Below are 51,294 nucleotides of genomic sequence, written 5' to 3'. Positions count from 1 at the left end.
GTGCTGCCGTTCGACTTGCATGTGTAAGGCATGCCGCCAGCGTTCAATCTGAGCCAGGATCAAACTCTTCAGTTCAATGCCTGTTACTGTTTTCGGTTCCGTAGAACCGGTCGCTCACTCAACGTACTGACGATGATTTGTTCCATCCAAAGATGGAAAAACCTTCCTCTGATACTTCGTGTGAGACTCTTGATTACTTTTGCTATTGCTCCAGCCCCGAAAGACTGAAACCGCACTCGCCATCAAGCGCCCACACTTATCGGCTGTTAGTTTTTAAAGAGCATTGCGCAAGACCGTCAAACCTCACCACCGTCTTGCGTCGCTGCGTTGTCTGCAGCAGAGAAACGAGATTATGACGGGCCGATGAACTCATCGCAAGTCCCTTTCGCAAATTATTTTTCTACACCCGAATGACACGTCCGAAATCCAGATTCCCCGATTTGAGACTTCGAACGCGAGAATCATCGGTGGCTGATCTCCTCACGCCTAAAGATCGCCCGACCCTCAGCTTCCAAAGAAAGGCGTGCAGAATCCCGCAGGCCCGACGCAATCCGACGCCGATGACGACCCATGCCGCATCGACATGGGCATACGTGTCGAGCCGGGGCCCGACGCCGCATCGCCAGAATGCGCGCCACCATAGGCCTCATTGGTTTCGTTCGCCTTCTGTTGTTCAGCCACCTTCGCTTCCGCAGCCTGGATGTCGGCGGGGTAGTTGGCTTGCTCGCCCATCGCAGGCGAATAGCCGGCTTGCTCCAACTGCACGAGCTCGGCTTTCACTTGTGCGCGAGTCAGCGGTGCGTTCTGGCTCTGTGCGAAAGCGAATGCAGGCGCAGCGATGACAGCGACGGACACGATAACTTTGGCGATAGCGTTCATGATGTTCACACTCCACAGGAAAAGGCTGACCGGATCGCAGGCGATCCACGAACCTCATCGAACGCACAGGGCCCTTGCGCGGCTTCGACACTCACTCGAGCGGTGCATGGGACCGGAGTAAAGCGCTAACTCCGATCGACACCTGGGTTTCAAGCGTTGAGGCTTCGATTAGTTAACCCGGGCACGTGGACATCTATTCCCGCGACAAGACGAGATTTCCCGCCGAGAGCGCATGACATCGCATCGGCTTCGAACGGGACTATCAGAGGGGAGAAGAGGGAGGCGCGGAGGACGAAACCGGATGAGGAGTCCGGTAAGGCGCCAGCCAGCACCCGTCCACCGCGATTCGATTGTGACGCGAGGCGGCGCGAAGATCATCGCCGCTTGCGTTGAAGATGCCTTGCCGATCCCGCAACAATGCTATTCGCGACAGCGATGCTCAATGCGTGTCCGGCACGAGATGCACGCGCTTTTCCGTCGCCGCTTCGACAGCCGAGCGTGAATACAGCAGCGGAAAGTATTGCCCGTCGAGCCACATCTGCGCGAGATCGCGATAGTGCGGGTTATCCGGATCACCCGACTCTCCGGGCAGATTCACCGCGCGCGAGGCGTCCCAGTTGCCGACATCCACGACAACGCGAAACGAAGGACCATTGGTCTCGCGGAAATCGCTTGCGCGATATGTCGACTGATTCGGCGTGTATGCGCTGCCGCCTTTGCCGATCGGCCCGACGTTGAGTTTCGCGCGCATGTCCGCATCGACGACATCGGCGAGCGGATGCGCGTTCAGGTTCGTCTGCAGCTTGCCCCATCGCCACTGGCTCGCATCGGCGCCTTGCAGTTGCCGCATCTCCACATACGCATCGTGCAGACTCGAAATCAGCACGGCATCGCGTTTGGCTTGCGCACCATCGCCGAAGCGAGTCTCGGGATGCTCGAGCGCGTCGAGCATCACGGCCGTGTCCGGAGCGCCGAACGCCGACGCCGCGTTCTTCGGCAACACCGCTTCTTTGAAGGCTCGTCCGAGATGCCGCGATAGCCATACTTCTTCGAGCGCCGCTTGCGATGAATCCGCGCCCATGTGCGCGTCCCAGCCCTTGAGCATGGCGAGTGCTGCGCGCGTGTCGTCGTCATCGCTCGAAAGCGGACCGAGCAATGCGACGAGCCTGCGTGCCGGGATCGAAACGATATCGTTCTGCAAATGCTCCGAGTCTTCGATCGACACCTTGGGCAGCGACTTCAATACCTCGTCGATACGTTGATGCCGCGAACCGTTGGTCCATTCGAAACCGAGTTTGCGTTCCGCATACGGATAACCTGCGGGCAGGTTCATTTCATTCGATGTGGTGAAATAACCTTGCGCCGGGTTATACACCGATGGCATTGCATCGCGCGGCCAGAAGCCCGCCCATTCATAGCGCCCATCGCCGGGCACTGGCATGAGACCGTCCCAGTTCGGGCGAATCGGCGCGAGGCCGCTCGGCACCCAGCCGATGTTGCCGTCCTTGTCCGCGAAGACCTGATTGACGGTCGGTGCGCCCCACGTCGCAAGCGCGGCCTTGAATTGCGCGTAGTTCTTGGCGCGCATGTAACGCATCGAATCGAAGTAAGGCGACATGCCCGGCGAGAGCCACGCCGTGCGCACCGCGAATGCGCGATGCTTGCCTTCTTCCGTATAGATCACCGGACCATGTCTTGTGAACAGCAGATCCGCGGTGACGGGCGAACCATTGCGCACGGCGATCTGCTCGCGCACGACGCGCATCGGCTCCCATTTGCCTTTATAGCGATACTGCCGCGGGTTCGCCGGGTTCAGCTCGTACACATAGAGATCTTCCTGATCGATATTGAATATCGTGAGACCGTAAGCGATCGAGCCGTTATGCCCGATGGAAATACCCGGCGCGGAAGGCTCGCCGCCGCCGATGATGTCGAGCGTCGGCGTGCTGATCTGCTGGATATAGCGCAGGCTCGGCGCGGCATACGCACGATGCGGATCGTTAGCCATGATCGCGCGGCCCGTGGCCGACTTCGATGGCGCGATGGCCCAGTTGTTGCTGCCTTCGGTGACTTCTTCGGGATTGTCGGCGGCGGCAATGACTGTCGTCGATGCATCCGCGCTCTTCATCGATTCCTTCGTCACGCGCACGCCTTGCGTTGCGAGCGTGAAGACCTTGAGCACGTCGTCGGGCAGACAGGGATCGAGGCCCGCGGGCATCTGCGCTTTCCACGGCGGCTGCAAGCCGAAGCGCACGGTATCCGCATCGAGCGAGCTCTTGCACGTCACGCGCGCACGCGCCACTTCGCTCGTCAAATTCCTCGTGAGGCCGTGGCTGCGAATGCGCACGATATCATCGGCGCTCCACTTCGCCGGCCAATAGCCGATCTTGCGAAATTCATACGGCATACGGTCCGGATGCGCGGCAAGCCAGTCGACGTACGCATTCACGCCCGCCGCGAAGCGCGTCGCCGCAGGCTTTGCATCGGGACCGTAGCGTTGCCACTCGGTCGTCATGTCGCCGCGATAGAGAAAGAGCCGCGTGGCCTTGTCCTGCTCCACATACGCCGGGCCGAACACTTCCGAGAGCTCGCCGAGGCCGCGCCGGCGCCATAGATCGATCTGGAACAGCCGGTCGCGCGCCGCGTTGAAGCCCTGCACGAAGAACGCGTCGCTGTCATTCGCCGCGAAGATGTGCGGCACGCCCCAGTGGTCGATCAGAATATCCGATGGCTGCGAAAGTCCCGCAACGGCAATGGTTTCGACGTTCGGCGCATCGGCGAAAGTTGTTGTCGTCGCGAGCGGGCCGAATAGCGCCGCGCCAAGCGTGAGCGCGAGCAAGCGTTGCCTCTTCTTTCCCTTCATCTGAGCGTCTCCTTTTGTTATCGGTGTTGATTCGGGTCACGCGGATACTGCAATGTAATTGGATTGGGACGCACGCGCAAAGGCCGCTTCGAAAATCAGGGTTACATTTGGATACATCAGCCGATGCGTCAGCAGTCGATTCATTGCGCGCTCGAACGTCGAATCATTGGAAACAACGCGCCCTTGCAAAGGAGATACCTGATGTCCGCCATTGCCCGAAGCATCGATCCGATATCCATCGCCAAACGCGTCTATGAGGCATATGTCACGAAAGACCGCGATGCGATCGAAGCCCTAATCGCCGACGATTTCCACTTCACGAGTCCGCGCGACAATCGTCTCGATCGCGCGACGTACTTCTCGCGTTGCTGGCCGAACTCGCATGTCACGGATGAGTTCACATTCGTCCATCTCGTTCCAGATGGCGATCACGTGTTCGTGACCTACGACTTGCGCATGAAAGATGGCAGCGCATTTCGCAACACGGAGATCCTCACCGTCAGAGAGGGACAGCTCGTCGAAGCGCAAGTCTTCTTCGGCTGGATGATCCCTCATGAAGCGCCCGAAGGTAGTGGCATCTGATTGCTTCGCCATCCATATTATTACGGCGCCTCAGTGCGTGTATTCGCCTCGAGTCGCACTTTGCCCCAACCTGTCATATTTACCGATACAAACCAGCTCGCTCGACCTCTTTTTGTCAGACAAGAAGCCGCCAGCGCTTCCTTTTTCCTATCCTTCTCTTGACTGGTAGACGATTGCACGACATGCGCTCCGCTTGACACCGACGTTCAGCCTCGCGTATTGTTTGGTAGACCAACCAAGAAAATGGAATTCTCCATGAGCCGCGTAGCCGCCATTCCTGTCTGCCTGTTCATCGCCGCGACGCTGGCGGCATGCTCTCATCAGGAACGCGATAGTTACCAGGGCTATGTCGAAGGGGAGTTCGTCTATCTGGGCTCTTCGCAATCGGGAAAGCTCACCGCGTTGTCGGTCGCGCGCGGGCAATCCGTCAAAGCAGGCGCCAGTGCGTTCACGCTCGAATCCGTCGATGAAACCGCCGCGCTCGATCAGGCTCAGCGTCAACTCACGGCTGCGCAGTCGCAGCTCGAAGACATCCTGACAGGCAAGCGCGCGCCGGAAGTCGCTTCGGTGCGCGCACAACTCGCGCAGGCGCGCGCGAACGGCCGCAAGGCCGCATTGCAACTGAGCCGCGACGAGGCGCAGTTCAGCGCTGGCGGCATCGCAAAAGGACAACTCGACGATTCGCGCGCCAACGCCGATGCAACCGCCGCACAGGTGCGCGATCTCGCCGAGCAGGTCGACATCGCGCGCTTGCCGGGCCGGCCTCAGCAGATCGCCGCGCAGCGCGCCCAAGTGGCCGCCGCGCAGGCGTTCGTCGCACAGGCGCAATGGAAAGTCGATCAGAAGCGCGTCACCGCGCCCGCGGATGGCCTCGTGTACGACACGCTCTTTCGCGTCGGAGAATGGGTGCAGGCTGGAAGTCCCGTCGTTCAGATGCTGCCGCCGCAAAACGTGAAAGTGCGCTTCTTCGTGCAGGAAAACGTGGTGGGCAGCCTCGCCGCGGGCCGCGCGGTGTCGATTCATTGCGACGGCTGCGCCGAAGACGTGCCCGCGACGATCACCTATGTTTCCAATCAGGCGGAATACACGCCGCCCGTCATCTACAGCAACGAAAACCGCGCGAAGCTCGTGTTCATGGTCGAGGCGCATCCTCAGGCCAGCGATGCATCGAAGCTTCATCCCGGTCAACCCGTCGCGGTGAGGCTGCAATGAACGCGCAGGACACGCCCTACGTCATCGACGTCCACAATCTCAACAAGCACTTCGGCGACAAACACGTCGTGAACGATGTGACCTTGCAAGTCGCGCGCGGCGAAATCTTCGGCTTTCTAGGTCCGAACGGCAGCGGCAAGACCACATCCATTCGCCTGATGTGCGGACTGCTCACACCCGATTCGGGCAGCGGCACGTGTCTCGGCTATGACATCGTTCGAGAAAGCGAAGAGATCAAGCGCAACGTCGGCTATATGACACAGCGCTTTTCGTACTGGGAAGACCTGACCATCCGCGAGAATCTCGACTTCGTCGCGCGCATCTATCAGATGACGAAGCGCCGCGAAGCCGTCGATCGCGCACTCGAAACGCTCGGTTTGCAGAGCCGCGCGAATCAACTCACCGGTTCGCTCTCGGGCGGATGGAAGCAACGGCTCGCGCTCGCGGCCTGCATGCTGCACGAGCCAAAGCTCCTCCTGCTCGATGAACCGACCGCGGGCGTCGATCCCACCGCGCGCCGCGACTTCTGGGAAGAGCTGCATCGTCTTGCGGCGAAAGGCATCTCCGTGCTCGTCAGCACGCATTACATGGACGAAGCCGAGCGCTGCCACAAGCTCGCGTATATCGCCTATGGGAGGCTGCTTGCGCAGGGCACCGCGAGTGAAGTGATCGCCTCGCAGAATCTCGCGACATGGAGCATCCACGGCGATCATCTGATTGCGCTTTCTGAACGCTTGCGCAAGACGCCCGGTATCGATCAGACCGTCGTGTTCGGCGCGGCGCTGCACGTGAGCGGCAGCGATCACGCTGCGGTCGAACGGGCCGTGCGCGATGCGACCAAAGACGGCGCAATGCGCGCGGAACCCATCGAAACCGGGCTCGAAGACGTGTTCATCTACTTGATGAGCCGATCCACCGATAACTTCAAGGTGACGTCATGAACGCGCGCGGCCCTTTTGCGATTTTCGGCGGCTTCTCCGTCACGCGCTGGTGGAGCATCGTGACCAAGGAGTTTCTGCAATTGCGGCGCGACCGCATCACGTTCGGCATGATCGTCGGGTTGCCGATCGTGCAGCTCGCGCTCTTCGGCTATGCGATCAACACGGACCCGAAGCATCTGCCGACCGCCGTCATCGTCGGCGATCAAAGTCCCTTCACGCGCAGCTTCGTCGAGGCGATGAAGCATTCCGATTACTTCGATATCGTCGAAACGCTGCCCGACGACGCAAGCGGCCGCCGCGCGCTCGCGCAAGGGCGCGTGCTTTTCGTGCTCAACATCCCCGCCGATTTCTCGCGCAAGCTGTTGCGCGGCGAGCGGCCGGCGCTGCTCGTCGAAGCAGACGCCACGGATCCGAACGCGGTGAGCAAGGCGAGCAACGCGCTGCCCGGGCTGATTCAGTCCGTCGCAAACAAGGACATCACCGGCCCGCTTGCATCGTTGAACAGCAAGCCCGCTGCGTTCGACGTACAAGTCCATAACCTCTATAACCCCGAAGGCATCACGCAATACAACGTCGTGCCTGGCTTGATGGGCGTGATCCTCACGATGACGCTCGTCATGATGACAGGCCTCGCGATGACGCGCGAACGCGAGCGCGGCACGATGGAAAACCTGCTCGCGACACCCGTGCGCCCGGTCGAAGTGATGACCGGCAAGATCGTGCCTTACGTGTTCATCGGTCTCATTCAGGCGTCGATCATTCTGGTGGCCACGCGCTTCGTGTTTCATGTGCCGTTCGTCGGCAATCCGTTCGCGATCTATCTCGCCGCGCTGCTCTTCATCGCAGCGAACCTGACCGTGGGCATCACGTTGTCGTCGCTTGCGCAGAATCAGCTTCAGGCCATGCAGCTCACCATGTTCTATTTCCTGCCGAACATCCTCCTGTCGGGCTTCATGTTTCCTTTCGCGGGCATGCCCGCGTGGGCGCAGTTCATCGGCAATCTGCTGCCTCTGACTTATTTCAATCGCCTGATCCGCGGCATTTTGCTCAAGGGCAATGGCTGGGCGGACCTGTGGCCTTCCGTCTGGCCGATGGCGCTCTTCACGGTCATCGTCATGGGCATCGCGCTGCGCTTCTATCGGCGCACGCTCGACTAGGGAGATGTCGATGAAACCCACACTTACTCTCTGCGCGCTCGTGCTGTGCGGCTGCACCGTCGGTCCCGACTTTCATACGCCCGCGCCGCCGGATACGCAGAGCTATGTCAAAACGTCAACGCAAGAGTTTCCCGCCACCGACCATGCTTTGCCGCTCTGGTGGAAGCAGTTCGGTTCAGAAGCGCTGAACGATCTCGTCGATCGCGCATTGAACGACAGTCCGACACTCGCGCAAGCCCGCGCGAAGCTCGTGCAGGCGCGCGAAGACTATCAGGCGCAAGCGGGCGCGACGTACTTCCCGGCCGTCGATGCATCGCTTTCGACATCGCGTCAAAAGGTCGATCCTGCGGCGTTCGGCGTGCCCGTGCCGAGTCCAGGGCCTTTCACCCTCTTCGATGCATCGGTCAGCGTGTCCTATACGCTCGACATCTTCGGCGGCGACCGCCGCGCGCTCGAAGCACTGCGTGCGCAAGTGGATTACGAGTCCTTCGAGCTCGATGCGGCGCGCCTTTCGATCGCGGGCAATGTCGTATCGACGGCTATCCGTCGCGCATCGTTGCAGCAGCAGATCACGTTGACCGAGCGTCTCGTCGATGCGCAGGCTCATCAACTCGGCATCATGGAAGGACGTCTGAAAGCAGGCGGTGTCGCAACGTTCGATGTACGCAGCCAGCGCACGCTCGTCGAGCAAACGCGCGCGACGCTGCCTTCGCTCGTCGCGCAGCGTGACGCGGCGGATCATCGGCTTGCGGTATTGCTCGGCATCGAGCCGTCGAAAGCCGACTTCGATGCGATCACGCTCGACTCGCTGCATATTCCCGACAGCGTGCCGCTCACGCTGCCATCGACGCTCGCACGCGAGCGCCCCGACATCCGCGCGTCGGAAGCGTTGCTGCATCAGGCGAGCGCGAATGTCGGCGTGGCCACGGCCGATCTCTATCCGACGTTCTCACTGACAGCCGGCGCGGGCAGTCAACGCACGAGCATCCACGACGTGCTGAACAGCGTGAACGTGTGGAACGTCGGCTTGAATCTGACGCAGCCGCTCTTTCATGGCGGCGAATTGCGCGCGAAGAAGCGTTCGTCGGAAGCGGCTTATGATGCAGCGCTCTCGGCGTACCGACAGACCGTGCTGGACGCATTGCAGCAAGTCGTCGACAGCCTGACCGCGCTGCAAAACGACGCAAGCGCATTGCAGTCGCGCGAAGTGGCCGCGAACGAAGCGCGAGCGAATCTCGATACGGCAGGCGCGCGCTACACGGCGGGCGGCGTCAGCCGCTTCGATCTGCTCGATACACAACGCCAGGCATTGCAGACGCAACTCGACTATGCGCTCGCGCAGGCGAACCGTCTCTCCGACACGGCTGCCCTCTTTCAGTCGCTAGGCGGCGCCGGCGAAGACACTCAGACCGCATCCTTGCGACAACGCTGAAATCAACCCGCGAATCGCGGTTCGGGAATGCCTCGCACGCCGAGCCCCGTCACCGCGAACAGGCCGCCCTTGTCGCGTTCCTTTTGCGGAATGCCCCACATCGGGCGGCCCATCGTCGTCACATAGAGGATGTCGAGATTCGGCCCGCCGAACATCACGCTCGTCAGATTGCGCACCGGAAACGGCACGACGCGATCGAGCCTGCCATCGGGCGCGAAGCGCAGAATGCGTCCGCCAAACACGAGCGCGGACCAGATGTAGCTTTCTTCATCGACGGTCGCGCCATCGAACGTGCCTGCCATATCGTGCGCGGACACGAACAGCCGCTTGTTCGTCGCGGCGCCCGTTTCGATGTCGTAGTCGTAGGCGTACATCTCTTTGCTGTATGTATCGGTGAAATAGAACGTCTTGTTGTCGGGGCTCCAGCATGGGCCGTTCGAGCAACTGATGCCGCTGTCCAGACGCGCGATCTTTCCGTCCGTATCGAGCCGGTACAGGCCACCGCTGCGCGTCGAGCGCTGGCCGCGATCGGCGTCGTAGCGGTCGAAGTCATAGGACATGGTGCCCGCGACGAAGCGGCCACGGCGATCGACCTTGCCATCGTTGAAACGTGTCTCGGGATCGTCGCTCTCCGGATCGCCGATGAGCTGCACGGTCTGCGCATCGAAGTCGTAGAAATGCAGGCCGCTGGCGAGCGCGACGACCGCGCCGCCCTGCTCGCGCAATGCCATCGAACCGATGTGGCGCGGCACGAAATAGCGCTTCGCGTCGCTGCCATCCGCGCGGCAGCTATAGATTTCCGCGGCCGTGCTGTCGATCCAGTACAGCCGTTCCTCCTTCACGTCCCAGAGCGGTCCTTCGCCGAGGTGATTGTTCGCATCGACCAGCAAGCGTACTTCGGGCATCGTTGTCTCCTGTGTTCAGGCTTCATCGTCCTTCACCTGACGGCGATGCGCGAGCAACGCCATCAGTCTGCGATCGCGCCAGCGGCTGCGTTCCTCGATACGCTCGCGCGGCAGCACGGCGCGGCGCTCGGCATCGAGTCTGTTCAACGTATCGTCGGACCAGTCGAACGATTCCCGCGTCGACGCGATCGCTCGATACGTGCCGCCATAACGCGCCGCGTAGTCCGCGACGCCGCCGGGCGCGTTGAGGTCGATCGTTTCGAACGGGCCCATGAACGACCAGCGCATCGCGAGTCCATCGCGTATCACGGTGTCGAGATCGGCGGCGCTCGCATAGCCTTGCTCGTAGAGACTCAGCGCTTCATCGAGCAAAGCGCCTTGCAGACGATTCAGCAGAAAGCCCGAGATTTCACGATTCACGTTCACCGGTTTCTGCCCCGCTTCTTCGTAGATGGCGCTTGCGCGTTCGATCGTGTCTTGCGATGTCCACGGCGCGCCGCATAACTCGACGAGCGGAACGAGCGACGGCGGATTCACCGGATGCGCGACGAGACAACGCGCGCGGCCTTCGATGCCCTCCGTAAATGTCGATGCCGGCAATCCGGACGTCGAACTCGCGAGCAATGCATCGGGCTTCGTCAGCCGATCGAGCTCGATGAACAACGCGCGCTTCGCGTCCACCACTTCCGCGATGTTCTCCTGCACGAGATGCGCATCGGCGACGGCATCGGCGAGCCTTTCGCATGTCGCGATGCGAGACACGATTACGTCGACGGGTTCATCGATCAGATCGAACGACGCGAGATCCTGCACGCTTTCGCGGATCGCGGGAATCGCGCCTGAGAGCATGTCCTGCGATGCGTCGTGCAGCTTCACATTGAAGCCGCTTTTCGCAAAGACGATCGCCCACGCGCGTCCGATGCGTCCCGAACCGATCACCGCGATGTTTTTCGCTTGCATCTGTCTCCCGTCCTCATTCGAGTTGATCTAGCCCTTCTTGTCCCGCAACGTGATGACCGCCGCGAGCACGACGAGCCCGTTGATGATGTCGCGCACCGCGGGCGGGACGGTGGTACCCGCGAGCAGCGTGCCAAGCGCGGTGAGCAGGAGCGCGCCGCCGAACACGCCGAGATAGTGTCCGCGTCCGCCGGTGATCAGCGCGCCGCCGACGACCACCACGGCAATCGAAGGCAGCAGATACGGATCGCCCATGCCGAGAAACGCTTGCGAGCTGAAGCCAGCGAGCAGCAAGCCGACGAGCGCCGAGCACAATCCCGAGAGGCAATACACGGCGATCAACGTCGTGCCGACGCGCACGCCGGACAGCTTCGCCGCGACCTGCGAGTTGCCGACCGCATACACGCGCCGCCCGAACGGTGTGCGATGCAGCAGCAACAGCGCGATGACGAGAAACACCGGCACGCTCCAGGCCGCGAGCGATAGCGGACCGAGGTGTCCATTCGTGAATTCGCTGATCGACGAGGGCGACCATCCTTGCGGCGAGCCGTTGCAATAGATCAGCGTCAGGCCTTGCAGCAGGCCGTTCGCCGCGAGCGTCACGACGATGGGCGGCAAGCCGAGCATCACCACGCCGACGCCGTTGAACACGCCGACGAGCAGGCCGACGACGAGCACGAGCGGCACCGCCCACGCAGCCGCGCCGTTCACACCATGCGTGAGCCCCGTCAACAGCACGCCGGACAGTGTGATGAGCCAAGGCATCGACAGATCGAGTCCGCCAGTCAGGATCACCGCGCCCTGGCCGAGACCCAGGATCGCGAGAAACAGCGTCAGCGTGAGCAGGCTGCTATAGAAGTTCGCGCTCGCGAGCACGCCGGGCCCATACACGAATCCCGTGATGATGACGACCGCGAAGAACAGCGTATAAGCCGGCACGACATACTTCGCCCATTCGCGATTGCGCTCGATCCAGTCTGCAATGGCGCGGCCCTTCAACTCTGTATTCTCGACGGGACGAAAGTCATCGACCTCGAACGTGACACGGCGTGCATGCCGGTCGTCGCGTGCGCGGGTCCCCGTTCGCATCGCCTTGAACCATTGCGCCGCGTGACGCGCGCATTCGTGCGCGGCCGATTGCTTGCCGATCGACGAACCGAGCACCGCGAGAATCAGGATCACCGCCTCCGCGATCGTCGTGAAGAACGCCGATACGTTCAGCACGAGCAATATGTTCACGGTGATCATCAGCGTCATCGCGGCGAACACGGTGCCGACGCAGCCGCCGCGCCCGCCGCCGAGCAGCGTGCCGCCGAGCACGACGGCCGTGAACATCGAGAGCAGCAACGGACGGCCGACGAGCGGATCGGCGGAACCCGTCTGCGCCGATACATACAGGCCCGCCGCCGCGTAGAACACGCCCGCGAGCGCATACGTCGCGATGCGATAGCGCGTGACCGGCATGCCGTTCGCATATGCGCCGTCCGGGTCGCTGCCGAGCGCATAGAGCCCGACGCCGAAGCGCGTGCGCTTGACGAACGCCCAGATCAGCAGCGCGAGAATCAGGAGCCCCGCCGACATCGGCATCTTGTCGGGAATGAGATCGGCCGTGAGCACGGCGCCGAACTGATCGCCGACGCTGCCGCCGGGCTTGTTCTGAATCAGCAGCGTGAGGCCTTGCACCATGAACATCGTCGCGAGCGTGACGACGATCGATTGGAGGCGAAACCATGCGATCAGCGCGCCGTTCACGAGCCCGATGCCGCCGCCGATCGCGAGTATCAGCGCGGCGCCCGCCCATTGCTCGACGGGCGAACCCTGCACGAAGCGCACCGCGAGCACGTTCGCGAGCGACACCACCGCCGATGCCGACAGATCGAACCCGCCCGACAACACGACGATGGTCTGCCCGATCGCCGCGAGCGCGAGCGTCGTCGCGCTCGATATCACCGAGCCGATGTCGTACAGCCCGACGGGCGTCGCGGACAATGCGATCCATCCGGCGAGCATCGCGAGCAAGGCCGAAACGGCAATGATCAACCCGCGATGATGATCGATGCGCGCGCCCCATCCCACGCGCGCACCCGGCCGTACGATCTCGCTATCGGGCGAGGCAACCGCTATCTTCATGAAGCACCTCTCAACTGGAAAGCATCCTGCGCATCACGTTCTCTTCGGTGAGCGCATCGCCCGACAGGTCGCCGGCATTGCGTCCGCGATACATCACCGAGACGCGATCGCACACGTTGACGAGCTCGGGCACGTCGGTCGAATAGAACAGCACGGCGCCGCCCGCCGCAGCGAACGCGCGCATCAGCACGAAGATCTGATGCTTGGTGCCGACATCGATGCCGCGCGTCGGATCGAACATGAGCCACACGCGGCTTTGCGTGAGCAGCCATTTCGCCATCGCGATCTTCTGCTGATTGCCGCCTGAAAATGACAAGCACGGCTTGTACAGCGCGCGCGGATTGACTTCCATCTGCGCGAGCGATTTGCGTATCGCAGCCTGCTCGCGCTTGCGGTCGATGAGCCCGAAGCGCGAGTAACGCCCGATCACGGGCAAGGACACGTTCTCGCCGCCGGGCAAGCGCAGGAAGAGGCCTTCGGTCTTGCGGTCCTCGGGCAGAAAACTTGTCGATACACCGGCTTTCAACGAATCCGCCGTGGAGGTCAACGTGACCGGCTTGCCGTCGATGCGGATCTCGCCATCGTCGATATAACTCGCGCCGAACAGCGCCTCGAACAACTCGCGCTGTCCCATGCCCTGCAATGCCGCGATGCCGTGCACTTCGCCGGGCTTTACGGCAAGATCGAAGTCTGAGACGACGCCATCGACGCGAACGTTGCGCGTCTCGATGGCCGGCGTCACGTCGCTGATTGCCGATGCGATCTTCGGCGGATACTTCGCCTCCATCGAGCGCCCAATAACCAGACGAATTACTTCGTCATCCGATATATCTGCGGCATCGAACGCGCCCACGTCGCGGCCATTCCGATACACCGTGAGGCTGTCGCAGAACTCGCGCACTTCCTGCATGCGATGCGTGATGAACACGAAGGTCACGCCGCCCGCCTTCAACTCGTCGATGCGCCGCGCGAGCCACGTGACATCGCGGCCCGAGAGCGCGGACGTCGGTTCATCGAGCAGCAGCACTTTCGGCTGGCGCACGATCGCCTTCGCAATCTCGATCTTTTGCCGCACCGGCAACGAAAGATCGCGGATATACGCGCCGGGACGCACATCCGAGAGTTCGAGCCTGTCGAGCCATTCGGCCGCCTGCCGCTGCGCTTCGCGCTTCCTGATGCGTCCGAGAAAGCCCGTTGGTTCATACGACATCAACAGGTTCTGTGCGACCGTCAGATCGCGCACTAGCGTCATCTCCTGAAACGCCGTCTGCACGCCCGCGCGATGCGCGTCTCTCGGCTGGCGCATTGTCACGTCGTGGCCCATCACGCGGATGCTGCCCGAATCGGGCTGCATCAATCCGGACAGCAGCTTGACCGTGGTGGACTTGCCCGCGCCGTTCTCGCCGAGCAGTGCGTGCACCGCGCCGCGTTTCACCGAGAACGACGCGCCATCGAGCGCGACGGTCGCGCCGAAGCGCTTCGTCACCTTCGACAGATCGATGGCGAGAGACGAGTCGTTCATCATCGCGCCTCAGTCCTGATTGCCCGTCAACGCAGCGTTGAAGCCGACTTCCTTCGTGTCGTCCGAGTAGATGTCCGCGAACCAGCCCGGCGGCACCTTGTCCGGCGGGAACGCCGTGCAGCCCGCCTTCAGTTCATCGATGCTGCCGGTCTTGCAGAGCTTCGATTCAGCGGTCAATACGAGCGGCAGCTTCAACGTCACGCGCGCCGGGAAATCGCCGCCATCGAGCTTCTTCACGGCCATCTTCAGCGCCATCGCGCCGGAGTACGGTGGCGCGCCATAAGAGATCGAGCGATAGCCGATGGAGCGATAGCCGCCTTGCCCTTTCACTTCGCCCGGCGGCAACATCTGCACGCGATGCCCGTTCGACGATTCGCCCGCGCAAGGCTTGATCTTGTCGTCGGCGATGCCCGCCTCGAGTTGCATCGATGCCGCCGTGAAGCAGCCCACCTGCATCCACAGGCCATCGATCTTGTCCCAGCTGTTCGTCGCGAGAATCTTCGAGAGCTCGGTCTTCGCGGTCGCCTGGCTCCACATGCCCGTGCCTTCCGCGACGATCTTGATGCCCGGAAACTTCGCGAACACGGCCTTCGCCGCTTCGGTGCGCGCGCGATCGACGGACGTGCCCGGCACGCCGGTGATCATCACGACATTGCCCTTGCCGTTGAGTGTCTTCGCGAGCCACTCCGCAGTGACGGTGCCGGCCTGATGCTGATCGATGGTCACGTTATGCGCGCACGGCTCGGTCACTTCGCCATCGTATGCAGCGACGACGACGCCCTTCGAGCATGCGTTCTTGATCGCGCGATTCAATGCTGTCGGCGAGATCGGATAGATGACGATGGCCTTCGCGCCTGCCTGCACCATCGAGTTGATCTGCTGGATCTGCTTCTGCGCGTCGGTGCCCGCGACCTGCACTTCGAGATCGACCTTGTCCTTGAGGCCGGGCGTATTGGCCATCGCCTTGACCATGTTCGCGGCTTCCGTCTGCCAGTCGTTGCCGACATAGCTCATCGACAGAAAGATCTTGTACTTGCCCGCCGCGTGCGCCTGTCCCGATACGGCGAGCGCCGCCGCGAACGCGAGGCCGAGCGCGGCCCGGCCCGCATGACGAATCGATTGCGTCCATGCTTTCATGTCATCCTCCAATCCTTCGTTATTAGTCTTCGACGATGCGCTTCACGTTCTTACATGAGGCAGCCGCGCACTGGCTGGCAATGCGATGCCCGCGCTGCCGGGCACGACGTTCGGATCGTGTCCGGGTATGACGAAATCCGCGATCTGACGAATGCGCGACAGCGAGCCGATCTCCGCGAGCGTCTCATGAACGATGCCCACCGGCACGAGATCGACGATGTTCTCCATGCAGTTCGCGCAATCGCCCGCGATGAGCACGACGCCTTCTTCCGTATCCACCGCGACAGACTGATGCCCCGGCGTGTGACCGGGCGTGGGCACGACGCGCACGCCGGGCACGATATCGGTCACGCCGTTCACGAACTGCCAGCGAAAATACGCGAGCGGTTCGCGTCCGATCAGAAACTCCTGGTAATACGTGGCCTGCGTCGGCAGCGGATGGCCCGCGTATTCCCACTCGGCCGCCTGTACGATGAAGCGCGCGTTCTTGAACAGCGTATTGCCGCCCGAATGGTCGTAATGCAGATGCGTGTTGATGACGATATCGACATCGTCCGCGCTCCAGCCCACGTATTCCTTCAACGCGCGTTCGAGCTTCTCTTCGGGTGCCTGATCGCACGGGCACACGAAGTTCGAGACCCAGCCCGGATCGTGAATACCCGTATCGACGACGATCTTCTTCGACGCGCCGACGATCGCCGTCGACCAGACGGGCACCTTCATTTGCTGGCCGAAGTAGCGGCCATACACCTGCGACGAGCGATCGACGGTGAGCCAGCCCGTCGGCATCGCGACTACTTTCAGCTTGGCGTTCAAGTTCTCCTCCACGCTCAGAAGTTGGTGTCGGCGGCGCCCTTCAGTTGCAGCATCTCGCGCGCTTCGGCGGGCGTGGCGATATCGAGCGAAAGTCCTTCGATCACCTGACGAATCTTGCGCACTTGCGCCGCACTCGATTCGGCGAGCTTGCCCGGCTCGATCCATAGCGAATCTTCGAGACCCACACGCACGTTCGATCCCTGCGCGACGCCGATCGAACCGAGCGGAATCTGATTGCGGCCCGCGCCGAGGATCGACCACACATAGTCCTTGCCGAAGAGCCGGTCGGCGGTGCGCTTCATGTGCGCGAGATCCTCGGGATGCGGCCCGATGCCGCCGAGCAGACCAAAGACGCTCTGCACGAAAAACGGCGGCTTCGCGAGTCCGCGATCAACGAAGTGCGCGAGGTTGTACAGATGCGAGATGTCGTAGCACTCGTACTCGAAGCGCGTGCCGTTTGCGCCGCACGATGTGAGGATGTATTCGATATCCGCAAAGGTGTTCTTGAACACGAGATCGCGGCTGTTCTCCAGATGCTTGCGCTCCCACTCGTACTTAAGTTCCTTGAAGCGCTCCAGCATCGGATAGAGACCGAAGTTCATCGAGCCCATGTTGAGCGATGCCACTTCCGGCCTGAACTGATGTGCGGGCTTCAGACGCTCGGCCACCGTCATGTGCGGACTGCCGCCCGTCGTGATGTTGATGACCGCATCCGTTTCCGCCTTGATGCGCGGCAGAAATTGCTCGAACACGGCGGGATCTTGCGTCGGGTGACCATCGTTCGGATCGCGCGCATGCAGATGCAGAATCGCGGCGCCTTCCTGCGCGGCCGCGAGCGCGGCATCGCCGATCTGCTGCGGCGTGAGAGGAAGATGAGGCGACATCGAAGGCGTATGGATCGCGCCCGTCGGCGCACACGTGATGATGACCTTGCGTTTCGTTGCCATGTGATCCTCGTTGTTTTAAAGGACTTCCACGTTGCCGCAGACGGAGATCGCCTGCCCCGAGATACCGCTGCCCGCGGGCGAGCACAGAAAGAGCGCGGTGGCCGCGACTTCCTCGGGCGTGGTCATGCGGCGCAGCGAAATCTTCGCGAGATACTGCTTCTCCATCTCTTCATATGAGAGATCGAGTTGCTTCGCGCGCGCGGCGATCACGCGCTCGATGCGTGGCCCTTTCACGATGCCCGGCTGAATCGCATTGACGCGGATATTCGACGGCCCCAGCTCGATCGCGAGGCTCTTGGTCATGCCGACGACCGCCCATTTCGTCGCGGCATACGGCGTGCGAAACGCATAGCCGAGCCGTCCCGCCACCGACGACAGCGCGATGATCGTCCCGCCGCCATGCGCGTCGCGCAGCAGCGGCACCGCGCGGCGCGCGAAGTAGAACTGCGCGTTCAGATTGACGTCGACGGTTTGCTCCCACTCGTTCGCGTCGAGTTCGTCGATGCCGCCGGTCGGGCCCGCGATGCCCGCGTTGTTCACGAGCACATCGAGTCCGCCGAGCTCGCGCTGCACGTCGACGAATACGCGCTCGACCGCGTCCTTGTCCGACACATCCGCGAGCGTCGACGTGATTGCATTGCACTCCGTGCTCGCTTCGGCCTGCGCCAGTGCATCGATGGCTTCGGGACTCGAATCGCAGACATGCACGCGCGCGCCTGCATCGACGAACGCGCGCGCGATCACGAGCCCGATGCCCGATGCGCCGCCCGTCACGAGCACGCGCAAGCCCGCGTGCGGTTTCAGCATCTGAAGAACCGTCATGCCGTGTCTCCTCTCTTTTTAGTCGTGTTCAGGCGCTCGCTTCGTTGCCGAAATCGCCGCTTTGCAAACGCTCTTGCAGATCGGCGGCCGCATCGCCGATGTCTTCCTCGATGCCGGCGCGCGCACCTTCGCCGTCGCCACGCCAGAGCGCTTCGACGATATGCCGATGCGCCGCCATCGATCGCCGCATGTGCGGAATGTCGGGTGCGACGAGATTGAGGAACGGACCGATGCGCATCCAGAGGTTCTGGATCGTCGCGAGCGTGAGGTCGCTCGCACCGTGCGCGTAAATGGCGATGTGAAAGTTGAAGTTGCTGCGCAGATACGCGGGCGCGTCGCCGGCTTCGACATGCGCGTCCATCGTATCGAAGATGGCCTGTAGCGCGTCGAGATGCGCGCGCGTCATACGCGATGCCGCGCGCTTCGCAACGGCGCCTTCGAGCGCGATGCGCACGTCGCGCAATTCTTCGAGCAACTCTAGCGTCATCGGCGGGACCATCAGCGCGCGGCCGGGTCCGTCGATCAACGCGCCTTCCGCTTGCAGACGCGTGAGCGCGGCGCGCACCGGCATCGTCGATGAACCAACGGCTTCCGCGACGCTGCGGAGGCTCAGCAATTGTCCGGGTGCGAAGCGGCCCGTCATGATCGCCTGCCTCAACTGCGCATAAACGCGGCCGGACATAGTTTCGCGTGCCACTAATTCGAGCGCGGGTAAATCCGTCGTCGAGCGTGTCGCCACTTTGCCTCCGTTCTTTCGTTCGGCTGCTGCGATGCTGTCGTTTGATGTGACCTGTGATCACACATTGATCAATGAAGTGTCGGCCGCGCGCGCGCGTGAGTCAACCTCGGATTACTAGGTGAAAACGCGGAGAAGGCGTTATGCGAACCTTTCCTGCACCGCTCTCTGAATCTCCGCGAACGCAACCGGCTTCACGAGATGATGATCGAAGCCTGCTTCCTTCGAACGCTGCCGGTCATGCGCCTGACCGTAGCCCGTCACCGCGATCAGCAACGCATCCGCCGTCGCGGGCCGCGCGCGCATCTCGGCCGCGAGCCGATAACCGTCCATTCCCGGCAAGCCGATATCGAGCAGCACGATCTGCGGCGCGAACGTATCCGAAAGTGCGAGCGCTTCGGTCGCGTCGTGCGCCGTTCGCACATCGAAGCCATCGGCTTCGAGCAGGAGCGCCATCGCGGTGGCCGCGTCCACGCTGTCATCGACGAGCAGCACGCGCTTGCCGCTCGCCACGTTCGCGAGCGTTTCGCCGACACCTTGCGCGGCCACTTGCGCATCTTTCGCGAGCGGCAGCCACACGGTGAACTCGCTGCCCGTTTGCGGTCCCGCCGAAAACGCCTCGATGCGTCCGCCCTGCAATTCGACCAGAGTCTTCGCGAGCGGCAAGCCGATGCCGAGCCCGCCTTCGGAGCGTTCGAGCGACGTCTCCGACTGCACGAAGAGATCGAAGATATGCGGCAGCATGTCGGGCGCGATGCCGATGCCCTTGTCGCGCACGACGATGCGCACTTCATCGCCGAACTGCTCGGTCTCGATCGCGATTTCGCCCTCTTCGAGACTGTACTTCGACGCATTCGACAAGAGATTGCCGAACACCTGCGCGAGCCGCACGTTGTCGCCGACGATATAGAGCGGCCCGTCCGCCAGCTTCACCGACAACGCATGACGCTTTCTTTCGAGCGCGGGCTGCACGGTCTCGATGGCCGCCGCGATCGCCGCCGCGAGGTCGACCGTTTCTTCACGCAACGTGATCTTGCCCTGCGTGATGCGCGCGACATCGAGCAGATCGTCGACGAGACGGCTCAGATGCCGCACTTGTCTGTCGATGATCGCGCGCACCGTCGTGAAGTGCTGCGCCGACGGCTCGCGATCGGGATCGAGCAGATCGACCGCATTGCGAATCGGCGCGAGCGGGTTGCGCAGTTCGTGCGCGAGCATCGCGAGGAACTCGTCCTTGCGGCGGTCGGCTTCGCGCAGCAACAACTCGGCGGCCTTGCGCTCGGAGATATCGTTGACGATGCCTGCGATGCGATACGGACGCGCCGGATGCCGCGCCGCGCCGCGCACCTGGAACGCGCGCTCCGCGACCCAGCGCGGCCCGCCATGCGCATGCACGATGCGATATTCCACCTGATAAGGCGTGCCGTTCGCGAGCAATTGCCGATACGCATCGGCGACATGATCGCGGTCGAGCGGAAGAATGTCGCCGGACCAGTGATCCGGTCCCGGCACGGGCGCAGGCGCGCCGCCGCCCGTATCGAAGAGACGCGCGTAAGCCGGGCTCACATAGAGCAGTTCGTTGGATGCGGGATCGAGCATCCAGAACACATCGTCGATATTCTCGGCGAGCTGGCGAAAGCGCTCTTCGCTTTCACGCAGCGCGTTTTCCGCGAGCCGCACGCGCAACAGCGCGCGCACGTGCGCGATCAGTTCGGCCGGCTCGACAGGCTCGGTCAGATAACTGTCCGCGCCGCCTTCGAGTCCGCGAATGCGATCGAGGCTATGCACCGCCGCCGCCGATGTCTGTAGCACGAGCGTGCCCGCCGTCTCCGGCGACGCCTTGATCTGCCGGCACACTTCGAGCCCGTTGATGTCGGGCAGCTTCACGTCGAGCAGCACGAGATCGGGTGCCTGGGCGCGCACGCTTTCGAGCGCGGCGGTGCCCGTCGCCGCTTCGATCACGTTGAAGCCCGCACGCGACAGGATGCGCGTTTTCGCATAGCGCGCGCCGTCGTTGTCATCGACGTTGAGGATGAGCACCTCGTTCCAGTCGCTTCTCATGATGGTCGTCCCTTGCCCGTCACCGCATCCAGCACGCCCGCTAGCGCATCGCCGCCCGCTGGCTTCTCGATGAACACGGTCGCGCCCAGCGCTTGTGCTTCGGCGCGATCTTCCGCCTCGCCGAGCACGACGACCGGAATGCTGCGCGTGGCCGCCTGCGCGCGCAACGCGGCCAGCCAGATCCATGCTTCCGATGGCGCGGGCCGCACCGCGAGCAGCAACGCGGCAGGCTGCGTGCGCGCGAGCAGGCGGCCGGCTTCGTCGAGCGTCGCGGCACTCATCGCGCGATATGGCGAATCGCGCAGCGCCGCTTCGCAGTCGAGCCGCTCGATCGGATTGCTCGCGACGATCAGCACAGCGGGCCGCGTGTCGCTCGCGGCGTGATGCGCCGCATCGAAATCGGCGCCGTAGTACGCGGGAATCGTCGCGCTGAAAACCGAGCCGCGCCCGAGCACGCTCGTCAACGACACATCGCCGCCGAGCAGCTTGCAGAGCTTGCGGCACAACGGCAAACCGAGACCCGTGCCCTTCACGTACTGCTGCAAGCGATTCTCGACTTGCCCGAACTCTTCGAACACGACCTGCTGATGCTCCGGCGCAATGCCGATGCCCGTATCGCTGACGGAAAACGTGATGAGCCGGCGCACGTCGTCATAACTCGCACTCACGCGCACGTCGCCGCGCTCCGTGAACTTGAGCGCGTTCGACACGAAGTTGCGCACCACCTGCGCGACCTTCGCTTCGTCGGTGCAGATGGGCGGCAGCCCTTCGCACGAATCGAACACGAGTTCCACCGCGCCGCCCGGCGACAGTGGCCGCAACATCCCGCGCAGCGCCGAAAACAAGGTATCGACTTCGAACTCGGCAGGCCGCACTTCGATCTTGCCCGCTTCGATCTTCGCGAGATCGAGCAGATCGTCGACCGTTTCCGACAGGTCTTCCGCCGCCTTGCGGATGAAACGCACCTGCTTTTCCTGCTCTTCCGTGAGATCGCCGTCGATGCGTTCGAGCAGCAGCTTCGAGAGCGCGCGGATCGACGAGAGCGGCGTGCGGAACTCGTGACTCATGTTCGACAGGAAGCGCGACTTCGATTCGTCCGCGCGGCGCAGATGATCGGCGCGCGCATCGAGCTCCGCATACAGCGCGACGACACCGCGATTCGTGTCTTCCAGCTCGCGCGTCAGGCGTGTCAGCTCTTCCTGACGCTCACGCAGATCGGCGAGCGCGGCGATCAGCTCGCGGTTCTGACGTTGCAGCTCGGCGGCGGTGTCGTTGCCCGACTGACGCGACAGCACGTCGATGACCGCTTGCACGTCGGACGGCGCGTTATCGGGCAATGCCTTCGCGAGCGAGATCGATGTGTCGCCATCGGCTTCGTCGGCGATCGCGCACTGATCCATCAGACGCTGCGCCGCGAGCAGGCCGAGCGCCGCCTGCGCGTCGCTGCCGTCGTTGCGCATGGCGCGCAACCGTTCGCCCGCGCCCTTGCCGGCCAGAAAACGCACGACGAAGCGCGGCGGATGCGTGGCGTCATCGACGAAAAAATCGGCGCGTGCTTCGCCGCCTGCGATCAGCACCGTGCGCGCTGCTTCGAGCACGGACGTGGCGATGCGCGTCTGATCCTGCGGCGAAAAGCCGAGCGCCGCGCTCGCGTCGCGCGCCTTCACGCGGGCCGCGACGATATCGCGCTCGCCGTCGATCCGCATCGCGTAGAGCGCTCGCGTCATCATGCGCTCCCGGTCGTGCGCGCGACGAACACGGTGATGTCGTCGCGTCCGCGCGCGAAGTCGCGGTACAAGATGGCCGCGACGAGCGACGGATGGCGCATCGCGAGCCCCGGATAACGCGCGAGATCCCAGCGCGACGTGAGCCCGTCCGACGCGAGCACGACGAGCGCGTTCGGCGGATACGGCGCGTCGAACTGCTGCGCGCGCCGCGCCGAATGCCCGACGATGCCGCTGTGCGACACGAGATGCTTATGCGCGCCTTCGGTCCACACGCTCGCCGAGATATTGCCGATGCCCGCGAACGAAACCTGCATGCCCGACATCGACGCGAACGCCGGCATGCGCGCGATGCCGACCGCCGCGCCGCGCGTCGGGCGCAGCGCATCGTTGGCGGCGTCCATGATGCGTTCGAGCGTCTGATCGCCGTTCGCGGCCAGCACCTTCGCGGCTTCGATCGCGGCGACATTCGCGAGCGGACCGTGGCCGAGACCATCGGCAACCAGCACGGTGAATTCGCCCTGATTCAGATGGCACGACCAGGCGTCGCCGCTGACGGTTTCGGTGGCGAGCGGCAGGTTCACGACGCCATAGGCGAGTGGCGCGGCAACCGCGTTCGCCGCGCCCGGCGCATTCCAGAACACGACGCGCAGCACCGTGCCGCGTTCCGGCGCGCTCCAGATATCGAGCTCGTCCGACAGACGTTCGATCGCGCCCATGCCGTTGCCGGGACTGCCGGCGGTCGTGTAGCCGTCCTCGAAGCAGCGATGCAGATCGTGGATGCCCGGGCCGTTGTCGATGCACAGCACTTCGATGCCGTAGCGAAGGGACGCCCCGTCACCATCGACGAGCGGCCGCACCAGCAGTTCGCCGTGCCGCGCATGCTTGAGCAGATTCGTGCCGCATTCCGTCACGACGATCGCGAGTTCGCCCGCGGTCGTCTCGTTGAAACGCAGCCCGCGCGCAAGCTCGCCGATCGATCGCCGTGCATGAGCGATCTGGCTCGCATCGGCGATTTCGTAGCGCTGCTGCGCGGCCATCGATTCCTTCAGAACGGTTTCCATTTGGTGATCGAAACGTGCGTGCCCTCGCCTGGCGCCGAGCGGATATCGAACTCGTCGCACAGGCGCTTCGCGCCGCCGAGACCGAGGCCGAGGCCGCTGCCCGACGTGAAGCCATCGGAAAGCGCGCGCTGAATATCGGGAATGCCGGGACCGTTGTCGATGAATTCGAGTTTCAGGCCGCGGCGGCCGTTGCGCTCGACGAGCGTGCAATGCACGTCGCCGCCGCCGCCATAGATGAGCGTGTTGCGTGCCAGCTCGCTCGCCGCCGTCACGAACTTGGTCTGATCGATGAGAGACAGGCCTTGCGCGACCGCCTTCTCGCGCACGAACTGACGCAGCCGCACGATCTGCTCGTCGGAGCGGACCGGCAGCGTATCGGGCGGCGACGATGCGCCCGGCGCGGGTATGGAATTGAAGGTCGTCATGGAGTCGTTCGCATGCGGCCGTCAGACCGTTCCGCCCCTCGCGAGCAGCGCCATGCCCTTTTCCACGTTGAGCGCGGTGCGCACGCCCGTGAGCGCGAGCCCGAGTTCCACGAGCGTGATCGCAACCGACGGCTGCATGCCGACGACGACCGTCTCGGCGTCGAGCACGCGCGCCATCGCGGCGGTGTTGCCGATCATGCGCCCGATGAACGAATCGACCACATCGAGCGATGAAATGTCGATCAGCACGCCGCGCGCGCCGTCCTTCACGATGCGGTTCGTCAGATCGTCCTGCAGCGCGAGCGCGAGCCGGTCGTGCATGTCGACCTGAATGGTGACGAGCAACAGCTTGCCCATCGTGAGAATCGGAATGCGTTCCATCGCTTTGAGGCCCCGTTCAGTCGCGTTTCGTTCGATGCGTGCTGCGAATGGCGAGATGTGGCGTCATTCCGGTTGCAGCGGATCGAATGCGTCGCCCTGACGGACCGCGCGCGATGCGTCGTGCGCGAGCGCTCCCGTCACCGACTTGCCCGTGCGCTGCAGCGCGACGACGAAAGCCGCCGCGAGCGTCGCCTTGGTCGTGACGTTCGACAGATTCACGCCGAGATGCACGATGGTCTGCGCGATCTGCGGACGAATGCCGCTGATGATGCAGTCCGCGCCCATCAGCCGCGCCGCCGCGACGGTTTTGAGCAAGTGCTGCGCGACGAGCGTATCGACGGTCGGCACACCGGTAATGTCGATGATCGAAATGGCCGCGCCCGTCTCGACGATCTTCTGCAGCAGGTTCTCCATCACCACCTGAGTGCGCGCGGAATCGAGCGTGCCAATCAAAGGCAGCGCGAGAATGCCGTCCCACAGTTGCACGACGGGCGTCGACAGTTCGAGCAACTCCTGTTGCTGACGCACGATGACCTGCTCGCGGCTCGCCTGAAACACTTCGGTCGTATAGAGGCCGAGTTCGTCGAAGAGCGTGCTGATCGTCCACGTAAGATCGGCGAGCGTCGCGGAATCGTTGCCGACTGATTCGCGCAGACGCGTGAAGAGCGGCTGCTTCAACGAGAACACGAACAACGCGGTATCGACCGGCGTAAAACCCTGACGCGCGCGCTGCGCGGACATTTCCGCGAGAAACGAGCGCACTTCCTGCCACGCGGGCGATTTGAAATCGATGCGTTCGGACGCGCTGAAGGCCGTCGTCAGAAGCGCGATGAATTGCGTGAACTGGTTGCGCAGTTCCGCTTCGCCGACGAGCCCGCGCCGCGACGCGATGGCATGCTGCTGGGCGAACCACTCCGCGAGCAGTTGCTCCTGATTGTTGTTGAACAATTGAGCAAGCCGCGTTCCGCCGACCATTTCCATGCCGATTCCCCGTGCGATAGATGTTTTTCGGGCTGCGCGCCCGGACATAGCTTTTGTTGCGCCGCCGCGATAACAATCGAAATTAAGCGACGCAAGGCGCTCGGAATGTAGCATGCCATCCCAAAATTCGACAGTCCGCTATGCCTTGTTGCACATCACTTTCGGGCGACCCGGCAATTGCTGCCGGCCGCGGCAAGACACGAGAATAACGACCGGTCAAATCTCCTGACGCCCGTGCGCTTTTTCTACCGCGAGAGTAGAAAGAGTTCGAGCGCCTGAAGGCTGATCGGTTTGAGCAGATAGCCGTCGAAGCTGGTTTCGCCGCTGTCGGCGACGAAATCGGTATGTCCTGTCATCGCGATGATGCGCGCCCGGCTGCTCGGTCCGCGTGCGCGGATCGCGGTGCAGATTTCGCGGCCATCGGCGTCGGGAAGCGTGATGTCGAGAAAGATGCTGTCGAACTGCTCGCTCGCTGTGAGCGCGAGGCAGCCTGCGCCGTCGTGTGCGACGGCTGCGGTATGGCCCAGTCCGCTTGCGATGTCGACGAGGGTCTCGATGCAGGCGTGATTGTCGTCGACGAAAAGCAGGTTCATCGTGAGTGACTCCCTTTCGACGGTATGACGAGTATGAGTGACGCGCGTCGGACAGTGTAGTGCATCGCCGATGACGTTCGCGCTTACATTCTGTCAGCGGCGAGGCTTTGTCCGCGTTGCCCTAGGTTGCGTGCGATGCCGTGTATAGCAGCGCGAATATTTTTTCGGCTGGCGCGCGGTGCAATACTCGGATGACTGAATCATTCGACCGCCGGAGCGCACATGGCTGAAACGATCCACCCCGTCGACGAGGTGCTGCCCATTGGTCAGATGCTCGCAGTCGGCATTCAGCACGTCCTCGTGATGTATGCGGGCGCGATCGCGGTGCCGCTCATCATCGGCGCGGCGTTGAGGTTGCCGAAGGATCAGATTGCGTTTCTGATCAGCTCGGATCTGTTTGCGTGCGGGCTCGTGACGCTGGTGCAATGCATCGGCGTGTGGAAATTCGGCATACGGTTGCCGGTGATCATGGGCGTGAGTTTCGCGCCGGTCGGTCCGATGGTCGCGATGGCTTCGTCCGGCGCCGGCCTCACGGCGATCTTCGGCGCGACGATCGCGGCGGGCCTGTTTGCGATTCTGATTGCACCGTTCTTCGGGCGGCTGATGCGATTCTTTCCGCCGATCGTGACGGGCACGATAATTCTGACGATCGGCATGACGTTATTCCCGGTGGCGATCAACTGGGCGGGCGGCGGGCGCGGCGCGGCGAATTTCGGCGAGCCGAGGAATCTCATGATTGCGGCTATCGTGCTGCTTGCGATCTTGCTCATCAATAAGTACTCGAAAGGCTTTATCGCGAACATTTCTGTTTTGCTCGGCATGGCGATCGGATTTGTCATTGCGTTGCCGCTCGGGTTCGTCGATTTTTCGGGCATTGGACGAGCGGCGTGGTTTGCGCCGGTGCGGCCGTTTGCCTTCGGCATGCCTACGTTCGATATCGCGGCGATCGCATCGCTGTGTCTCGTGATGGTGGTCATCATGGTGGAATCGCTCGGCATGTTTCTCGCGCTCGGCGATCTCGCGATGCGGCCCGTTTCGCGTATCGATGCGACCCGCGGCTTACGCACCGATGGACTCGGCACGGTGATCGGCGGCATCTTCAATACGTTTCCGCATTCGTCGTTTTCGCAGAATATCGGCCTCGTGGGGATTACCGGCGTGAAGAGCCGGTGGGTCGTGGCGGTGTCGGGTGTGGTTTTGATTCTGCTGGGGCTGTTGCCGAAGTTATCGAATTTGATTGCTTCGATACCGGTTGTCGTGCTGGGCGGCGCGGGGATCGCGATGTTTGGCATGGTCGCGGCGACCGGGGTGAAGATCTTGAGCAAGGTCGATTTCGATAGCAAGAATAACCTGCTTATCATCGCGATCAGTTTGGGAGCGGGGGTGATTCCGCTTGCTGCGCCGACGTTCTTTGCGCATATGCCAGGGTGGATGGGGCCGCTGACGCATAGCGGCATTACGCTTGCCGCGGTGTTCGCTATCTTGCTTAATGCGTTGTTTAATCGCGGGAAGGATTCTGAAGAGGTCGAGAGGGAGATTGCTGCGGATATACCGTTGAGGTTGCATGGCGATGCGGATGCGCGGGAATGAAGGTTTTGTTTTTTTTGGTTTCGCCGGATCCCGTATTGGTGTTGGTTTATTAGCTTCGCCCCTGTGCGGGGCGGCAGTCACTTTCTTTGCTGCTGCAAAGAAAGCAACTGTATTGAGAGTCAAGCGGAGACGCGGTAGAAATCAGATTTTAGGCGGGCTCCAGGGCGTTTCATCGCGCATCATGGCGTTGAGTTGAGTGAGTAGCTTGCGCATGCCGGCAATGAAGGCGACCTTGGTTTTCTTGCCGTTGGCGCGCAGCCGATCGCAAAACGCCTTGATGTCGGGATTGGCCCGTTGAGCGGCCACGCAGGCCATGTACAGCGCACGCCGCACGGTGCATCGGCCTCCCATGATATGGCGCTGGCCTTTCTGTTTTCCGCTGTCGACATTGAAGGGCGCCAGTCCGACAAGCGAGGCGATTTCGCGCCTGTCGAGTTTGCCCAGTTCAGGCAGAAAGGCAATAAGCGCGGCGGCCGTCGTGCGACCCACGCCGGGCATGGAGCGCAGCAGGGTTTCGCTTTTGCACCAGAGTTCGTTGGCGTGCAGGAAGACGTCGATGTCGCGATCGGTGTCCTTGATGCGCTGCTTGAGAAACTGGATCAGTTCGTCGATGCTGGGCCAGGAAGATTTATGAGCGCGTTTGCGGCGATGCTGCTCGCCCGTGAGCATGTCGATGAGCTGAGTGCGACGCAGAATCAGCGCCTGCAGTTCCTGAGTTTGTTCGTCGCTCAGAGGCCGCACTTCAGGTTTGATGACGGCAGCGTAATGCGCGATCACGCGCGCATCGATCCGATCGGTCTTGGCCTGCTTGCCGGTGGATCGGGCAAAGTCGCGCACCCGTTTGGAATTGACGGCGACGGCAGGCAGACCGGCCTGACAGCAGGCTTCGAGGACAGCGCGCTCGAGCTTGCCGGTGGCTTCAAGCACGATAAGCTGCGGCTTGATCGGACGCAACTTGTCGAGCAGGGAGGCGATGCCATCGGGAGAATTAGCGACGCGAAAGTATTCGTTGGAATCGTGGAAGGCGACGTCGAGAAACTCACCACCGACATCGATGCCGACGAACAAGGGAGAAACGCAAGAAGATTGGATTTGGTTCACCACAGCACCCATACTTGTAAAGATACGAGCTCGAGGCTCAGTCAACTGTCCGGGTTCAGAGCGGTAAAGAAGGAAGCGGCGCCACAAGCTTTCTTTCGGGCTGCGAGGCCCTTGTAACCTAAACGGGCTACCGCTTCCAGCGAACCGAAGGGATCAACTTCGGGGCGCTAATAACGTTATACAAGTAACCAAAGAAAGCAGCTCTCCCCATCCAAAGTGCCTCACGCCGGCCGCGGCACAGGCGATTGACCTAATGGCCCGGCTATAGCGAGTGCCCTCACAGAACTCACGCGGCTTGGATCGCGGACCCACTGCGGCGTACCGCCGTTTAACGAACTGGTGCAGCCCTTGCAAGCTCCAGCCCGCTTCGCGGCCGACCGGTCAATCGGGTCCGCACGCGCTTCCTTGCTGACCTTTTTCATTCGCGGTTAGCTGGTTTCCCTTGCAGACCCTTCGGCAGCGCGTAGCGCTGTGCCGGAACTCTTTTGTGCTGAACCAGCACGCTTAAAGCTATCGGGCGGCAGACCGTGCGCAATCCACGCCCGACGAGACCTACGAGAACACTCGCTACTCTGGGGCCATTAGGTCAATCGCCTGTGCCGCGGCCGGTGTGAAGTGCTTAGGCTGGGGATAGCTGCTTTCTTTGGTTACTTTCTTTGCAGCAGCAAAGAAAGTGACTGCCGCCCCGCATAGGGGCGAAGCTAATAAACCAATACGAAATCGGGATCCAGCGAAAAAAACCAAAAGCAAAACCAAACCCACTACCATGTGAAGAACCGCCAACCCCGCCAGAAGAACCCATGCTCGAAGCCCTCTGGATCCTGCTGACAGCAATAGCCCTAACCTACGCCATAGCCTTGGCGGGCCTATATTGGCTACAGGGAAGATTGGTCTACCCGCTAGAGCAGATAGAGGCCCTCAAGAACGCCGCGTTAGAGCAACAAACCGAAGCCATCAGCATAAAAACCGCAGACAACCTGACCCTGACAGCCCGCTACAAAGCGCCGCCAGGCAAAACCGCCCCCACAATAATCCTCTTCCACGGCAACGGCGAAGACCTCACCCAACGCGCCCATATCGCGCTGGAGATGATCGAAGCCGGCTACGGCGTGCTCCTCGCCGAATACCGCGGCTACGGCGGCAACCCCGGCAAGCCTCACGAAGCCGGCCTCTATGCCGATGCCCGCGCCGCCTACGCCTACGCCTACGCTTCTGCACGTTCGAAACACATCGTGCTGCACGGCTATTCGCTCGGCTCAGGCGTCGCCGTGCAACTCGCGAGCGAAGCCAAAATCGATGCGCTGATACTCGAGGCGCCGTTCACCAGCATCGTCGATGTCGCGGCGAAGCGCTTCTGGCTCTTTCCCGTGCGCCTTTTCGCGCGCGACCGCTATGCGAGTCTGTCGAAAATCGCTTCCGTCGACGCGCCCATCCTGATCTACGGCGGAACGAAAGACGGCGTGATCCCGCCCGAGCACTTTCAACGCCTCTTCGATGCCGCCCGCGGCGACAAGCGTCTCGCACTCATCGAAGATGCCGATCATCTCGATGTCTGGTCGATGGGCGGCCGCGAGCAGGTCATGCAATTTCTCGCATCGCTCGAATCGGCACGCCACGCGATGCAAGCCTAAGCGTCCGCCGTTTTCTTGCGCGCACGTCCTTGCTTGAGCGTGATCCACGTCGGCGCATGATCGCTCGCATGCGGCTCGCCACGCACCCATTTATCGACGCCCGCATCTTCCAGCTTCTTCGCGAGATCCTTGCTGAGCAGAATGTGATCGATACGCAAACCCGAATTCGTCTGCCAGTGATTGCGAAAGTAATCCCAGAACGTATAGATGCGCTCATCGGGAAACTTCTTGCGCAACGCATCCGTCCAGCCCTGCGCGAGCAAATCCGCATAGGCCGCGCGGCTCTCGGGCTGCAACAGCGCATCCTTGAGCCATGAGCGCGTGTTGTAGATGTCCTCGTCGGTGGGCACGACGTTGTAATCGCCCGCGAGCACCACGGGATGACCGCTATCGAACAACGCCTTCGCATGCGCGTTGAAACGCTCGAACCAGGCAAGCTTGTAATCGAACTTCGGGCCGGGCTGCGGATTGCCGTTCGGAAGATACAGACAGCCGATCACCACGCCGCCCACCGCCGCTTCGATATAACGGCTATGCGTATCGTCCTCGAAACCGGGCAGCCCGCGGCGGCTGAGCACCGGATCGGCGCCTTTCGCGAGAATCGCCACGCCATTCCACGATTGCTGTCCGTGCCATAACGCACCATAGCCCGCGTTGGCGATCGCATCGGCGGGAAACTGCGCGTCCGTCGCTTTCAGTTCCTGCAGGCAGACGATATCGGGCGATTCGCGCTCGAGCCATTTCAACAAGGCGTCGAGCCGCGGACGGATGCCGTTGATGTTGAAGGTCGCGATTTTCACTCGGCGTCTCTCCATCGGTGGATCGGAATCGATCGTACACGCGTCGCAGATTGCGTGCCGCATCGAACGCGAGCGCGCAGGCCGAAAATCTGCGACAGTCACGCAGAATCGACCACGACCCACATCCATGTCCGAAGGCTCCGTTCACTGGCAACGCAATCTCTACGTGTGCGTGTTCGGCTCGTTCACGACCCTCATGGCGATGACGCTGCTGCTCCCCTTCCTGCCGATCTATGTGCAGCAGTTGGGCGCGACATCGGTGGACGCAGCCGTGCAGTGGTCGGGCGTCGCGTTCGGCGCGACCTTTCTCGCGGCGGGCCTCGTCGCGCCGCTCTGGGGACGCCTCGCCGATCGCTACGGCAGAAAGCCGATCCTGATCCGCGCGAGCCTCGGCATGGCGATCACGATGTCGCTGCTCGGCCTCGTGCAAACGGTCTGGCAGCTCGTCGCGATGCGCTTTCTAGCGGGACTCGTCGGCGGCTATGCGAGCGGCGCCATCGTGATGATCGCGACGCAAACGCCCCGGCATCGCACCGCCTGGGCGCTCGGCACGCACGCGGCGGGCATGATGGCGGGCAATCTCGTCGGCCCGCTCGTTGGCGGCTTGTTGCCGGGTCTCATCGGCATCCGCGCGACCTTCTTTCTCGCGGGCGGCCTCATCTTCTGCTCGTTCATCATGACGACGCTGCTCGTGAAGGAAGAGCGCCGCACGCCGGACAGCGCGAGAACGACGCCACGCGGCGGATGGCGCGACGTGCCGCTGCTCGCGCCCGTGTTCGCGATGCTCGCGAGCGCAATGCTGCTCATGTTCGCGAACATGTCGATCGAGCCAATCATCACGGTCTATGTAGCGCAGCTCGTCGACGACCCGAAGAAGATCACGCTCGTCGCGGGCGTCGTGATGTCGGCCGCCGCGCTCGGCAGCGTGCTCGCCGCGCCGCGCATCGGACGGCTCGCGGACCGCGTCGGCGCGCCGAAGGTCATCGTCGGATGTCTCGCCCTATGCGGCGTGCTGCTGATACCGCAGATCTTCGTCACCAACGGCACGCAGCTCGTCGTGCTGCGCTTCCTGATGGGCCTCGCATTGGGCGGCCTCCTGCCCGCGATCACGAGCGTCGTGCGTCATAACGTGCCGGACCATGCGGCGGGCTACATCCTCGGCTATGCGACGTCCGCGCAATACATCGGACAAGTGACGGGACCGCTCGCGGGCGGTTTCATCGCCGCGCATTCGGGCATGCGCTCCGTGTTCGTGATGACGAGCGTGCTGATGTTCGCGGGCGCGGCGTTCAATGCGTGGGTCTTTCTGCGAAAGCAACGCGCCCGCGAGACCGGCGCTTAACGCCCGACGCTCAGCGCTTCTCGCTGTCGAGATGCGCCATCTGCACGGCTTCGTAACGATCGCCCGACGCCGCGCCCTTCGGCACCGCCGCTTCGATCGCGGCGAGTTCGTCGTTCGTCAGCACGACGTCGAGCGCGCCGAGCGATTCCGTCAGCCGATCGCGCCGACGCGCGCCGATGACCGGCACGATGTCATCGCCCTGCGCGAGCACCCACGCAATCGCGATCTGCGCCACGCTCACGCGCTTCGTATCGGCGATCTTGCGCAGTGCATCGACGAGCGCGAGATTGCGTTCGACATTGCCCTGCTGAAAGCGCGGACTGTTCGCGCGCCAGTCGCCCGATTGCGCGGCGTCACGGCTCCAGTGCCCGCTGATCAATCCGCGCGACAGCACGCCATACGCCGTGACACCGATGCCGAGCTCGCGGCACGCCGGCAGGATCGCATCCTCGATGCCGCGCGAGATCAGCGAATACTCGATCTGCAAGTCGCACACGGGATGCACGGCGGCGGCCTTGCGAAGCGTCTCTGCACCCACTTCCGACAGCCCCACATGACGCACATAACCCGCGTCGATCATGTCGGCGATCGCGCCGACGGTATCCTCGATGGGCACGTTCGCATCGAGCCGGGCGGGGCGATAGATGTCGATATGATCGACGCCGAGCCGCTGCAGCGTGTACGCGAGCGCGCTCTTCACGGCGACAGGCCGGCCATCGAAGGCAATGAAATTGCCCGCCGGATCGCGCATGCCGCCGAACTTCACGCTGAGAATCGCCGCATCGCGGCGCGACGGCGGCGCGCTTCGCAGGGCCTCGCCGATCAGCATTTCGTTGTGGCCCATGCCGTAGAAGTCGCCGGTGTCGAGCAGCGTGACGCCTGCTTCGAGCGCGGCGTGAATCGTCGCGATGCTTTCCGCGCGATCCGACGGCCCGTACATGCCCGACATGCCCATGCATCCCAGTCCGATGGCGGCCGATTGCGGCCCGGTCTTGCCGAGTTTGCGTTGTTCCATGTTGATTCTCTCCTGAAGGACTTGCGCCGCGCATACCGGCGATGGAGAGCATTATGTGAGCAAAAACCCCGTGCGATAATCCGCCTCAATACGAATGGGCTGTGCGCCGAGGCGAACAATGACCGAACCCGACCTGTCGGATCTCCACGCGTTTATGGCCGTCGCGCGTTCGCGCGGCTTCCGGCAGGCGGCGCTGTTGCGCGGCGTGTCGGCGTCGTCTTTGAGCGAGGCGATACGCAGGCTCGAAACGCGTCTGGGCGTGCGGCTTCTGAATCGCACGACGCGCAGCGTGACGCCGACCGAAGCGGGCGGGCGCCTGATCGAGCGCCTCGCGCCCGCGTTCGCGGAGATCGCCAGCGCGCTCGATGCCGTCAACGGCTTTCGCGACAGCCCGACCGGCACGCTGCGCCTGAACGTGCCGACCATCGTGTCACGCGAAGTATTGCCGCCCATCGTCGCGCGCTTTCTTGCGGCGCATCCGGGCATCACGCTCGAACTGAGCGCAAGCGATAACTTCATCGACGTGCTCGCGGCGGGTTTCGATGCGGGCATCCGCTATGACGAACGCATCGAACGCGACATGATCGCGGTTCCCATCGGGCCGCGCACGCAGCGCTTCGTCGCGGTGGCCGCGCCTGCTTATCTCGACGCGCACGGCGAGCCGAAGCATCCGCGCGATCTGGTGAATCACGCGTGCATCGGCCATCGCTTCGAAAGCGGCGTGCTGGCGGTGTGGGAGTTCATGCGCGGCAAGGACGTGATCCGCATCGTGCCGCAAGGGCCGCTCGTCACGTCGTCGATCGAGGTGAGCCGCGCGTGCGCCATCGCGGGCCTGGGCCTCGTTTATACGTTCGATGAATTCGTGCGCGAAGCCATCGACAGCGGCGCGCTCGTGCCGGTACTCAAACCGTGGTGGCAAAGCTTCACCGGACCGCGTCTTTACTATCCGAGCCGCGCGCACGTGCCGGGGCCGTTGCGCGCGTTCATCGACTTCATTCGCGCCGAAGCCTGATCGCCGGACTCATTGCTGCACGCCCCAGCGGCGCACGGTCACGCGCTCGACGGTATCGAACACGAGATGTTCGACCGCCAGCCCGATCACGATGACCGCAGCCAGCCCCGCGAATACGCGATCCGTATAGAGTTCGTTGCGGTTCTGGAAGATGTACCAGCCGAGACCGCCCTTGCCAGAACTCGCCCCGAACACGAGCTCGGCCGCGATCAGCGTGCGCCACGCGAACGCCCAGCCCACGCGCAATCCCGCGAGTATCGAAGGCAACGCGGCGGGTACGAGAATCAGCATGACGTGACGCATGCCGTTCAGTCCATAGTTTCGGCCCGTCATGCGCAAAGTCGAAGGCACCGCCTGAAATCCCGCGTAGGTGTTGAGCGCGAGCGGCCACAACACCGAATGCACGAGCACGAAGAGAAGACTGCCGGTACCGAGACCGAACCACAGCAACGCGAGCGGCAAGAGCGCGATGGACGGCAGCGGATTGAACATCGCCGTGAGCATCGAGAGAATGTCGCGTCCGATGCGCGTCGAAACCGCAAGCGATGTCAGCGCGAACGCGAGCGCTGCGCCGAGTACATAGCCGCGCAACAGTACCGACATCGAAATGCCGATCTTCGCGATGAGTTCACCCGACGCGATGCCCTGCACGAATGCAACGAAGGTCGCGCTGAAAGTCGGCAGCAGCAGATCGTTGTCGACGGCGCGCGCGGCGATTTCCCACAGCGCGATCAGAACGAGCGCGATGATCGTCTTGCGCAGCCACGAGCGGTCCGCGAGACGCTTCGCAAGCGGCAGCGGCGCGTCGTGTTCGATGCCGATGGGCGCCGTGGGCGTGACTTCATATTCGGGCCGCACGGGCGGCGCGATCAGATGCGGCGTGCTCACAGCGCGGCCTCCTCTTCGAACAGCAATCGATGAATGCGCGCGACGCTCTGCTGAAACTCGCCGCGGCCCAGGCTTTCCTGCGTGTATTGATGACTGTTCAGTTCAGCGCGCACGCGTCCCGGATGCGGTGTCAACAGCAGAATGCGATTGCCGACGATGAGCGCTTCCTCGATCGAATGCGTGACGAACAACAGCGTGAAGCGCTCGTCGCTCCAGAGCCGCAAAAGCTCCTCCTGCATGCGGCGGCGCGTGAGCGCATCGAGTGCGGCGAATGGTTCGTCCATCAGCAGCACGCGCGGCTGCATTGCAAGCGCGCGGGCTATGGCGACGCGTTGCTTCATGCCGCCGGAAAGCGTGTGCGGATAGGCATCCGCGAATTTGGCGAGGCCGACCTTGTCGAGATAATGCAGCGCGCGCTCGCGTGCTTCCGCGCGGCCGAGCTTGCGCGCGGCGCGCAACGGAAAGGCCACGTTCTGCACGACGGTCTTCCACGGCGGCAGTTGATCGAACTCCTGGAACACGACGATGCGATCCGCGCCCGGCCCGCGCACGCGTTCGCCGCCGATCTCGATGCTGCCCGCAACCGGTTCGATGAAACCGGCGACAGCCTTCAACAGAGTCGACTTGCCGCAGCCCGAAGGCCCGAGCAGCACGAAGCGGTCGGCGCCATAGACATCGAAGCTGACGTCGTGCGTCGCGCGCACGAGCCGCTCCGGCGTGCGGTATTCGAGCGTGACGTTCTTCGCGCTGAGCAGCTTGCCGCTGATGGAAGCGTCGGCATCGGCGTCCCTTGAGTACAGCGCTTGAGGATTAGCGGCCATGTTCGATGTGCTGGATTGCAAACGCTCACGATAACGGCGCACACGCGCGCGACGAACCAATCATTGCGCATATTCAATCCGTGATCGTCGATAAGCGCTGCGTCAGCTTCCTTCCTTCGTCGCGGGATCGCTGAAGAAGTAGTCCTGCCACGACTTCGGCTCGTTCCTGATCGCGCCCACGCGATGCATGAACTGCGCGAGCGCGAGCGTGTTCTGCGGCGCGACCTTGAACTGCACTGAAGGATCCTTGATGACCTTGATGAGCAGATCGCGATCGATCTTCGCGTTGTTCACGCGCAGATAGATATCGGCGGACTGTTCGGGATGTTGCGTGACATAGCGTGCGGCATCGGCGAGACCGGCGACGAACGCGCGATATGTCTTTGGATTCTCGTTGCGGAATTTCTCGGTCGCGTAGAGCACGGTCGCGGAGCTGGGCCCGCCGAGCACGTCGTATGAATTGAGCACGATATGCGCCTTCGGATTGCCCGCGAGTTCCTGCTGCTGAAACGGCGGATTGCCGAAATGCGCGTTGATTTCCGTGCCGCCCGCGATGACCGCCGCCGTTGCATCGGGATGCGGCACCGCTTGCGTGAGCTTGTCGAGTCGATCGAAATGCTTGTCGCCCCATTGCTTCGCGGCCGCGTATTGCAGGATGCGCGACTGCACGGAGACGCCGACGGCAGGCACCGCGATGCGATCCTTATCGCTGAAATCGGCGATGGTCTTCACGCGCGGATCGTTCGACACGAGGTAATACGGAAAATTTCCGAGCGACGCGACGCCCTTCACGTTCTTCCGTCCGTGCGTGCGGTCCCAGATCGTCAGCAAGGGACCGACGCCCGCCGCCGCGATATCGACCGAGCCTGACAGCAGCGCATCGTTGACGCTCGAACCGCCCGAGAGCTTGGCCCAGTCGACCTTGATATCGAGCCCTTCCTTCTTGCCTTCCTGCTCGATGAACTTTTGATCGCGTGCGACGTTGAGCAACAGATACACGACGCCGAATTGCTCGGCGACGCGCAGCGTGCCTTCGGCACGCACACTCGCCGACGTGATGCCGAGCGACACCGCCAGCGCGGCGACGAGCGCGCGTGCGGCGCCCTTCCCTGTCCGAGAATGCATCGAGAAAACCCCGTAATTTAAGGAATATTGTTAGAAGGGCGCGTCGCCTTCGATGGTCGTGCGATACAGCTTGCGACGCTGATCGTCGGGCGTGCCCGCCGCGAGATGCATGACCGAGCGGTTGTCCCAGAACACCATATCGCGCTCACGCCACTCATGGCGATAGACGAACTCGGGCTGCGTGCTGTGCGCGAACAGTTCCGCGAGCAAGGCGCGGCTTTCGTCGTCGGGCAAGCCGATCACGCGCGTCGTGAAATGCTCGCTGACGAAGAGCACACGGCGCTTCGTTTCGGGATGCGTGCGCACGATCGGATGCGTCACGGGCTTCACTTGCGCGATCTGCTCGGCCGAGAGATTGGGGCGCCACGGACTGCGCTTTTGCAGCTCCGCGTATTTGGCGAGGTACGTGTGCTCGGCGACGCGCCCTTCCACGGCCTCTTTCAGATGCGCGGGCAACGTGTCCCACGCGAGATGCTGATTCGCAAACAGCGTGTCGCCGCCGATAGCCGGCAATTCCTGCGCGTGCAGCATCGATCCGAGGCTCGGTTTGTCCTTGTACGAGAGATCGGAATGCCAGAAGTAGCCGGCATCGCCGAGGCCGATCGGCTGGCCGTTCTCGACGATATTCGACACGATCAGCACTTCCGGATACCCCGCGAGCCCGAACTGATGCAGCACGTGAATCTGCAACGGACCGAAGCGCTTGCTGAACGCGATCTGCTCATCCGGCGTGATGTGCTGATCGCGAAACACGAGCACGTGATGATCCAGATGCGCGCGGTGAATGCGCGCGAAATCGGCTTGCGAAAGGGGCTTCGAGAGATCGAGCCCGATGACTTCGGCGCCGAGCGGCGCATCGAACTTGCGGATTTCGATGGGCTGATCAGCGGCGTCTTGGGCAGCGCGCTCGGATTGGGGGGCGGTCTGAATCGTCACGTTAGAACTTATAGCAATCGATGACTTCGGGGAAGCGACCAATCTAACGCGCGGTGATTCGGGCCGCAACGAAGCATCTGCGATTTCTTTATGCGCCGATGAAATAAGGTGCGCGCTTCATTCGTCCGCTTCATTCGCCCGCAATATCGAACGGCAATTCGACCTGCACCGGTTCGATGAAACCGCTCTCGTCGCGCCCGGCCAGCGCGCTGACTCTTACGCCGAGCAACCTGATCCTGCGATCGAGCACGATGCGTTTCAGGCATTCGGTCGCCGCGCGGCGAATCTCGGCCGGATCGGCCGTCGCGACGGGAATGGTCAGATCGCGCGTCACGGTGCGGAAGTCGTCGAAACGCAGCTTGATGCCGACCGTGCGCCCGACATAGCCTTTGCGCTGCAAGTCTTCGGCGACGCGCGTGCACAGTCCCGTGAACTCCGCCGAGAGCGTCGCGCGATCGTGCTTCGGATGAAAGTCGCGCTCGAAGGTCGTCTCGCGGCTCATCGACTTCGGTGTCGAGCTGACGACGACGGGCCGCTCGTCCTGTCCCTGCGCGATACGCGCAAGCCAGGCCGCATACGTGTGGCCGAAGTGCGTCTGCAGCAGACCAGGATCGGCGGCGGCGATATCGCCCACGGTCACGATGCCGAGCGCCGCGAGCTTTTCGCTCGCCTTCGGTCCGATGCCGTTGACCTTGCGCGCGGCGAGCGGCCAGATGCGCGTCGGCAGGTCGTTCATCGTGAGGATGGTGAGACCGTCGGGCTTGTCGAGCTCGGAACCGATCTTCGCGAGCAGCTTGTTCGGCGCGATGCAGATCGAGCAGCTCAGCCCGGTCGCGTCTCGCACGGCGTCCTTCATGCTTTGGCCGATCTCCGCGGACTCGCCGGCCAGATCGCTCACATCGATATAAATCTCGTCGATGCCGCGATTCTCGATTTGCGTCGTGAAGCCAGCGACGGCCGCCTTGAAAACCCGCGAGTAATGGCGATAAGACTCGAAATCGGTCGGCAGAAGGATGGCGTCGGGCGCGAGCTGCGCGGCTTTCATCATGCCCATCGCAGAGAACACGCCGAACTTGCGCGCCTCGTACGTGGAAGTGGTCACGACGCCGCGGCCCGCGTAATCGCGCAAGCGTTTGAAGCGGCGCGTGCCATCGGAGAGCGTTTCCGGCGTGGCGCTGCGGCCGCCTCCGACCACGACCGGCATGCCGCGCAACTCGGGATAGCGCAGCAGTTCGACGGACGCGAAGAACGCATCCATGTCCAGATGCGCGATGCGGCGCGGGGCGAGTGCGGGAGAAGGCGCGTCCATCGGGCGCTCAGAACGCCGCAACGCAAAACGAAGAATGGACGAACGCGCGGAACATGCGGTGGCGATTCACGGCGCCGCGTTGCGCGGCGCCGTCGTGGAAAGAAAATGGCTTACTGTACATCCATACAGGTATTCGCGCTAGCGCCTTTCCTCGCGCGCGTAGCCGCTTCACTCCGGCGTGCGCTTTTCCGCGAGCGCGCGGCGGCAATCGTCGAAAACCTGCCGCACGACATCCGATTGATAGTTGAGATCTTCGCTGTCGAGAATTTCTTCGACGGCAGCGCGCGCCCAGTCCGCTTCGAGCATCGCGCAATGCTGCGTGGCGATATCCCGGGCGATGGCTGCGAGCTTCGCGATCGTGAGCCAGTCCGCGAACCGCTGATGCCGGTCCAGCCATTTATGCGCGGCCTGCACGTGAAACGAGGGCGCGGGCCAGTCGCCATTCAAGTAATACGCGCCGAGACTGCCGCACGTGAGCCAGCAGAGTAACTCGACGCGGTCGCGGGCACTGAGGGTACGAGACACATCGTTCATGGCGGCCTTCACGAAGACGATCGACGAATGCGGATTACGCGCGGCGTTCCGTATGAAATCCCTATAAAACAAAGATAGCACGGGATGGTGCGGCGCGGCAGTGCCTTTCACGCGGCACGTTCCGCTGCACGGTGCGCTGGCGAACGCTTCGTCATGGCGGCCATAAAACCCTTCATTCGCCGCTCTCATTTAACGCTAATTCGTGCGGCATAACCTGCATTCGTCGGCCTCACACGCAGGCCTTCCAATGACAGGAGCACATCATGTTCGAACGTTTTTCGAAATCCCTCGGCAGCTTCTTCTCGATGCACGATACCCACGACGACTATCTCTCCTCATCGAGCGATCTCGCCGATCTCGAGCGCCGCATGCGTCAGGTCGAAACGGAGGATCACGACTACAGCATGCATTTCTGCGGCGCGCTCGGCCGACATTACGATGCGCGATGACCCGCGCCATTCATGCAATGCGCTACTTCGTTTCTTCGCGGCCCGCCTGGCCCAGCATCACGGTCCAGCCGAGCCCGCGCACGTTGCGAATCACGCTCGCGCCGAATTTCTTGCGCACCGAATGGATAAGCACGTCCACCGCGTTGCTTTCCACTTCCTTGCCCCAGCCGTAGAGCCGGTCTTCCAACTGATCGCGCGAGAAGATCGTGCCGGGACGTTCGAGCAGCGCGTGCATCAATGCGAATTCGCGCGCGGACAGCACGCCGGAAGTTTCACCGCACGTGAGCGTGCGTTGGTCGAGATTGAGGCTGATGGAATCGTCGCCGAGACGCGAGACCGCATAGCCCGCCTTGCGCCGCAGCACCGCGCGAATGCGCGCGAGCAGCTCGGGCATGTCGAAGGGTTTGAGCAGATAGTCGTCTGCGCCGAGGTCGAGGCCTTGCACACGCGTATCGAGATCGTCGCGGGCAGTGAGGATCAGCACCGGCGTCGCATTGCCCGCCGTGCGCGCCTGCCGCAAGAGCTCGATGCCCGTCATGCCCGGCAAGCCGAGATCGAGCAGCACCACGGTGTATTCGGCGGCGTCGAGCGCCTCGCGGCCCGCATTGCCATCGCGCACCCAGTCGACGGCGTAGTCGGCATCCTTGAGCGCACGCATGAGGCTCGTGCCGATCTGCACATCGTCTTCGATCAGAAGAATTCGCATGTTCCCACCCCGCTCCCGCGAGAATGGCGCGCGCCACGCGCCCGGAAAGCGGCGCGAAGGAATCGACATGCGACCGGTCGTTCTATTTCATTCTTGACCGGCGATATTCACTTCGCACCACGCAGCGAATGCATTGTAATCGGCGTAAATCGGCGCGCAAATCCCTATGTGTTTCATGCGCAATCGGTCACGGCCGCAGCGCTTTCCGTGACTTCCTCGACGGGAAAGCCAATCGACGCGACGATGCCCGAGCGTCCGTCCTTGCGATTCGCCAGCGTGACGTCGCCGCCATAGCGCGCGGCGATCGCCTTCACGATCGACAGGCCGAGCCCGCTGCCCTCGATGTCCGGGTTCGCGCGGAAAAAGCGGTCGAACACGCGCGGCAGCAGCGCTTCGTCGATGCCCGGCCCCGTATCGACGACATCGATCCAGACCATGTCGCCATCGCGCCGCATGCGCAGATCGATGGTCCCGCCATCGGGCGTATAACGCACCGCGTTCGACACGAGATTCTTCACCGCCATGCCGATATCCGTCTCGATCGCGCGCACGTGGGCATTCACCATTTCCTCCGCGCCGATATCGAGGCCGCGCGAGATCGCGATCGGCAGCACGTCGGAGACCGCGCCCGTCACCACCGCGGAGAGATCCACGCGCGAAAGCGGCGTGCCGTTCATGGGCGCATCGGCGCGCGCGAGCCGCAACAGTTGCGTGATGAGACCGCCCGCGCGCGCGATGCCCTTACGCAACTCCTGAAAGCGCTCCTGATTGCCCGGATAAATGTGCGGCGCGAGATTGTCGGCCTGGAGCTGAAGCGCGGTGAGCGGCGTGCGCAGTTCGTGCGCGGCGTCGGCGATGAACTTGCGCTCCTTGTCGATCGAGTCCGCGAGGCGCTCGATCATCGTATTGATCGAATGAATGAAGGGCTTGATCTCCGTGGGCACGCCGACCGTCTGCAGCGGTTGCAGATGACTCATGTCGATGCACTGCACTTCCTTGCCGAGCTGATTCAACTGGCTCAGCGAACGGCGCACGATGAGCGCCACCGCGATCCACACGAGCGGCAGCAGCACGGCGATCGGCCAGAGCGTGACCGCGGCGGTTTCCGTAGTGAGCTCGCGGCGCACGGACGAGCGTTGCGCGACCTGGATCGTCATGGTCGGCTCTTGTCGCGTGAAAAGGCGCCAGTGCTCGTCGTTGACTTCGACGCCGGTAAAGCCCGGCTGCGCGTCGCGCGGAAAATGCAAGGAAGGATCGGTCGTGCGGAACGGGAGCGCTTCACCCGGCTTCCACACGACGGCGACGACATCGCCTTCGTCCTGCGTTCCGCGCGCCGGATTTTTCGGCAGGCTTTCGGCGAGGCCATCGCGCAGCCGCGCCGCGACCTGCACCAGACGCATGTCGAGCAGCGCGCTCATACCGGTCTTGCTCAACTGATACGAACTGACGCCCTGCACGACGCCGATTACAGTCACGAGCAAACACAGCGCGACGACCAGCTGATTCTTCAGTGATTTGAGCATGCGAGTCTGCCGCCTCGAAGGGGACACGGACGAACCGGAACGCAAAGCAATTTCCGGTTCGATTTTAGGCGACATTCGCGTGGATTTCGTTATGAAAGACGACATATGCGTGACAGTTGGGGCTGTCCGTTGCGGCGTTGAAAGCGTCGCGCGGACGCCTGTAGTGAGTAGTGACGTTGGGGCGGATCGTCCGGCGCTGAAGTAAGCACGCCATCCATCCATACAAACAGCCTAGCCGCGAATAATTAGCGATTTATTAGCGATTCATGCGGACGCGCGAGCGGCCTTCGGCATGTCGGGATAACATTGCATTCGGCGCTCATTTAATTGACGACCTCGCTCCGGCTGCAAGGATTTCGCAAGGCTGAGCGTCGTCGCCGCGACATTTCCATTCATCGCGTATTGCCCGCTCGCGCGCATGCCGTATTTGCGCGGGGGCGATATGTCATTCGAAACCCGCATGTCACAGACCAAGAAAACCGCCCGTCCCCTCGTCATTGGCGCAGTCATGGCCTCGATGGCGATGGTCGCGATCGAAGCCACCATCGTCTCCACCGCCATGCCGCAAATCGCGACGCAGCTCGGCGGCCTCAATCTGTATAGCTGGGTGTTCTCGTCGTTCCTGCTCACGCAGACCGCGCTGACCGTCGTGTTCGGCAAGCTCGCGGACCTGTATGGCCGCAAGCCCGCGATTCTCGTCGGCATCGCAATCTTTCTCGTCGGCTCGATCCTCGCGGGCTTTGCGTGGTCGATGCCCGCGATGATCGTGTTCCGGCTGCTTCAGGGCGTCGGCGCGGGCGCGATCTTGCCGGTCGCGCTGACGGTCGTCGGCGATCTCTATCCGGCGCGCGAACGCGGCAAGGTGCAGGGTTATCTGGCGAGCGTGTGGGCCGTGTCCGCCGTGCTCGGGCCGATGGTCGGCGGCCTTCTGATCCGCGAGCTGTCGTGGGCGTGGATCTTCTGGATCAACGTGCCGATCGGCATTCTGGCCGCGCTGCTCTTCACGCTCTTTCTGCACGAGGAAAAACGCCACGACCGCCCCGCGATCGATCTCGCGGGCGCGTTCTTCTTCAACACCGCGGTCGCCGCGCTGATGATGGCGCTCACCGATGCCGGTCACGCGAGCAACGCGCGCGTCGCCACGGAGATCGTGGTGCTCGTGCTCGCCATCGTGTGCTTCGTGGTGCAGGAGCGCCGCGCCGCCGATCCGATGATCTCGTTCAAACTGTGGTCGCATCGGCCGATCGCGGCGAGCAACGCCGCGACCCTGCTCGCCGGCATGGCGATGATGGGCCTCACCACCTTCCTGCCGATGTACGTGCAGGGCGTGATGCATCGCACGCCGGTCGAAGCGGGGCTCGCGCTCACGATGATGATGATCGGCTGGCCGAGCGGCGCCACGTTCACGTCGCGCACGTTCCACCGCATCGGCTTGCGGCGTCTCTTGATGATCGGCCCGGTGTTCATCCCGCTGGGCGCGTTGCCGTTCGTGCTGCTCGGCCCGCAATCGAGCCCGGTGTGGGCAGGCGTCGGCTCCGCGGTGCTCGGTTTCGGCATGGGCATCACGAGCGTGTCGTGCCTGATCCTGATTCAGGAAATCGTGCAGCCGCTCGAGCGCGGCAGCGCGACAGCGTCGAATTTGTTTTCGCGCAATCTCGGCAACACGCTCGGCGCGGCGGTGTTCGGCGCGGTGCAGAACTACGGCCTCACGCACACGGACGGCCTGCCGCCCGTACATGCGGATCAGCTCAAGCAATTGCTGTCGGCCGTGCCGGGCGACTTCGCGATCAACAACGAGATTCGCCTCGTGTTGCATCATTCGCTGCACATGACGTTCACGGCGATGTTCGTGATCGCGCTCGGGACCGTCGTCTCGATGCTGTTCATGCCGAAGATCGATATCGGCCGCGCGCGGGAAAGCGTCGGAAAAACCGGCACGGGCGATGCAAAAGCCGCTGCAAAAAACGCCGCAAAGGACGCCGCGAACCAGGCGTTCCACTGACATCCGCGCGATGATCTCGACGCAATACATCAGCCGCATCACGCTTCTGCGCGACAAGGCGCCGTCGTTCGACGTCTATCCGTTTTCGCTGCCCGCCGTGCGTGCGCTCGACACGCTGGAGCCGCATCCGAAGGTGACGTTTCTCGTCGGCGAGAACGGCTCGGGCAAGTCGACGCTGCTCGAAGCGATCGCCGTCTCGATGGGCTTCAATGCTGAAGGCGGCACGAAGAACTTTCGCTTCGGCACGCGCGCATCGCATTCGCCGCTGCATGAATATCTGCGCATCGCGAAGGGATTCAAACGTCCGCGCGACGGCTTCTTTCTGCGCGCGGAAAGCTTCTTCAACGTGGCGACGGAAATCGAGCAGCTCGACGACGAACCGGGTTTCGGGCCGCCCGTCATCGCGTCATATGGCGGCAAGTCGCTGCATGAGCAGTCGCACGGCGAGTCGTTTCTCACGTTGCTGATGGAACGCTTCGGCGGACAAGGGCTGTATCTTCTCGACGAACCCGAAGCTGCACTGTCTCCGCAACGCCAGCTCGCCGCGCTCGCGCGCATCCACGATCTCGTGAGCGACGACTCGCAATTCATCATCGCCACGCATTCGCCGATTCTCATGGCGTATCCCGATGCGTGGATCTATCAGTTCGATGAAAACGGCATCGCGCGGATCGCGTATGAAGACACCGAGCACTTCAAGGTGACGCGCGCGTTTCTTGCGAACCCCGAACGCATGTTGCGCGCGCTTTTCGACAACGAGCGCTGAACGCGTCCCGCCGATATCACCGGCGGGACGCTGAACGAAACGCTCAATCCTGCGCCTGAATAAGCGGGCTGTCCTGCTTGGATTTGTCGACGCTCGCGTCATTGCTCGATTGACCGTCCTGCGCCATCGTCTGCATGTTCATGCCTTGCTGCGACGCAGGTGCGCCGTCCATCGGTGCGTAATACGGCGAAGGACCGTAGCCGCTCGCGAGCGCATAGGAAGCGCCCGCGAGCGCCGCGACGAAGATGATGCCTTTGAGATTGCCGATCATGATAGTGCTCCTGAGGGTTTCACGTAATCACTTCAATCGGCCCCATTGCACTGCCTGCCAGCAACCGACCTTCTGAAATGTGCACGCAGTCTACGTCGACGAGTCGGCGTTGAAATCCCCTCAAAAGCAAGGATAAAAATGGATGGGTCAGCGCATCATGTATGAAGCGCCGCCTGAGCACATTCGGCGTTCATACGTTGTCCTGGACGGACACCGACACCGCGCCCGCGTTGATCGTGAGACGCGTGCGCTTGGCGAGCGGCGCTTGCGGCGCGCTGCCATCGGCATCGAGGAACTTCACCTTGTTGAAGATCGCGATGAACTGCGTCGGCGTGAGCGTCGCCGATGCATAGCCGATACCGTCATGATCCGCATAGAGCATGTCCGGATTGTTCTGGCGGATGAGCGCATCGAACAGCGACGACGAACTGATGAGCGACGCGAGCGACATGCCCGCCGCATACGTCTTGATGTCCTCGAAGAACGGCTGGCTGCTGATGCCCGCCGACATCAGATCGATCATCACCGGCGTGCCGGTCGCGGGATCGGGCACGTCGCGCACGATGCCCGCCTGGAACGCATGAAGATCGCCCGTGATCGCGACGAGATTCGTGATGCCCTGCGTCTTCACGAACGACAGCAGATCCGCCTTGTGCGACGGATAGCCGTCCCATGCGTCGCAATCGAGCACGAAGACGGTGTTGGCGGGCGCGGGCGCGATCGCGGAAAGATCGAGCCACATGCGGTTCATCATCACTTCGTTGCCCCACACCTTCCATATCGATGTCGATGCCTTCAGCGTGTCCTTCCACCATTGCGTCTGCGTCGGGCCGAAGATCGAGGGCACGCGGCCAAGGCGTTGCGTATCGGCCGCCTCGAACTGCGCGAGCACGGCGCGCGGCACGAAATAGCGCGAGCCAACGAGATCGTTACCGTTGACCGGATCATGCCCGAGCGCCTGCGCGATCGCCGCTTCGCTGACGACGTGATCGTCGCGATAGAGCCGCTCGTCGGTCATCACGAGATGCATCAGCGAGCCGAAGTGAAAGTCGCGATAGATGCGGATGTTGTCGTATGCCGCGTTGTTGAGATCGAATGACACGTCGCCCCAATCGACCGGCAGATACTCCGCCCACGCCTGATTCGCGCTGCGGCGACGCGCGGTCTGCTGGAGATTCGCGTTCGTATAGGTCTGGTGATCCTGCCAGCAGTCGTCGGAGAATTCGTGATCGTCCCAGATCGCGATGACCGGAAAACGCGCATGCACGTTCTGAAGGCGCGCATCGCCGCGATACGTGCGATACAGCGTGCGGTAGTCGTCGAGCGTGTTCGCATAGGGGCCGCCGCTCGGCAGCGTGATGGTCGGATGCGCGGCCTCGACCCCTCCCGCCGGCGCGACGAAGTTCGCCTCGTAGATGTAATCCCCCAGATGCACGACGAAGTCGAGATCGGTTTCGGCGGCCAGCAGCGTCAGCGCCTGCCAATGGTTCGCGCTCCAGTTCTGGCATACGAACCACGCGAAGCGCAGTTGCGGAATCGCATCGTTCACAGCGGCGGCGGTGCGCATCGTGCCCGTCACGCTGACGTCGCTGCCCGCGACGAAGCGGTAGTAGTACGTCGTCTTCGCAGCGAGGCCCGTGACCTTGGCGCGCACGGTGAAGTCGTAGTCGGGCACGGCATTCAACGGCACGCTCGCCGTCAGTTGCGCGAAGTTCTGCTGCGTCGATACCTGCAAGGTCATCGCGACGGAAGATGTCGCGCTGCTTGTATTCGCGACACAGCGCGTCCAGAAGACCGCAGAGACGTCGCGCGGATCGCCGCTCGCGACGCCTTGCGGGAACGCGAATGCGCCCGCGGGCGGCGGCGGTGTCGTTCCGCCGCTGCCTGTATTGCCGTTGTCGTCGTCATGACCGGAGTGGCATGCCGCGAGCGTGCCGGAAGCCGCTGCCACCGTATAGAACGCGGACAGCGAGAGGAAACGTCGACGGTCCATGAGAGCCTCCGTATGCGGAAAAATCGGGAGCGGGCAGGAGTTCGCTGATGCGTCGAGCGGTAAATTCGACGGATGCGCGCGGCTCTCTTCGGAACTGAAAACTATTGAACGCTATAAATCACGCCGCACGCTGTCAAGCGATGTTTGCGCGACGGCATGCGGATAGCTTCAACAGTTAAACTGCGGTGAGCGGCGTTGTCCAGACATTGTCCGCATGTGCGCGCCCTTCACATCGAAACTTGATTCAACTTTCTATAAACATGATCCGTTCGAGAGCTGCCGTTCCCCAACTCGACGCCGCGCGCAAGCCGCACGAACCCCGCGCGATGAGCGATGCGCAATATCACGCGCTCGTCGATGCGATCGAAGACTGCGCCATCTTCATGCTCGATCTGAACGGCTGCATCACGAGCTGGAACACGGGCGCGCGCAAGATCAAGGGCTATGAGGCGCACGAGATCATCGGCGAGCATCTCTCGCGCTTCTATCCGGCGGAATCGGTGGCGCGCGGCTGGCCCGAGTACGAGCTGAAGCAGGCTTATGCGACCGGCCGCTTCGAGGACGAAGGCTGGCGCGTGCGCAAGGACGGCACGCTGTTCTGGGCGAACGTCGTCATCACGGCGGCGCGCAATGTAGAGGGTGAGATCATCGGCTATGCGAAATGCACGCGCGATCTCACCGCGAAGCGCGCCGAACAAGAGAAGCTGCGTCTTTCGGAAGAGCGCTTCCGCTTGCTCGTGGAGAGCGTGAGCGACTACGCGATCTTCATGCTCGATCCGGGCGGTCATATCGCGAGCTGGAACACGGGCGCGATGCGCATCAAGGGTTATCAGCCGTCGGAGATTCTCGGCAAGCATTTCTCCACGTTCTATTGCCCCGAAGATCTCGCTGCCAGTCTTCCCGAGATCGAGCTTCAGACCGCGATCCGCACGGGCCGCGTGGAGAACGAAGGCTGGCGCGTGCGCAAGGACGGTTCGCTGTTCTGGGCGAATGTCGTCATCACGGCGGTGTACGACGAGCATCGCGTGTTGCGCGGCTTCGCGAAGGTCACGCGCGACATGAGCGAGCGCAAGCGTCTCGAACAACTCGAAGTGTCGTCGCGACGCATCAGCGAATTTCTCGCGACGCTCGCACATGAGCTGCGCAATCCGCTCGCCCCGGTGCGCAATGCGATCGGCGTGATGCAGATGGAGACGGACATGCCGCCGCGCATCGCCTGGTGCCGCGACATCATCGACAGGCAGACTTCGCATCTTGGCCGGCTCGTCGACGATCTGCTGGACATGGGCCGCATCACCACAGGCAAGATCGATTTGCGCATGGCGCGCGTGGATGTGAGCGATATCGTCGCGCGCAGCATCGAGCTCGTGCATCCGTTGATGGATGAGCGCGCGCAGAGCGTCGTGACGAAACTGCCCTCGGAGCCCGTCTACGTCACGGGCGACGGCACGCGGCTCGTGCAGGTCGTGCAGAACCTGTTGAACAACGCGTCGAAGTTCTCGCCGCGCGCGAGCACGGTGAAGGTCGAAGTCGAGCGTGAGGCGAGCGCGCTGCTACTCAAGGTGATCGACAGCGGGCGCGGCATTTCGCAGAAGGGCCTGAGTTCCATCTTCGATCTTTTCGTGCAGGAGGATCACTACCTCAATCCTGGCGAAGCGGGTCTCGGCATCGGACTGACGCTATGCCGGTCGATCGTCGAGATGCATGGCGGATCGATCAGCGCTGCGAGCGGCGGGTTGAATCACGGCAGCACCTTCACGGTGCGCCTGCCCTATGCCTCCGCCGATGATGCGCCGCGGCCGCATCGCGTGCTCGGGCAGACCGCGACGCAAGCGGTGAGCAGCGGTTTGCGTATCGTCGTGATCGACGATAACCAGGATTCCGCCGACAGCCTCGCGATGCTGTTGCAGATGAAGGGGCATGATGTGCGTATCGCTTATCACGGCAAGGAAGGGCTCGATGTGGTGCGGCATTTTCCGCCGGAGCTTGTCTTGCTCGATCTTGCGCTGCCGGATATCGATGGTTATGCGGTGCTGAGGACGTTGCGTTCGCAACGGCTGATCGGGCGGGCTGTGGTTGTTGCGATGACCGGGTTCGGGCAGGACAGCGACAAGGAGCGCTCCGCGCAGGCCGGGTTTGATGCGCATCTGGTCAAGCCGGTGGATTTTGAGGTTTTGGATCGATTGTTGGAGAGGATGGCGCGGGGCTGAAGGATTGGTTGGCTTGGGTCTTCGCCGGATCCCGGATTCGTGTCGGTTTATTTGCTTCGCCCCTATGCGGGGCAGCAGTCACTTTCTTTGCTGCTGCAAAGAAAGTAACCAAAGAAACAGCTATCCCCAGCCTAAGCACTTCCAGCCGGCCGCGGCACAGAACTACTCTCGTGGTCCGGCAGTAGCGAGTGCCCTCACAAAATTCACGCGGCTTGGATCGCGCACGGTCTGACTAGCCATTACTTTAAGCGCGCTGGTTCAGCACGAAATAACTTCGGCACAGCGCTACGCGCTGCCGTTGGGTCTGCAAGGGAAATCAACGGACTGGCGATGCAGTGAGATAGCCAGGTTAGTAAAGAGGTACGCGCAGACCCGCTTGACCGGTCGGCCGCGAAGCGGGCTGGAGCTTGCAAGGGCTGTACCAAATTGTAAGCGGTGCGATGAGTCAGACCGTGCGCGATCCAAGCCCGGTGAGACCTACGAGGGCACTCGCTATTGCCGGACCACGAGAGTAGTTCTGTGCCGCGGCCGGTATGAAGTGCTTAGGCTGGGGATAGCTGTTTCTTTGGTTACTTTCTTTGCAGCAGCAAAGAAAGTGACTGCCGCCCCGCATAGGGGCGAAGCTAATAAACCAACACGACTGCGGGATCCGGCGAAAAAAGAACCTTCACTCCCGAACAACCCGCAACGGAAATACAACCCTGGAAGCCACCAACCCCAACGCGCCGCCGAGCAGAGTCTCCCAAGCCCGCGCCGCGAGCAACGAAACCGAATGCACCCCACTCGCAGCCAGCGTCACAACCAAAACAAACGCGAACGCGCCACACGCGATGTCATACCGCTCCGGCAGCGCCATCGCATAAACGATCATCGCGAACGCGGAAAGAGCCCACACCACCAGCGGCCAATGCTCCGCGAGCGGCAAACACACGAGCCCGATCGGCACCCCGACGAGCGTCCCGTAGATCCGCCGCCTGACGCGCTCCGCCGTCCCCACCGCCGA

The 51,294-nt window shown here is 62.7% G+C and carries 45 protein-coding genes and 1 rRNA gene (1 of these 46 running past the window's edge); 13 read left to right on the top strand and 33 right to left on the bottom strand.

From position 1 onward, the window contains the following. The 3 genes from AWB74_RS23785 to AWB74_RS23775 form a co-directional block, all read right to left on the bottom strand. Window positions 1-75: ribosomal RNA gene (locus tag AWB74_RS23785) — 16S ribosomal RNA — on the bottom strand; the annotation flags it as partial. A 429-nt stretch (window positions 76-504) separates the two neighbouring features. Next, entirely contained in the window at window positions 505-879 is a 375-nt protein-coding gene (locus AWB74_RS23780; RefSeq protein ID WP_087039163.1) for a DUF4148 domain-containing protein, read from the bottom strand. Between the two features lie 439 nt (window positions 880-1,318). Then, window positions 1,319-3,742 carry a penicillin acylase family protein gene (locus AWB74_RS23775; RefSeq protein WP_061149148.1) on the bottom strand — a complete coding sequence of 808 codons (2,424 nt, stop codon included), beginning with the start codon at window positions 3,740-3,742 and terminating at the stop codon, window positions 1,319-1,321. A gap of 201 nt (window positions 3,743-3,943) precedes the next feature. On the opposite strand from AWB74_RS23775, the gene AWB74_RS23770 reads away from it, so the two are divergent. From AWB74_RS23770 to AWB74_RS23750, 5 genes are all read left to right on the top strand, one after another. Continuing rightward, a complete protein-coding gene (locus AWB74_RS23770) occupies window positions 3,944-4,324 on the top strand; it encodes a nuclear transport factor 2 family protein (RefSeq protein WP_061149168.1) in 381 nt (126 codons plus the stop codon). 255 nt (window positions 4,325-4,579) lie between these two features. After that, window positions 4,580-5,536: an HlyD family secretion protein gene (locus AWB74_RS23765; protein ID WP_061149167.1), complete on the top strand. Its 957-nt coding sequence runs from the start codon at window positions 4,580-4,582 to the stop codon at window positions 5,534-5,536. Then, window positions 5,533-6,477, top strand: a complete 945-nt coding sequence (locus tag AWB74_RS23760; RefSeq protein WP_061149147.1) for an ABC transporter ATP-binding protein — start codon at window positions 5,533-5,535, stop codon at window positions 6,475-6,477. The genes AWB74_RS23765 and AWB74_RS23760 overlap by 4 nt, the downstream gene beginning before the upstream one ends. Beyond that, on the top strand, window positions 6,474-7,634 hold the full coding sequence (locus tag AWB74_RS23755) for an ABC transporter permease (RefSeq protein WP_061149146.1): 1,161 nt from the start codon (window positions 6,474-6,476) through the stop codon (window positions 7,632-7,634). The genes AWB74_RS23760 and AWB74_RS23755 overlap by 4 nt, the downstream gene beginning before the upstream one ends. A gap of 10 nt (window positions 7,635-7,644) precedes the next feature. Then, complete coding sequence (locus tag AWB74_RS23750) at window positions 7,645-9,066, top strand: efflux transporter outer membrane subunit (RefSeq protein ID WP_061149166.1); 1,422 nt, start codon at window positions 7,645-7,647, stop codon at window positions 9,064-9,066. 2 nt (window positions 9,067-9,068) lie between these two features. Here the strand turns inward: AWB74_RS23750 and AWB74_RS23745 are convergent, their stop codons facing one another. The 16 genes from AWB74_RS23745 to AWB74_RS23670 form a co-directional block, all read right to left on the bottom strand. Continuing rightward, window positions 9,069-9,971: an SMP-30/gluconolactonase/LRE family protein gene (locus AWB74_RS23745; RefSeq protein WP_061149145.1), complete on the bottom strand. Its 903-nt coding sequence runs from the start codon at window positions 9,969-9,971 to the stop codon at window positions 9,069-9,071. 15 nt (window positions 9,972-9,986) lie between these two features. Then, complete coding sequence (locus AWB74_RS23740) at window positions 9,987-10,931, bottom strand: 3-hydroxyacyl-CoA dehydrogenase (RefSeq protein ID WP_061149144.1); 945 nt, start codon at window positions 10,929-10,931, stop codon at window positions 9,987-9,989. Between the two features lie 27 nt (window positions 10,932-10,958). Continuing rightward, window positions 10,959-13,058: an ABC transporter permease subunit gene (locus AWB74_RS23735; RefSeq protein WP_061149143.1), complete on the bottom strand. Its 2,100-nt coding sequence runs from the start codon at window positions 13,056-13,058 to the stop codon at window positions 10,959-10,961. Between the two features lie 10 nt (window positions 13,059-13,068). Next, window positions 13,069-14,580, bottom strand: a complete 1,512-nt coding sequence (locus AWB74_RS23730) for a sugar ABC transporter ATP-binding protein (protein WP_061149165.1) — start codon at window positions 14,578-14,580, stop codon at window positions 13,069-13,071. Window positions 14,581-14,589: 9 nt separating this feature from the next. Next, window positions 14,590-15,717: a sugar ABC transporter substrate-binding protein gene (locus AWB74_RS23725; RefSeq protein ID WP_061149142.1), complete on the bottom strand. Its 1,128-nt coding sequence runs from the start codon at window positions 15,715-15,717 to the stop codon at window positions 14,590-14,592. 42 nt (window positions 15,718-15,759) lie between these two features. Then, a complete protein-coding gene (locus tag AWB74_RS23720) occupies window positions 15,760-16,533 on the bottom strand; it encodes an N-acyl homoserine lactonase family protein (RefSeq protein WP_061149164.1) in 774 nt (257 codons plus the stop codon). A gap of 14 nt (window positions 16,534-16,547) precedes the next feature. Continuing rightward, window positions 16,548-17,480, bottom strand: coding sequence for a BKACE family enzyme (locus AWB74_RS23715; protein ID WP_061149141.1), 933 nt, complete (start codon window positions 17,478-17,480; stop codon window positions 16,548-16,550). A 15-nt stretch (window positions 17,481-17,495) separates the two neighbouring features. Continuing rightward, entirely contained in the window at window positions 17,496-18,302 is an 807-nt protein-coding gene (locus tag AWB74_RS23710; RefSeq protein ID WP_061149140.1) for an SDR family oxidoreductase, read from the bottom strand. 28 nt (window positions 18,303-18,330) lie between these two features. Then, complete coding sequence (locus AWB74_RS23705) at window positions 18,331-18,984, bottom strand: GntR family transcriptional regulator (RefSeq protein WP_061149139.1); 654 nt, start codon at window positions 18,982-18,984, stop codon at window positions 18,331-18,333. 195 nt (window positions 18,985-19,179) lie between these two features. Then, window positions 19,180-21,099 (bottom strand): hybrid sensor histidine kinase/response regulator, encoded by a 1,920-nt coding sequence (locus AWB74_RS23700; protein WP_061149138.1) that lies wholly within the window; start codon window positions 21,097-21,099, stop codon window positions 19,180-19,182. After that, entirely contained in the window at window positions 21,096-22,826 is a 1,731-nt protein-coding gene (locus tag AWB74_RS23695) for an ATP-binding response regulator (protein WP_061149163.1), read from the bottom strand. The genes AWB74_RS23700 and AWB74_RS23695 overlap by 4 nt, the downstream gene beginning before the upstream one ends. Next, a complete protein-coding gene (locus AWB74_RS23690) occupies window positions 22,826-23,887 on the bottom strand; it encodes an ATP-binding SpoIIE family protein phosphatase (protein WP_061149137.1) in 1,062 nt (353 codons plus the stop codon). Before AWB74_RS23690 ends, AWB74_RS23695 begins: the two co-directional genes overlap by 1 nt. Beyond that, on the bottom strand, window positions 23,872-24,312 hold the full coding sequence (locus AWB74_RS23685; RefSeq protein WP_061149136.1) for an anti-sigma regulatory factor: 441 nt from the start codon (window positions 24,310-24,312) through the stop codon (window positions 23,872-23,874). Before AWB74_RS23685 ends, AWB74_RS23690 begins: the two co-directional genes overlap by 16 nt. A 21-nt stretch (window positions 24,313-24,333) precedes the next feature. Then, a complete protein-coding gene (locus tag AWB74_RS23680) occupies window positions 24,334-24,693 on the bottom strand; it encodes an STAS domain-containing protein (protein WP_061126706.1) in 360 nt (119 codons plus the stop codon). 63 nt (window positions 24,694-24,756) lie between these two features. Further along, the gene (locus AWB74_RS23675; RefSeq protein WP_061149135.1) at window positions 24,757-25,674 is read right to left on the bottom strand and encodes an STAS domain-containing protein; all 918 of its coding nucleotides are present in this window, start codon (window positions 25,672-25,674) and stop codon (window positions 24,757-24,759) included. Window positions 25,675-25,919: 245 nt separating this feature from the next. Then, window positions 25,920-26,267 carry a response regulator gene (locus AWB74_RS23670; RefSeq protein WP_061149134.1) on the bottom strand — a complete coding sequence of 116 codons (348 nt, stop codon included), beginning with the start codon at window positions 26,265-26,267 and terminating at the stop codon, window positions 25,920-25,922. 222 nt (window positions 26,268-26,489) lie between these two features. Here AWB74_RS23670 and AWB74_RS23665 point away from each other — a divergent pair, with 222 nt between their 5' ends. Beyond that, window positions 26,490-27,857: a nucleobase:cation symporter-2 family protein gene (locus AWB74_RS23665; protein WP_061149133.1), complete on the top strand. Its 1,368-nt coding sequence runs from the start codon at window positions 26,490-26,492 to the stop codon at window positions 27,855-27,857. A 141-nt stretch (window positions 27,858-27,998) separates the two neighbouring features. On the opposite strand, the gene AWB74_RS23660 is transcribed toward AWB74_RS23665, so the two are convergent. Next, window positions 27,999-28,970 (bottom strand): IS110 family RNA-guided transposase, encoded by a 972-nt coding sequence (locus AWB74_RS23660; RefSeq protein WP_061149132.1) that lies wholly within the window; start codon window positions 28,968-28,970, stop codon window positions 27,999-28,001. 788 nt (window positions 28,971-29,758) lie between these two features. Here AWB74_RS23660 and AWB74_RS23655 point away from each other — a divergent pair. Continuing rightward, the gene (locus AWB74_RS23655) at window positions 29,759-30,589 is read left to right on the top strand and encodes an alpha/beta hydrolase (protein WP_061149131.1); all 831 of its coding nucleotides are present in this window, start codon (window positions 29,759-29,761) and stop codon (window positions 30,587-30,589) included. Here AWB74_RS23655 and AWB74_RS23650 read toward each other — a convergent pair. Continuing rightward, window positions 30,586-31,404: an exodeoxyribonuclease III gene (locus AWB74_RS23650; RefSeq protein WP_061149162.1), complete on the bottom strand. Its 819-nt coding sequence runs from the start codon at window positions 31,402-31,404 to the stop codon at window positions 30,586-30,588. The genes AWB74_RS23655 and AWB74_RS23650 overlap by 4 nt on opposite strands. Between AWB74_RS23650 and AWB74_RS23645 the strand changes: the two genes are divergently transcribed. After that, window positions 31,358-32,731: an MFS transporter gene (locus tag AWB74_RS23645; protein WP_327362323.1), complete on the top strand. Its 1,374-nt coding sequence runs from the start codon at window positions 31,358-31,360 to the stop codon at window positions 32,729-32,731. The two genes, AWB74_RS23650 and AWB74_RS23645, sit on opposite strands and share 47 nt — an antisense overlap. Before the next feature lie 10 nt (window positions 32,732-32,741). On the opposite strand, the gene AWB74_RS23640 is transcribed toward AWB74_RS23645, so the two are convergent. Next, window positions 32,742-33,746 carry an aldo/keto reductase gene (locus tag AWB74_RS23640; protein ID WP_061149129.1) on the bottom strand — a complete coding sequence of 335 codons (1,005 nt, stop codon included), beginning with the start codon at window positions 33,744-33,746 and terminating at the stop codon, window positions 32,742-32,744. A 118-nt stretch (window positions 33,747-33,864) separates the two neighbouring features. Here AWB74_RS23640 and AWB74_RS23635 point away from each other — a divergent pair, with 118 nt between their 5' ends. Continuing rightward, window positions 33,865-34,758, top strand: coding sequence for a LysR family transcriptional regulator (locus AWB74_RS23635; RefSeq protein WP_061149128.1), 894 nt, complete (start codon window positions 33,865-33,867; stop codon window positions 34,756-34,758). 9 nt (window positions 34,759-34,767) lie between these two features. On the opposite strand, the gene AWB74_RS23630 is transcribed toward AWB74_RS23635, so the two are convergent. The 6 genes from AWB74_RS23630 to AWB74_RS23605 all read right to left on the bottom strand — a co-directional run bounded on the left by AWB74_RS23630 (window position 34,768) and on the right by AWB74_RS23605 (window position 40,371). Further along, window positions 34,768-35,646 (bottom strand): ABC transporter permease, encoded by an 879-nt coding sequence (locus AWB74_RS23630; protein ID WP_061149127.1) that lies wholly within the window; start codon window positions 35,644-35,646, stop codon window positions 34,768-34,770. Then, window positions 35,643-36,467 carry an ABC transporter ATP-binding protein gene (locus AWB74_RS23625; protein WP_061149126.1) on the bottom strand — a complete coding sequence of 275 codons (825 nt, stop codon included), beginning with the start codon at window positions 36,465-36,467 and terminating at the stop codon, window positions 35,643-35,645. Before AWB74_RS23625 ends, AWB74_RS23630 begins: the two co-directional genes overlap by 4 nt. Window positions 36,468-36,569: 102 nt before the next feature. After that, entirely contained in the window at window positions 36,570-37,592 is a 1,023-nt protein-coding gene (locus AWB74_RS23620; RefSeq protein WP_061149125.1) for an ABC transporter substrate-binding protein, read from the bottom strand. Between the two features lie 30 nt (window positions 37,593-37,622). Continuing rightward, window positions 37,623-38,522 (bottom strand): TauD/TfdA dioxygenase family protein, encoded by a 900-nt coding sequence (locus tag AWB74_RS23615; protein ID WP_087039162.1) that lies wholly within the window; start codon window positions 38,520-38,522, stop codon window positions 37,623-37,625. 136 nt (window positions 38,523-38,658) lie between these two features. Beyond that, window positions 38,659-39,837, bottom strand: a complete 1,179-nt coding sequence (dinB, locus tag AWB74_RS23610; protein ID WP_061149123.1) for a DNA polymerase IV — start codon at window positions 39,835-39,837, stop codon at window positions 38,659-38,661. 168 nt (window positions 39,838-40,005) lie between these two features. Beyond that, on the bottom strand, window positions 40,006-40,371 hold the full coding sequence (locus tag AWB74_RS23605) for a hypothetical protein (protein WP_061149161.1): 366 nt from the start codon (window positions 40,369-40,371) through the stop codon (window positions 40,006-40,008). Window positions 40,372-40,634: 263 nt separating this feature from the next. Between AWB74_RS23605 and AWB74_RS23600 the strand changes: the two genes are divergently transcribed. Further along, the gene (locus AWB74_RS23600; RefSeq protein WP_061149122.1) at window positions 40,635-40,820 is read left to right on the top strand and encodes a DUF3563 family protein; all 186 of its coding nucleotides are present in this window, start codon (window positions 40,635-40,637) and stop codon (window positions 40,818-40,820) included. Window positions 40,821-40,842: 22 nt separating this feature from the next. Here the strand turns inward: AWB74_RS23600 and AWB74_RS23595 are convergent, their stop codons facing one another. Next, the gene (locus AWB74_RS23595; protein ID WP_061149160.1) at window positions 40,843-41,526 is read right to left on the bottom strand and encodes a response regulator transcription factor; all 684 of its coding nucleotides are present in this window, start codon (window positions 41,524-41,526) and stop codon (window positions 40,843-40,845) included. A gap of 173 nt (window positions 41,527-41,699) precedes the next feature. Beyond that, the gene (locus AWB74_RS23590; protein ID WP_061149121.1) at window positions 41,700-43,049 is read right to left on the bottom strand and encodes a sensor histidine kinase; all 1,350 of its coding nucleotides are present in this window, start codon (window positions 43,047-43,049) and stop codon (window positions 41,700-41,702) included. A gap of 460 nt (window positions 43,050-43,509) precedes the next feature. Between AWB74_RS23590 and AWB74_RS23585 the strand changes: the two genes are divergently transcribed. Both AWB74_RS23585 and AWB74_RS23580 read left to right on the top strand, forming a co-directional pair. Then, a complete protein-coding gene (locus AWB74_RS23585) occupies window positions 43,510-45,051 on the top strand; it encodes an MDR family MFS transporter (RefSeq protein WP_061149159.1) in 1,542 nt (513 codons plus the stop codon). Between the two features lie 10 nt (window positions 45,052-45,061). Beyond that, entirely contained in the window at window positions 45,062-45,817 is a 756-nt protein-coding gene (locus AWB74_RS23580; RefSeq protein WP_061149120.1) for an AAA family ATPase, read from the top strand. Window positions 45,818-45,860: 43 nt separating this feature from the next. Here the strand turns inward: AWB74_RS23580 and AWB74_RS23575 are convergent, their stop codons facing one another. Together AWB74_RS23575 and AWB74_RS23570 are read right to left on the bottom strand one after the other, a co-directional pair. Beyond that, window positions 45,861-46,088, bottom strand: a complete 228-nt coding sequence (locus AWB74_RS23575) for a hypothetical protein (protein WP_061149119.1) — start codon at window positions 46,086-46,088, stop codon at window positions 45,861-45,863. Between the two features lie 190 nt (window positions 46,089-46,278). After that, window positions 46,279-48,081, bottom strand: coding sequence for an alkaline phosphatase D family protein (locus AWB74_RS23570; RefSeq protein ID WP_061149118.1), 1,803 nt, complete (start codon window positions 48,079-48,081; stop codon window positions 46,279-46,281). Window positions 48,082-48,407: 326 nt separating this feature from the next. On the opposite strand from AWB74_RS23570, the gene AWB74_RS23565 reads away from it, so the two are divergent. Then, on the top strand, window positions 48,408-50,291 hold the full coding sequence (locus AWB74_RS23565; RefSeq protein WP_061149158.1) for a PAS domain-containing hybrid sensor histidine kinase/response regulator: 1,884 nt from the start codon (window positions 48,408-48,410) through the stop codon (window positions 50,289-50,291). Between the two features lie 667 nt (window positions 50,292-50,958). On the opposite strand, the gene AWB74_RS23560 is transcribed toward AWB74_RS23565, so the two are convergent. Next, a protein-coding gene (locus AWB74_RS23560; RefSeq protein WP_061149157.1) for an FUSC family protein crosses the window boundary here: on the bottom strand, window positions 50,959-51,294 show its 3' portion. Its footprint extends 795 nt past the window's final position; 336 of the gene's 1,131 nt are visible here — the last part of the coding sequence; its start codon lies beyond the right edge, outside the window; it ends in the stop codon at window positions 50,959-50,961.

Source organism: Caballeronia arvi (assembly GCF_001544695.2).
Lineage (GTDB): Bacteria > Pseudomonadota > Gammaproteobacteria > Burkholderiales > Burkholderiaceae > Caballeronia > Caballeronia arvi.
This window is presented reverse-complemented; position numbering and strand designations above follow the sequence as displayed.

Excerpts from the sequence above, each read along its gene's own strand:
- AWB74_RS23675 (WP_061149135.1), bottom strand. The coding sequence starts at position 25,674 with ATGGAAATGGTCGGCGGAACGCGGCTTGCTCAATTGTTCAACAACAAT.
- AWB74_RS23620 (WP_061149125.1), bottom strand. The coding sequence starts at position 37,592 with ATGCATTCTCGGACAGGGAAGGGCGCCGCACGCGCGCTCGTCGCCGCG.
- AWB74_RS23760 (WP_061149147.1), top strand. The coding sequence starts at position 5,533 with ATGAACGCGCAGGACACGCCCTACGTCATCGACGTCCACAATCTCAAC.
- AWB74_RS23640 (WP_061149129.1), bottom strand. The coding sequence starts at position 33,746 with ATGGAACAACGCAAACTCGGCAAGACCGGGCCGCAATCGGCCGCCATC.
- AWB74_RS23740 (WP_061149144.1), bottom strand. The coding sequence starts at position 10,931 with ATGCAAGCGAAAAACATCGCGGTGATCGGTTCGGGACGCATCGGACGC.
- AWB74_RS23705 (WP_061149139.1), bottom strand. The coding sequence starts at position 18,984 with ATGTCCGGCCGCGTTTATGCGCAGTTGAGGCAGGCGATCATGACGGGC.
- AWB74_RS23575 (WP_061149119.1), bottom strand. The coding sequence starts at position 46,088 with ATGATCGGCAATCTCAAAGGCATCATCTTCGTCGCGGCGCTCGCGGGC.
- AWB74_RS23730 (WP_061149165.1), bottom strand. The coding sequence starts at position 14,580 with ATGAACGACTCGTCTCTCGCCATCGATCTGTCGAAGGTGACGAAGCGC.
- AWB74_RS23645 (WP_327362323.1), top strand. The coding sequence starts at position 31,358 with ATGCCGTTGATGTTGAAGGTCGCGATTTTCACTCGGCGTCTCTCCATC.
- AWB74_RS23665 (WP_061149133.1), top strand. The coding sequence starts at position 26,490 with ATGGCTGAAACGATCCACCCCGTCGACGAGGTGCTGCCCATTGGTCAG.
- dinB (WP_061149123.1), bottom strand. The coding sequence starts at position 39,837 with ATGGACGCGCCTTCTCCCGCACTCGCCCCGCGCCGCATCGCGCATCTG.
- AWB74_RS23635 (WP_061149128.1), top strand. The coding sequence starts at position 33,865 with ATGACCGAACCCGACCTGTCGGATCTCCACGCGTTTATGGCCGTCGCG.
- AWB74_RS23605 (WP_061149161.1), bottom strand. The coding sequence starts at position 40,371 with ATGAACGATGTGTCTCGTACCCTCAGTGCCCGCGACCGCGTCGAGTTA.
- AWB74_RS23625 (WP_061149126.1), bottom strand. The coding sequence starts at position 36,467 with ATGGCCGCTAATCCTCAAGCGCTGTACTCAAGGGACGCCGATGCCGAC.
- AWB74_RS23750 (WP_061149166.1), top strand. The coding sequence starts at position 7,645 with ATGAAACCCACACTTACTCTCTGCGCGCTCGTGCTGTGCGGCTGCACC.
- AWB74_RS23725 (WP_061149142.1), bottom strand. The coding sequence starts at position 15,717 with ATGAAAGCATGGACGCAATCGATTCGTCATGCGGGCCGGGCCGCGCTC.
- AWB74_RS23600 (WP_061149122.1), top strand. The coding sequence starts at position 40,635 with ATGTTCGAACGTTTTTCGAAATCCCTCGGCAGCTTCTTCTCGATGCAC.
- AWB74_RS23580 (WP_061149120.1), top strand. The coding sequence starts at position 45,062 with ATGATCTCGACGCAATACATCAGCCGCATCACGCTTCTGCGCGACAAG.
- AWB74_RS23700 (WP_061149138.1), bottom strand. The coding sequence starts at position 21,099 with ATGAGAAGCGACTGGAACGAGGTGCTCATCCTCAACGTCGATGACAAC.
- AWB74_RS23570 (WP_061149118.1), bottom strand. The coding sequence starts at position 48,081 with ATGGACCGTCGACGTTTCCTCTCGCTGTCCGCGTTCTATACGGTGGCA.
- AWB74_RS23695 (WP_061149163.1), bottom strand. The coding sequence starts at position 22,826 with ATGACGCGAGCGCTCTACGCGATGCGGATCGACGGCGAGCGCGATATC.
- AWB74_RS23680 (WP_061126706.1), bottom strand. The coding sequence starts at position 24,693 with ATGGAACGCATTCCGATTCTCACGATGGGCAAGCTGTTGCTCGTCACC.
- AWB74_RS23755 (WP_061149146.1), top strand. The coding sequence starts at position 6,474 with ATGAACGCGCGCGGCCCTTTTGCGATTTTCGGCGGCTTCTCCGTCACG.
- AWB74_RS23780 (WP_087039163.1), bottom strand. The coding sequence starts at position 879 with ATGAACGCTATCGCCAAAGTTATCGTGTCCGTCGCTGTCATCGCTGCG.
- AWB74_RS23765 (WP_061149167.1), top strand. The coding sequence starts at position 4,580 with ATGAGCCGCGTAGCCGCCATTCCTGTCTGCCTGTTCATCGCCGCGACG.
- AWB74_RS23660 (WP_061149132.1), bottom strand. The coding sequence starts at position 28,970 with ATGGGTGCTGTGGTGAACCAAATCCAATCTTCTTGCGTTTCTCCCTTG.
- AWB74_RS23775 (WP_061149148.1), bottom strand. The coding sequence starts at position 3,742 with ATGAAGGGAAAGAAGAGGCAACGCTTGCTCGCGCTCACGCTTGGCGCG.
- AWB74_RS23715 (WP_061149141.1), bottom strand. The coding sequence starts at position 17,480 with ATGGCAACGAAACGCAAGGTCATCATCACGTGTGCGCCGACGGGCGCG.
- AWB74_RS23735 (WP_061149143.1), bottom strand. The coding sequence starts at position 13,058 with ATGAAGATAGCGGTTGCCTCGCCCGATAGCGAGATCGTACGGCCGGGT.
- AWB74_RS23770 (WP_061149168.1), top strand. The coding sequence starts at position 3,944 with ATGTCCGCCATTGCCCGAAGCATCGATCCGATATCCATCGCCAAACGC.
- AWB74_RS23685 (WP_061149136.1), bottom strand. The coding sequence starts at position 24,312 with ATGACGACCTTCAATTCCATACCCGCGCCGGGCGCATCGTCGCCGCCC.
- AWB74_RS23565 (WP_061149158.1), top strand. The coding sequence starts at position 48,408 with ATGAGCGATGCGCAATATCACGCGCTCGTCGATGCGATCGAAGACTGC.
- AWB74_RS23690 (WP_061149137.1), bottom strand. The coding sequence starts at position 23,887 with ATGGAAACCGTTCTGAAGGAATCGATGGCCGCGCAGCAGCGCTACGAA.
- AWB74_RS23745 (WP_061149145.1), bottom strand. The coding sequence starts at position 9,971 with ATGCCCGAAGTACGCTTGCTGGTCGATGCGAACAATCACCTCGGCGAA.
- AWB74_RS23670 (WP_061149134.1), bottom strand. The coding sequence starts at position 26,267 with ATGAACCTGCTTTTCGTCGACGACAATCACGCCTGCATCGAGACCCTC.
- AWB74_RS23595 (WP_061149160.1), bottom strand. The coding sequence starts at position 41,526 with ATGCGAATTCTTCTGATCGAAGACGATGTGCAGATCGGCACGAGCCTC.
- AWB74_RS23655 (WP_061149131.1), top strand. The coding sequence starts at position 29,759 with ATGCTCGAAGCCCTCTGGATCCTGCTGACAGCAATAGCCCTAACCTAC.
- AWB74_RS23585 (WP_061149159.1), top strand. The coding sequence starts at position 43,510 with ATGTCACAGACCAAGAAAACCGCCCGTCCCCTCGTCATTGGCGCAGTC.
- AWB74_RS23590 (WP_061149121.1), bottom strand. The coding sequence starts at position 43,049 with ATGCTCAAATCACTGAAGAATCAGCTGGTCGTCGCGCTGTGTTTGCTC.
- AWB74_RS23710 (WP_061149140.1), bottom strand. The coding sequence starts at position 18,302 with ATGACGGTTCTTCAGATGCTGAAACCGCACGCGGGCTTGCGCGTGCTC.
- AWB74_RS23650 (WP_061149162.1), bottom strand. The coding sequence starts at position 31,404 with ATGGAGAGACGCCGAGTGAAAATCGCGACCTTCAACATCAACGGCATC.